The sequence below is a fragment of the Dialister histaminiformans genome (assembly GCF_900103425.1).
Lineage (GTDB): Bacteria > Bacillota > Negativicutes > Veillonellales > Dialisteraceae > Allisonella > Allisonella histaminiformans.
On the sequence record NZ_FMXA01000009.1, the window covers coordinates 1 to 44,267 of the forward strand.

The 44,267-nt window shown below is 46.7% G+C and carries 41 protein-coding genes and 2 tRNA genes; 7 read left to right on the top strand and 36 right to left on the bottom strand.

Features of this window, described 5'->3' with window-relative positions:
- From BLQ79_RS08360 to BLQ79_RS04180, 19 genes are all read right to left on the bottom strand, one after another.
- Positions 1 to 183: transposase-like zinc-binding domain-containing protein (locus BLQ79_RS08360; RefSeq protein ID WP_456151361.1), on the bottom strand; the 183-nt coding region annotated here is incomplete at its 3' end.
- A 302-nt stretch (positions 184 to 485) separates the two neighbouring features.
- Positions 486 to 562 (bottom strand) — tRNA-Arg (locus tag BLQ79_RS04095).
- 4 nt (positions 563 to 566) lie between these two features.
- Positions 567 to 642 (bottom strand) — tRNA-Pro (locus BLQ79_RS04100).
- 60 nt (positions 643 to 702) lie between these two features.
- The gene (locus BLQ79_RS04105; protein ID WP_091364150.1) at positions 703 to 1,140 is read right to left on the bottom strand and encodes a RuvC family protein; all 438 of its coding nucleotides are present in this window, start codon (positions 1,138 to 1,140) and stop codon (positions 703 to 705) included.
- A complete protein-coding gene (locus BLQ79_RS04110; protein ID WP_091364152.1) occupies positions 1,137 to 2,327 on the bottom strand; it encodes a DUF3084 domain-containing protein in 1,191 nt (396 codons plus the stop codon). The genes BLQ79_RS04105 and BLQ79_RS04110 overlap by 4 nt, the downstream gene beginning before the upstream one ends.
- A gap of 42 nt (positions 2,328 to 2,369) precedes the next feature.
- Entirely contained in the window at positions 2,370 to 3,455 is a 1,086-nt protein-coding gene (locus tag BLQ79_RS04115) for an LptF/LptG family permease (protein WP_091364154.1), read from the bottom strand.
- Positions 3,456 to 3,496: 41 nt separating this feature from the next.
- Entirely contained in the window at positions 3,497 to 4,219 is a 723-nt protein-coding gene (gene lptB / locus BLQ79_RS04120; RefSeq protein WP_091364156.1) for an LPS export ABC transporter ATP-binding protein, read from the bottom strand.
- Between the two features lie 40 nt (positions 4,220 to 4,259).
- On the bottom strand, positions 4,260 to 4,979 hold the full coding sequence (locus tag BLQ79_RS04125) for an LptA/OstA family protein (RefSeq protein ID WP_091364158.1): 720 nt from the start codon (positions 4,977 to 4,979) through the stop codon (positions 4,260 to 4,262).
- Positions 4,980 to 5,516 carry an LPS export ABC transporter periplasmic protein LptC gene (gene lptC, locus BLQ79_RS04130; RefSeq protein ID WP_091364160.1) on the bottom strand — a complete coding sequence of 179 codons (537 nt, stop codon included), beginning with the start codon at positions 5,514 to 5,516 and terminating at the stop codon, positions 4,980 to 4,982. It abuts the gene before it with no gap.
- Complete coding sequence (locus BLQ79_RS04135) at positions 5,509 to 6,528, bottom strand: lysophospholipid acyltransferase family protein (protein WP_091364162.1); 1,020 nt, start codon at positions 6,526 to 6,528, stop codon at positions 5,509 to 5,511. The genes lptC and BLQ79_RS04135 overlap by 8 nt, the downstream gene beginning before the upstream one ends.
- Before the next feature lie 58 nt (positions 6,529 to 6,586).
- Positions 6,587 to 7,102, bottom strand: a complete 516-nt coding sequence (locus tag BLQ79_RS04140; RefSeq protein WP_091364164.1) for a KdsC family phosphatase — start codon at positions 7,100 to 7,102, stop codon at positions 6,587 to 6,589.
- Positions 7,102 to 8,070 carry a KpsF/GutQ family sugar-phosphate isomerase gene (locus BLQ79_RS04145; RefSeq protein WP_091364166.1) on the bottom strand — a complete coding sequence of 323 codons (969 nt, stop codon included), beginning with the start codon at positions 8,068 to 8,070 and terminating at the stop codon, positions 7,102 to 7,104. Before BLQ79_RS04145 ends, BLQ79_RS04140 begins: the two co-directional genes overlap by 1 nt.
- A gap of 129 nt (positions 8,071 to 8,199) precedes the next feature.
- Positions 8,200 to 9,024 carry a 3-deoxy-8-phosphooctulonate synthase gene (kdsA, locus tag BLQ79_RS04150; protein WP_091364168.1) on the bottom strand — a complete coding sequence of 275 codons (825 nt, stop codon included), beginning with the start codon at positions 9,022 to 9,024 and terminating at the stop codon, positions 8,200 to 8,202.
- Complete coding sequence (kdsB, locus tag BLQ79_RS04155) at positions 9,021 to 9,755, bottom strand: 3-deoxy-manno-octulosonate cytidylyltransferase (RefSeq protein ID WP_091364286.1); 735 nt, start codon at positions 9,753 to 9,755, stop codon at positions 9,021 to 9,023. The genes kdsA and kdsB overlap by 4 nt, the downstream gene beginning before the upstream one ends.
- Positions 9,756 to 9,773: 18 nt before the next feature.
- Positions 9,774 to 10,874 carry a tetraacyldisaccharide 4'-kinase gene (gene lpxK, locus BLQ79_RS04160; protein ID WP_091364171.1) on the bottom strand — a complete coding sequence of 367 codons (1,101 nt, stop codon included), beginning with the start codon at positions 10,872 to 10,874 and terminating at the stop codon, positions 9,774 to 9,776.
- Positions 10,871 to 12,193: a 3-deoxy-D-manno-octulosonic acid transferase gene (locus BLQ79_RS04165; RefSeq protein WP_091364173.1), complete on the bottom strand. Its 1,323-nt coding sequence runs from the start codon at positions 12,191 to 12,193 to the stop codon at positions 10,871 to 10,873. The genes lpxK and BLQ79_RS04165 overlap by 4 nt, the downstream gene beginning before the upstream one ends.
- Positions 12,194 to 12,195: 2 nt before the next feature.
- Positions 12,196 to 13,956: an ABC transporter ATP-binding protein gene (locus BLQ79_RS04170; protein WP_091364175.1), complete on the bottom strand. Its 1,761-nt coding sequence runs from the start codon at positions 13,954 to 13,956 to the stop codon at positions 12,196 to 12,198.
- Complete coding sequence (gene lpxB / locus BLQ79_RS04175) at positions 13,953 to 15,092, bottom strand: lipid-A-disaccharide synthase (protein WP_091364177.1); 1,140 nt, start codon at positions 15,090 to 15,092, stop codon at positions 13,953 to 13,955. The genes BLQ79_RS04170 and lpxB overlap by 4 nt, the downstream gene beginning before the upstream one ends.
- 3 nt (positions 15,093 to 15,095) lie before the next feature.
- Entirely contained in the window at positions 15,096 to 15,908 is an 813-nt protein-coding gene (locus BLQ79_RS04180; protein ID WP_091364180.1) for an LpxI family protein, read from the bottom strand.
- 398 nt (positions 15,909 to 16,306) lie between these two features.
- Here BLQ79_RS04180 and sstT (BLQ79_RS04185) point away from each other — a divergent pair, with 398 nt between their 5' ends.
- Both sstT (BLQ79_RS04185) and sstT (BLQ79_RS04190) read left to right on the top strand, forming a co-directional pair.
- On the top strand, positions 16,307 to 17,557 hold the full coding sequence (gene sstT / locus BLQ79_RS04185; RefSeq protein ID WP_091364182.1) for a serine/threonine transporter SstT: 1,251 nt from the start codon (positions 16,307 to 16,309) through the stop codon (positions 17,555 to 17,557).
- Positions 17,558 to 17,830: 273 nt separating this feature from the next.
- The gene (gene sstT / locus BLQ79_RS04190) at positions 17,831 to 19,051 is read left to right on the top strand and encodes a serine/threonine transporter SstT (RefSeq protein ID WP_091364183.1); all 1,221 of its coding nucleotides are present in this window, start codon (positions 17,831 to 17,833) and stop codon (positions 19,049 to 19,051) included.
- A gap of 904 nt (positions 19,052 to 19,955) precedes the next feature.
- On the opposite strand, the gene sstT (BLQ79_RS04195) is transcribed toward sstT (BLQ79_RS04190), so the two are convergent.
- A complete protein-coding gene (sstT, locus tag BLQ79_RS04195) occupies positions 19,956 to 21,176 on the bottom strand; it encodes a serine/threonine transporter SstT (protein ID WP_091364184.1) in 1,221 nt (406 codons plus the stop codon).
- Between the two features lie 561 nt (positions 21,177 to 21,737).
- On the opposite strand from sstT (BLQ79_RS04195), the gene BLQ79_RS04200 reads away from it, so the two are divergent.
- Both BLQ79_RS04200 and BLQ79_RS04205 read left to right on the top strand, forming a co-directional pair.
- The gene (locus BLQ79_RS04200) at positions 21,738 to 22,280 is read left to right on the top strand and encodes a hypothetical protein (RefSeq protein WP_091364186.1); all 543 of its coding nucleotides are present in this window, start codon (positions 21,738 to 21,740) and stop codon (positions 22,278 to 22,280) included.
- A gap of 126 nt (positions 22,281 to 22,406) precedes the next feature.
- Positions 22,407 to 23,270, top strand: coding sequence for an alpha/beta hydrolase-fold protein (locus tag BLQ79_RS04205; RefSeq protein WP_159427839.1), 864 nt, complete (start codon positions 22,407 to 22,409; stop codon positions 23,268 to 23,270).
- A gap of 408 nt (positions 23,271 to 23,678) precedes the next feature.
- Here the strand turns inward: BLQ79_RS04205 and BLQ79_RS04210 are convergent, their stop codons facing one another.
- Genes BLQ79_RS04210 through BLQ79_RS04240 form a run of 7 tightly spaced genes read right to left on the bottom strand, consistent with a single transcriptional unit; the run spans position 23,679 to position 29,438 of the window.
- Positions 23,679 to 24,335 (bottom strand): recombination protein O N-terminal domain-containing protein, encoded by a 657-nt coding sequence (locus BLQ79_RS04210; RefSeq protein ID WP_091364190.1) that lies wholly within the window; start codon positions 24,333 to 24,335, stop codon positions 23,679 to 23,681.
- A complete protein-coding gene (locus BLQ79_RS04215; RefSeq protein WP_234944919.1) occupies positions 24,310 to 25,635 on the bottom strand; it encodes a hemolysin family protein in 1,326 nt (441 codons plus the stop codon). The genes BLQ79_RS04210 and BLQ79_RS04215 overlap by 26 nt, the downstream gene beginning before the upstream one ends.
- 59 nt (positions 25,636 to 25,694) lie before the next feature.
- Positions 25,695 to 26,603 carry a GTPase Era gene (gene era / locus BLQ79_RS04220; RefSeq protein WP_091364192.1) on the bottom strand — a complete coding sequence of 303 codons (909 nt, stop codon included), beginning with the start codon at positions 26,601 to 26,603 and terminating at the stop codon, positions 25,695 to 25,697.
- 14 nt (positions 26,604 to 26,617) lie between these two features.
- Positions 26,618 to 27,016 (bottom strand): cytidine deaminase, encoded by a 399-nt coding sequence (locus BLQ79_RS04225; protein WP_091364193.1) that lies wholly within the window; start codon positions 27,014 to 27,016, stop codon positions 26,618 to 26,620.
- On the bottom strand, positions 27,009 to 27,494 hold the full coding sequence (gene ybeY, locus BLQ79_RS04230; RefSeq protein ID WP_091364195.1) for an rRNA maturation RNase YbeY: 486 nt from the start codon (positions 27,492 to 27,494) through the stop codon (positions 27,009 to 27,011). Before ybeY ends, BLQ79_RS04225 begins: the two co-directional genes overlap by 8 nt.
- Positions 27,478 to 28,470 carry a PhoH family protein gene (locus BLQ79_RS04235; protein WP_407388515.1) on the bottom strand — a complete coding sequence of 331 codons (993 nt, stop codon included), beginning with the start codon at positions 28,468 to 28,470 and terminating at the stop codon, positions 27,478 to 27,480. The genes ybeY and BLQ79_RS04235 overlap by 17 nt, the downstream gene beginning before the upstream one ends.
- An 8-nt stretch (positions 28,471 to 28,478) precedes the next feature.
- Complete coding sequence (locus BLQ79_RS04240; protein WP_200779822.1) at positions 28,479 to 29,438, bottom strand: TIGR01212 family radical SAM protein; 960 nt, start codon at positions 29,436 to 29,438, stop codon at positions 28,479 to 28,481.
- A 151-nt stretch (positions 29,439 to 29,589) separates the two neighbouring features.
- Between BLQ79_RS04240 and nadE the strand changes: the two genes are divergently transcribed.
- Positions 29,590 to 31,476 carry an NAD(+) synthase gene (gene nadE, locus BLQ79_RS04245; protein WP_091364197.1) on the top strand — a complete coding sequence of 629 codons (1,887 nt, stop codon included), beginning with the start codon at positions 29,590 to 29,592 and terminating at the stop codon, positions 31,474 to 31,476.
- A gap of 99 nt (positions 31,477 to 31,575) precedes the next feature.
- On the opposite strand, the gene BLQ79_RS04250 is transcribed toward nadE, so the two are convergent.
- From BLQ79_RS04250 to BLQ79_RS04280, 7 genes are all read right to left on the bottom strand, one after another.
- On the bottom strand, positions 31,576 to 33,129 hold the full coding sequence (locus BLQ79_RS04250; RefSeq protein WP_091364199.1) for a DEAD/DEAH box helicase: 1,554 nt from the start codon (positions 33,127 to 33,129) through the stop codon (positions 31,576 to 31,578).
- Between the two features lie 345 nt (positions 33,130 to 33,474).
- Complete coding sequence (locus BLQ79_RS04255) at positions 33,475 to 34,842, bottom strand: sodium-dependent transporter (RefSeq protein WP_091364200.1); 1,368 nt, start codon at positions 34,840 to 34,842, stop codon at positions 33,475 to 33,477.
- 196 nt (positions 34,843 to 35,038) lie between these two features.
- A complete protein-coding gene (locus BLQ79_RS04260) occupies positions 35,039 to 36,406 on the bottom strand; it encodes a sodium-dependent transporter (RefSeq protein WP_091364207.1) in 1,368 nt (455 codons plus the stop codon).
- A gap of 180 nt (positions 36,407 to 36,586) precedes the next feature.
- On the bottom strand, positions 36,587 to 37,954 hold the full coding sequence (locus BLQ79_RS04265; RefSeq protein ID WP_091364209.1) for a sodium-dependent transporter: 1,368 nt from the start codon (positions 37,952 to 37,954) through the stop codon (positions 36,587 to 36,589).
- A 168-nt stretch (positions 37,955 to 38,122) separates the two neighbouring features.
- Positions 38,123 to 38,743 (bottom strand): Maf family protein, encoded by a 621-nt coding sequence (locus tag BLQ79_RS04270; RefSeq protein WP_091364211.1) that lies wholly within the window; start codon positions 38,741 to 38,743, stop codon positions 38,123 to 38,125.
- A gap of 40 nt (positions 38,744 to 38,783) precedes the next feature.
- Positions 38,784 to 39,953, bottom strand: coding sequence for an alanyl-tRNA editing protein (locus BLQ79_RS04275; RefSeq protein ID WP_200779823.1), 1,170 nt, complete (start codon positions 39,951 to 39,953; stop codon positions 38,784 to 38,786).
- 201 nt (positions 39,954 to 40,154) lie between these two features.
- Entirely contained in the window at positions 40,155 to 40,808 is a 654-nt protein-coding gene (locus BLQ79_RS04280; protein ID WP_091364213.1) for an HAD family hydrolase, read from the bottom strand.
- Between the two features lie 353 nt (positions 40,809 to 41,161).
- Between BLQ79_RS04280 and BLQ79_RS04285 the strand changes: the two genes are divergently transcribed.
- Positions 41,162 to 41,698 (top strand): zinc-ribbon domain-containing protein, encoded by a 537-nt coding sequence (locus tag BLQ79_RS04285; RefSeq protein WP_091364215.1) that lies wholly within the window; start codon positions 41,162 to 41,164, stop codon positions 41,696 to 41,698.
- A 139-nt stretch (positions 41,699 to 41,837) separates the two neighbouring features.
- On the opposite strand, the gene BLQ79_RS04290 is transcribed toward BLQ79_RS04285, so the two are convergent.
- Together BLQ79_RS04290 and BLQ79_RS04295 are read right to left on the bottom strand one after the other, a co-directional pair.
- Entirely contained in the window at positions 41,838 to 42,617 is a 780-nt protein-coding gene (locus BLQ79_RS04290; RefSeq protein ID WP_091364296.1) for a pseudouridine synthase, read from the bottom strand.
- A gap of 98 nt (positions 42,618 to 42,715) precedes the next feature.
- Positions 42,716 to 43,372, bottom strand: coding sequence for a Crp/Fnr family transcriptional regulator (locus BLQ79_RS04295; RefSeq protein WP_159427840.1), 657 nt, complete (start codon positions 43,370 to 43,372; stop codon positions 42,716 to 42,718).
- Positions 43,373 to 43,517: 145 nt separating this feature from the next.
- On the opposite strand from BLQ79_RS04295, the gene BLQ79_RS04300 reads away from it, so the two are divergent.
- On the top strand, positions 43,518 to 44,165 hold the full coding sequence (locus BLQ79_RS04300) for a cupin domain-containing protein (RefSeq protein WP_091364219.1): 648 nt from the start codon (positions 43,518 to 43,520) through the stop codon (positions 44,163 to 44,165).
- Positions 44,166 to 44,267: the final 102 nt, after the last annotated feature.

Here is a 44,267-nt window from a genome sequence, read left to right on the forward strand (position 1 = left end):
TTCCTTTTGCACATTTTTACCAAACAACCATTGTTGAAATAGTTCAAAATCCTTCAGGTTACTTCTATTCTTACAAGAAAAAACGGTCTGGCAGTTTTCACAATGCCAACGCTGACTTCCTGCCTTTGTCTTCCCATATTTATGACAGGGAAACCCACAATAGGGACATCTTATTTTTCTCATAAACTCCTCCTAAAACACATTTAAGTCCTGATAAAAAAATAAAAGCCTATTTCTCCAGTATTGGCAAGGGTTTTGAGACTTTTTACCAACACGTTTTGTCCACCCTTATAAATCTTTTCAAAAAAAAATAAATGCCAATGAAGCCCGATAAACACTGGCTCCATCGGCATTAAAACCAACACGAAATGTCCTATATCCCAAGTTTGCCGCATAAATTGCACAAACAGTTAAAAAGCAGCGTCGTTATCTGGCGCTGCCCATTAGTTGTAATAAAAAAACGTGCCTCAACGACACGTTTTCTCTGGTGTCCCAGGAGAGATTCGAACTCACGACCCACCGCTTAGAAGGCGGTTGCTCTATCCAACTGAGCTACTGAGACATAATGGTCGGGGCAGCCGGACTCGAACTGGCGACCCCCTGCTCCCAAAGCAGGTGCGCTACCAACTGCGCTATGCCCCGTGACACTTAAGTATTTTAGACCATAAACGTTAAAGTGTCAATAGTCTTTTATAAATCCAATTATCTGGTTTTCTTATGATTGATACTTTCAGCTTTAATACACCCCAGAAATATGCAGCCGATTATCCACGCCACATAGTCATCCACCGGTACGGGTATGGTGCGCATCCCTGCCGGAAGCAACCGGTTCCACCCATGCGGCCTGTTTTCCTTCCAATACAGCCGTTTTCCCATTTCTGTGGTGTATTTTTCATTTACAAGGGAAACCTTAAGTGATGAACCAGATTTCAGCAAAGCCTGTTCCACTCTCTGTTTCAGTTCCTGGTGATGTGTTCCATTCCCCATGACTACAGCTCTGGGATTATATACGGACATTATCCTGTCCACCACATCCTCCAGGGTATCTGTTGGGATAATCTTCTTTTTGAACAGAGTCCCATCTTCATTGACAAGAGCCGTTCCGGTCTTTTCTGAACCGGGATCTATCGCAAAAATCATTCTTCCACCTTTTCTACATGCACATCGATAACCAGTGGGCCTTCCGTATAAATATCCCTCTTAGCCACGGCTGTGAGTATGCAATTGCCACCATATTCATTGACCTGCCGGATGACATCGGTTAATTCCTGCGCATTAAGCTGTCCTATATTCCCTGTCAGCGGATCAAAAAGTACGCCTTTATCACGTGCCAGGCGGTTTACATCATGCAGGAACATGAGAATCCGGCCCTGATTATTAGCGCCTTTATCATAGGACGACAGGGGAGCAGAAAGGATTACCGCCCCACTGTTGAATATTTTCCTGTTATCGTAAATAGCGAAATCCACAACTACCGGTTCCCCTACCATGATATTTCCGGCAGATACGATACGGACCACTTTGTCCGATTTGGAATTTACCAGTTCTGAGGCCGCTTCCTCAAATGTGTTCTGGGATACCCGCATAACGGTTGCGTTCTTGTCCTTAACATTCATCCGCGTGCGGAGATCTGTATTCACATGATTAAGCAGTGCATCCAGCGCTGCGCTGGCCTGTGTTCTGGACAGACCGGCACCAATGATTCCGGTTCCAACGACCTGTCCTGTGCGGTATACCACGGTCCCTTCACGGATTGACGCGATATTATTCATCAGGCTGGCTCTTTCATGATCAAGCTTTTTAATGTTGCCATTCAGTTCATTACGTGTCTTTTCCAGCTTATCAATTTCAGCAGCAGAAGCGTTTACGTCAGTCTGTGCCTTGTCATAGGCCTTCTGAACAGAGGACAGTCTGTTTTCCATGGACGCGCGCTGGGATTCTACCTGATCCAGCTCTTTGGACATCCCGATAGCCCGCTCGTTCATCTTATTGTACTCATCCGTACGCCTTGCCAGGAGCATTTTCCCTTCATCCAGCTGTTTATTCTTGTCCGCGATTTCACGGTTCAGTTCATTCATTTCTCCTTTGAGCTTGTTAAGGCCAAACAATGCTACGCGTATATTTTCATTGACCACCGCCATAACTGCCACAGTAAAGAAGGAAATCAATGTCCCTGAAATAATAGTAACAATGATGGACGTATATTTAGGCCGGAGTCCAAACAGGGTGAGTCTCTTTTTCCCAACTTTGGAGCCAATCTTATCCCCCAGAAAGGCAATCAGACCACCCATTACCATCAGCACAAGAACAATAATAATACCCAGCATACAATGCCCCTTTTACAGATTATGAATAAAACCGTCTTACCCTTAACGGGAAGCGCGGCGAATTAACAGGACCCCCGTAATAAATGCAATAATATTTGGAATCCAGATGGAAAGCGCCGGTGGAATCACATGGCCTCTTCCCAGTGCTCCGGCAAAAGTCATCACTGCATAATACAGGAAGATAATAACTACGGATATACCAAACCCAACAGAAGAAGAAGATCTCTGCTTCTGCACTCCCAGTGGAGCCCCCACCAGGGCAAAAATAAAGCTGGCCAGCGGCAGAGAAAAGCGCCGGTTCATTTCCATGACCAGCCCGGTCGTATCCGCATGCGCTGATTCAAAGGCCTTAACCTGCTGAGCCAGTTCGCGGATTGTCATTTCTTCTTCTTTCTTCTGATCTTTCTGAATCTTATCCGGTGATTCAGCGTAATTAATCACCTGGTTGGAAAAATGCATCATACGATCGACACCTTCTGTCGTCAGATCGTAAATCACACCATCCTCCATTACCCAGTTTCCATTCTTCCATTCCGCCCGGGGCGCGTTTTCCATGCGCACCAGGTTTTCATCCTGGAATTCCTGAATCGTAATGTTGGAAAGTGTCTTTGCCTTTGGATCATATTTACGTGCGTACAGGAGATGAACAATCTTGCCATCCTGTACATCCCTGAGAACCACATGGTCGGTAACCCCTGGATTCATGTTTCTCTTTATTTCTACATTAAGGACCAGCTGGTATTCGTGGTTGGCCCATGGAACTACAAATTCATTAAATGCCACCGCGCCGATACTGATGATGAACGCGGTAATAAACACCGGCATAGCCAGTCTGGTAAAGCTCTGCCCTGCCGAACGCATAACTATCAGTTCGCTGGATCCGGACAATTTGGAGAAACACATGAGGGACCCTAATAACACGGCCATAGGAAATGTATACACAACAATACTGGGGAGTGCCAGTATGAAAATCTTGATAGCTGAAGTAACCGATGCTCCATATTTAGTTACATATTCGGCAATCTTCAGTAATGTATCAGATCCTACAAAAATAGCGGTAAATGCCGCTACGCCAAACAGAAAAGGTCCCATAAACTGCTTTAATATATATTTATCAAGTATGCGCATTGCCTGATCGGCCCTTCCTAAATCCTTCTCACTCTCACCGGCTATAAAGTAAAATTATCGCCCAGATAAAATTTCTTAGCTACCGGGTCCACGGCGACTTCGTCAGCCGTACCTTCCAGAAGTATCTTCCCTTCTGAGAGGATATATGCCCGGTCGACTATGTGAAGCGTTTCTCTTACGTTATGGTCAGTGATTAAAATGCCAATTCCACGGAGTTTCAGCTGGCTTACTACCGACTGTATGTCCTCAACTGCCAGCGGATCGACCCCGGCAAAAGGTTCATCCAGCAGGATAAAGGAGGGATCCATGGTGAGTGCCCGTGCGATTTCCACACGGCGGCGTTCCCCGCCGGATAAGGCACTGCCCTTGGTATTACGCACATGATTAATGTGAAATTCATTTAACAGTGACTGTGCCTTTTCTTTTCTCTGCTCCGGCGTCAAATCCTCACGCGTTTCCAGAAAAGCCATAAGATTATCCCATACGCTAAGATCTCTGAATATAGAGGCTTCCTGTGGAAGATAACCGATTCCAAACCGATGCCTCATATGAATCGGCATATCGGTAATTTCAGCTCCATCCACAGTAACCTGTCCTTCATCGGGTCGGATAATACCGACAATCATATAGAATGTCGTGGTCTTTCCGGCTCCGTTCGGTCCCAGGAGGCCGACTATTTTTCCCTGTTCCACGGTGACATTCACATGGTTCACGACGGTGCGTTCCCCATAAGTTTTCACCAGATCATGTGTTTCAATCTTCATACGTTGCTGCCTTTATATAATCCACTGCTACCCTTCCCTTTTATTTGCTTCCACTGGTATTAGTGATAGTCAGTGTACTGCGTCCATTGGTTTCCACCGTCTGATTGTCATCCCTGAGAATCAGTTCTGGTCCGGCAAAGGTATTTCCGTTCTGTTCCGCTCTGGCATGTCCCTTCAGGTACAATACCCCGTCATTCTTATTCGGTGTCCGGGTATAAACTGCCTGATCACCATAGGCGGTCAGCTTATGCACTTCACTGGTCATATGCACTCCGCCATCTCCAAGGATACGAATAGCTTTGAGATTGCCATAAATATGAGGAGCAGTCACTACGCCATCCTCAGTGGATACATAGCCGTTCCCCTGAATATTGCCATCCCCAGTGTCCGGATTATATGTGACATCGTCCCCCTTCAGGATACGCTTTTCCACCCGTTCATTAATAACCACATGGCCGACTGCATGAACGGTCTTATCCGAGTACAGGTCGACTTTGGACGCATCCATGGTCGTCTGTTCCTTCACATAGTGGACGCCGCCTTCCAGATAGGCACTGCGGTCTTCGAAGCGATATTCCCCGCTCTTGCCGGTGATAGTAGCCCCCTGGTTGGCGTGAATGACCACATTGCCTGAAGCGGAAACAACTTTGGTCTTTCCATTATATGTAATAACATCTGCCGTAATGTCATCAGCTGACGCCACTCCGGCACCAGCCAGTGCGAGGCAGATTCCTATAGCTGCTATAATGCCTTTTTTCATTTATTTCCCTTTCTCCTTTAAAGATGCATGTCCCTTTGCTGTAACCACCTGCAGGACTCTGTCCGCAGTAAATGTATCCGCTGTGAGTACTTTCCCATCTTTTACCAGAGTAAACTGCTTGTCTGTGGAAAGAATCTGCGTCTTGCCATCATACTTTAAATTATCTGCATCAAGAACAGCTCCATCTTTCGTGGTTCCATGTACAGTTCCGGTAAGAGTTACCGTCTTATCCTTTCTGTGAACTGTTCCGTTATCGGCCTTAATGGTCAGTTCTCCCTGATCATTCTTAAAATAACCTTCCACATTTTTCAGATGGGCTGTATCTTTATCTGCATCAATTTTAACATTAGCCGCTTTCAAATACCAGACAACCTGCCCTTTGGCTTCTTCCCTCATATCCATATTGCTGAAGGTAACTATGGCATCATCCGGTGCAGCACCTTTCTGTTCCGCTTCATCCCCCTGAAAGAGGAAATAAATTCCTGCCGCCATGGCAACAATTACCGCCAGAACAATATACGGGCGATATTTATTCATTTTCTGACTCCTTCTTAGCGCTGGCCAAATGTATTAATTCCTGTACTTTATCTTCCGGATAGGATAATCCGTCAAACACAGTCCTGATATCTTCAGGGCTCATTACAGCAAGCATCCTCACCTTTTCCGGCCCTGTCCAGAACAGATGCTGGAACCACAGCCAGTCCGCAGGATATTTCCGGATAACCTCTTCCATAATTGAGGCCATCTTCTGAGAATTAATCAGCAGATCCTTCTGCGCATTCCCCGTACGCTCATAGTGAAAGGGCTTTTCAAAGTGAATAACATGTCCCTTCCCCGATTCATTTCTTACGATAAACAGGGGCAGGATGGGGGCATCAAACCGGTCAGCAAAGACCGCCGGCCCCTGCGGGAAGGAAAAGAACCGGTTCATGAATTTTACAGGAACCCCTACTTTATTCCCATCTTTATCCGAGAGGAAGCCCAGAATATAATTCTTCTTCATAGCCCTGGCTGCCGCTATCATTTCGTAGCCGCCGGTACCGGTAAGGAAAATGTGCTGCCCTGCCATAGCCCGGTAATCGTTAATGATGGACATAAGCACATCATCTTTCTGCTTTTTGCCAATAGCTGATGTAGGGAATCCATGAAGCGCCATACCCGCGCCCAACCATTCCCAGTTCCCCATATGGGCCGTAAGACCTACAATCCCCTTACCTTCCGCATAGCACGCCTTCAGATATTCCGGATGGGACAGGCCTATATAGTCATCGATATGGTCTTTTTCCCTGACAAGCCGCGGCATGTACAGCATTTCCATGGCTGACATACCTATATGCTGGTATACCTTATGAAGCAGTTTTTCCGCCTCGGCCCTATCACAAGAAAGCCCGGTCTGAATCTGTTCCAGTCCACGCTTTTTCTGTTTGGAAATACGTTCCATAATGACCGGTCCGAGGAATTTCCCTATTTCAAGAATATGGTCATAAGACATGGAGCAAAGTGCATTGCTCAGGCCTTTTAACAGGTGATATTTCAGTGTATCTGACACAGCCTTTAGTTCCTCTCCAAAACAACATGTTCACATACATAATCACCCTTACCGGCAATCATGCGTGCAAATAAAAATCAAGTACTTCCTGCCAGCGTCCCTGCCCGCGGACAATAAATTCCATGAACTCCCGGGCAGCCCCTTCCCCACCGGCTCTTGAAGCCACAAAATCGGCTCCTTCTTTCACATCGCGACACGCGTTGGCCGGAGCGCCAAAATATCCGGTCTTCCCAATCAGCGGGAGATCATTGATATCATCTCCCATGTAAGCCGCTTCATCCAGGGAAAGATTGAATTTTTCGCAGACCGTATGCAGCGCATCCAGTTTTCTGCCACATTTCATAGCCAGGTAATCTATATGAAGCTCATCGGCCCGCGCCTGAACCATCGGCGATTCACGGCCGGTAATAAAAGCCACTTTATAGCCCAGCTTCCTTACCAGGTTGATTATCATACCATCCTGCGCATTAAATACCTTTAATGCTTCTCCCTGTGGTCCAAAATACAGGGCCCCTGTAGTCAGAGTCCCATCCACATCAAAGCAGAAACATTTTATCCGGCTGAGATCCTTCATTATACAACCCCCTGTTTCAACAGGTCGGTAATGTGAAGCATGCCAACCGCCCGGCCATCCTTAACCACCGGAAGTACGGTAATGGGATGCGGAGCATGTTTTTCCATAACGTGAAGCCCCTGCGCTGCCAGCTTATTCGGTTCAATGACCATCGGATGGGCGGTCATAACCTTTTCCACGGCGCAGTCAAGGAAAGAAGTTCCCTGTTCCAGGCCTCTGCGGACATCCCCATCGGTGAGAAGTCCTACCAGATTGCCTTCCTTATCGACCACATTGACCGCTCCCAGCCCTTTGTCTGTCATAATAAACAGGGCTTCTTTTACGGTGCTGTCCATTGGGACCACCGGATTATCGCTGCCTTTATGCATAACCATTTCTACCGTAAGCAGAAGTCGTTTCCCTAAGGAACCGCCAGGATGGAATATAGCGAAATTATCTGCCGTAAAGTTATGGCGCTCCATCAGGCACACAGCCAGGGCATCCCCCATGGCCAGTGCTGCTGTGGTAGAGCTGGTAGGTGCCAGTCCCAGGCTGTCCGCTTCCTTTTCTACGCCGCAGTCCAGTACCACATCTGCGTTTTCCGCCAGTGTGGAGGATGTCTTTCCCACCATGGCGATAAGATTTGCGCCTATACGGCGGATGGATGGAAGGATATTGATAACTTCCGCTGTTTCCCCGCTGTTAGAGTAAGCAATCACCACATCTTCCGATGTAACCATACCCAGATCCCCGTGAATTGCTTCGGCAGGATGCATAAAGAATGCAGGTGTTCCCGTGCTGGCCATAGTAGCCGCCACTTTTCTGGCAATATGCCCGGACTTGCCCATTCCGGTTAAAATAACCCTTCCTCTGGCTGATGCAATCATATTGACTGCCATTTCAAAACTATCATCCAGTTTTTTCTGCAGTCCAAGTACAGCGGCTGCCTCTTCTCTGAGAACTCTGGATGCTGTATCAATAACAGACATGATACCCCCTGATAAACAATGAATTACTGATTTCTGTTACGGCTGCAACAGAAAAACATAAATACACACAAATTCATACTTTTATTATAATACACGTACAGAAATTATGTGTGTCGCCGCGCCACGGTTTTACTTATTTCGGCCTTTGACTACATTATCAATGGCAATCAGGTCTTTCAGGAGATCTTCCAGAGAGGACAGATAGAGCATGTTTGTGGAATCCGAAAGTCCTTCCGGAGGATTATCATGAACTTCCATAAAGAATCCATCCACTCCGGCTGCCGCTGCCGCTCTGGCCAGATAAGGAATGAATTCCCTCTGTCCGCCGGTAGAGGTTCCCATACCCCCCGGGAGCTGTACACTATGGGTAGCATCAAAAATCACAGGATAGCCAAACTGTCTCATTATCGGGAAAGATCTCATATCCACTACCAGGTTATGATAGCCAAAGGATACACCGCGTTCGGTAAGGGACAGGTTAGGATTGCCGGCCGCTTCCATCTTCCCTAATACATTTTTCATGTCTTCCGGAGCCATAAACTGCCCCTTCTTCACATTGACCGCCTTGCCTGTCTTTGCCGCATTGTATACCAGGTCCGTCTGACGGCAGAGGAATGCCGGAATCTGAAGCCAGTCAAGTACTTTAGATGCCGGTTCCAGCTGGCTTACATCATGTACATCGGAAAGAACCGGTACCTGCAGTTCCTTCTTGATAGCGGCCAGGATTTCCAGGCCTTTTTCCAGACCAGGACCGCGGAATGATTTAATGGAAGAACGGTTAGCCTTATCATAAGAAGCTTTGAAAATATACTGCACGCCAAGTCGTTCACAGATTTTTTTGATTTCACGCCCGATCATCAGGGTACGTTCGTAGCTTTCAATTACACATGGTCCTGCAATCAGGAACAGACGGCTTCCGTCCAATGTCAGATTTCCTACCTGAATAGGTCTCATTTGTTTTCTCTCCTTTTAAAATAAGCCTCGGCCCTTGCCAGATCGGCTTCCGTATCAATACCGATATCTTCTGATTCTGTCTGAATCACTGCAATATGATATCCCATTTCCAGTGCCCTGAGCTGTTCCAGAGATTCTGTCTTTTCCAGCGGTGTCTGTTCCAGCTTCGCATACTGCAACAGGAAATCCCGTCGATAAGCATAAATCCCTACATGCTTCAGCGGCGGTACCGCAAAGGCATGACGCGGATAAGGTATGAGGGACCGGGAGAAGTACAGTGCTTCGTCTTTCTGGTTAAGGACAACCTTTACGGCTGTATTATCCTCATATTCTGATTCTTTTAACGGCGTAGCCACAGTGGCCATGGCACAGTCTTTCTTCTCTATAAGTACACTGGCCAGACGGTCGATGACATTCGGATCAATGAGAGGTTCATCCCCCTGTACATTGACAATAATATCGTAATCCGGATATTTTTCTGCCACTTCCGCCAGGCGGTCCGTTCCGGTCGGATGGTCAGGAGAAGTCATAACCACCCTGCCACCGAAGCGGAGAACTTCCGCCTCAATATCCTTATGGTCAGTGGCCACTATACAGATATCCGGCACTTTGGCCTGTATAGCCCGTTCATAGACTCTCTGAATCAGCGTTTTCCCGGCAATCAAGCGAAGCGGTTTCCCTGGAAGACGTGTGGACGCATATCTTGATGGAATAATACAAGCAATTTTCACCATATTCATTCTCCCTGATTACACTCCGAATACCCGGGAAATCAGCTCATTCATACACTGTTCCCCGTCTCCTGTAAATTTCATTTCTATCTTTAATGCATACAGAGGTATTTCAGAAGCTTCTTTTATTTTAACAATATCCTTCTCCGTAGTCAGCAGGATTTCCGCGCCGGTTTCCCTGGCTCTTCGTTCCGCCGACCGGATATCATCCACCGTATAGTGGTGATGATCCGGAAAATACATAGTCCCTGTCACAGTGATTCCCAGTTCTTCCGCAGTCCGGGTAAAGGAATCCGGATTCCCTATACCACACAGAAGGAATGCCTTTCTTCCGCGACCTTCTTCCGCTGATACTTCCTCTTTCCTCTTCCAGGCATGATATTCAATAATCCCTACGGGAGTATGATGAGATTCCACCACCGGGGCCTTCGGGTGGATTTCCCTGATTTTCCGGATAATTTCCTGTTTTTCCTTTTCTGTGACCTGATCACTCTTGGTAAGCACAAATACATCCGCCCGCTTCATACAGTCCAATGGTTCTCTGAGAAGTCCTCTTGGCAGCAGATGCCCGGCCCCAAAAGGATTTGTGCAGTCGATAAGCACTATGTCCAGGTCTCTGTTCAACCGCCAGTACTGAAATCCATCATCCAGAAGAAGAACATCTGCTCCCATGGCTATGGCTTTTTCAGCGGAGGCATTACGATCCTTTCCCACCAGAACAGGCACATGAGGCATTTTGACAGCCATCATATACGGTTCATCCCCTGCTTCTTCCGCAGGAAGCAGAACCTGGTTCCAGTCCGATACGATGCCGCCGTTTTTTTCCAGCTTTCCCCGATAACCCCGGGTCAGTACAGCCGGTCGGTGTCCAGACTGCTTCAGCATCCCTGTCAGACGGATGATACACGGGGTCTTCCCGGTTCCCCCTGCAGTCATATTGCCTACACTGATAACCGGAATAGAAACCGTTTCCGCTCCGGCCATTTCCTTCTGCCGCCGGGAAATCACACCACGTCTGTATAAAGTTTCCAGTGCTGACAGCATGCCCAGTATCAGCGTGCCGCCCACACCGGGATTTTTCTCTTTCTGCAGCCTGAGAATATAGGATTCTACGCTCATTTGTGTCCTTTCAGCTGAACATGATATTCAGCAAGCAGTTTTTCAAATGCCGCAATATTCCTTCCTGTCGCCCCCTGGTTTTCACGGACCACTTCCAGAGCTACCTGCCCCATCTTCTGCATCTTCTGCCTGTCGGCCAGAAGTGCCAGCAGTTCCTCTTCAAAGTCTTCCGGAGTATTGCACATAATGCAGACGCCTCGTTCAGAAAGCAGCTTGAATATTTCCTTAAAGTTAAACATAAACGGTCCTACCAGAACCGGTTTTCCATGGGCTGCCGGTTCCAGAATATTATGTCCGCCTACACGCACAAAACTGCCGCCTACAAATACTACATCCGCCAGGCTGTACAGCCGGCCCAGTTCCCCAATGGTATCAAGGATGACAATCTGATGAGCGGAGCCGTCATCGGATTCTGTTCCCATTTCCGAACGACGGATAACCGAATAGCCAAAATGATGAATCAGGAACTTGACAGAAGCGGCTCTGGTAATTTCACGGAGGGCAAGAAGCAGTTTAGCATCCGGATACTTTTTAAGCACCCGTTCAAAAGCATGCATAACGATTTCTTCTTCCCCGCTGTGCGTACTTCCTGCCACAATGATTGGGCCGGAACCGGTAAAACGAAATTCCTTTCTCAGCTGCTGTTTTTCCTTTTCCGATACTTCTGCATAGGTCTGATCATATTTGGTATTGCCTATAACGGAAACTCTTTCTGGCCGGGCCCCCATTTTAATGATGTATCCTGCGTCATGAGCTGACTGCATACAGAATTTCTGAATCTGATCCAGCATCTTTTCCGTTACCGGCTTAATCAGAGAATATCTCTTCATAGACCGATCGCTGATACGGCCATTCATCATCATGACCGGAATATGGCTCCGGCTGGCAATGCGGAGGAAGTTCGGCCAGAGTTCCGTTTCTATAAGGATGATGGCCTTAGGTTCCACAATACGGACAATACGGTTGGTAATCACCGGAAGGTCAAACGGGAAGAAAATATGTCCATCCGCCTCCGGGATAATCCGCCGCGCCATGCGATGCCCGGTAGCGGTAACCACGGAAACCACTACCATTTCTTCGGGATATCTTTTCTTAAGTTCCCTTACAATAGGGCTGGCAGCCACTACTTCCCCTACGGAAGCCGCATGAACCCAGATGGCATGATGATATGCTATTTTCTGCAGTGTCGGAGTCGGCATGACACCGGCACTCTGTTTAAGACGTTCATAAAAACCTTCTTCAAAAAGAAGACGGTAAATCAACAGCGGAATCTGCAGTATCCAGTAGGCTACAAGACAGATGTTATAAAACCAGTACATTCTTATTCCCCTTCCGGTTGTTTCGCTGACATTGTGTAAAGTTCATAATACAGTCCATGGAGCGCCATCAGTTCGTCATGTGTTCCCTGTTCTGAAATGCGCCCCTCGTTAAGAACAAGAATATGATCGGCATTCTTAATGGTAGACAGTCGATGGGCTATTACGAATGCAGTTCTTCCCACCATCAGTTTATCCAGTGCATCCTGTACTACCTTTTCGCTTTCTGTATCCAGCGCGGAAGTAGCTTCATCAAGCACAAGGATCTTAGGATTCTTCAGAATGGCACGGGCAATGGAAATACGCTGACGCTGTCCGCCGGAAAGGACAACCCCCCGGTCACCGGCCATGGTTTCCAGTCCCTGAGGAAGATTCTTAATGAAATCTTCCGCGTTGGCCGCCCGGATGGCTTCCCAGATTTCTTCTTCTGTAGCATCCAGACGTCCATACAGGATATTATTCCGGATAGTTGTGTTAAACAGCATAGTATCCTGCGGTACCATCCCGATAAAGTCACGAAGAGAGCTCAGGGTTACGTCCCGGATATCCACACCATCGATGCGTACGGCACCGCCGGTAACATCATAGAAACGGGGAAGGATATTGGCCACTGTGGTCTTCCCCGCGCCAGACGGTCCTACCAGGGCAATGGTTTCCCCTGGATTAGCCGTAAAGTTAAAATCGTTAAGTACAGGATGTCCCTTTACATAGTAAAAGGCTACATGGTCAAACTGTACTACCCCCTTGGTAATCTTCAGATCTGGCGCATTTGGCTTTTCCATAACTTCCGGCTTGGTATCCAGAATGGCAAATACACGGTCAGCAGCAGCCAGGGATTTCTGAATGTTACCTACTGCTTCCGCCACACGTTTTACCGGATTGGCCAGATTGATGGCATACATAAGGAAGGCAATCAGTTCCCCGCTGGTCATAATGCCATCAATGACGGATACCCCTCCGTACCAGATAATGGCTGTTACCGCGAAGGCAGAGAAAAATTCCACAAACGGAGTCATCTGGCTCTGCTGCCGGATGGTCCTTACCGTAGCCTTGAAATTGGATTCATTCACCTTATCAAACCGCTTGATTTCAAAATTCGTACGGTTAAAACTGCGGATAATCCGGACACCCTGAATAGTTTCCTGCAGCATGGCTGTTACATCAGCCAGCCGTTCCTGCACGGTACGCCCGCTGTTGTGCAGCTTTCTTCCAAAGAAACGAATCGTACCGGTAACCAGAGGAACAATAATCAGGCACAGTACAGTCAGTTTCCACTGAAGATAAATCATGGACACAAAGGAGCCGATAAATATGGAGCCTTCCTGTACAAGGGACACAAAATTATCTACGATGGCTGTCTGCAGAGCCGATATATCATTGGTAAGATTACTCATGATTTCACCGGTTCTTCTGCGGTCATAATATGACACTGACAGCTTCTGCAGATGTCTGTACAGAGTCCCTCGCAGGTCAGTAATAACCCGCTGCCCCATATACCCCATAAGATAACGATGTCCAAATGTGGTTATACCGCGAATCAGGAAAATAACGAGAATCGCCACAATGACCAGATACAGCATGTGCAGATTCTTGTCGGTGAGTACCTTATCCACCACATCTTTGATTACCCAGGGGAGGATAAGGTTGGAGCCTGCTACAAACAGCATGCAGACTACGGAAACAAGCAGTATTTTCCAGTAGGGCCACAAATAGCTCAGCAGCCGTTTATAGCTGCCCAGTTTATTCTTTTTCTTTTCTACGGTCATTCTTTTCCTATCCTCGCTGTGTTTAAAATTAATTCCCCGGTACGACGCACAGCACCGCTATCCCCCAGTTTACTACGTACTTCCTTCAGTTCCTGAATATTTTGCTGCCGCTTCGTTTCGTCAGTAATCCAGGCCCCCGCGATTTCCACAATATGCTCCGGTGTTACCGCATCCTGAAGAAGTTCCGGTGTCACTTCCCGATTAAGCAGCAGATTCGGCAGACCGGCATATTTTACATGCACCAGATGCTTTGCCAGGAACCAAGTGACCGGTGCCAGTTTATATACCAGTACGGTAGGAAGTTCCATCAGTGCTGTTTCCAGTGTGGCCGTCCCGGAAGAGGCTATACAGGCCGTACAGATGGACATGAGGTCATACTGATGCCCTTCCGTAATGGTGACTGAGATATCCCCTTCCTGCTCAATCAGACTGGTAAGCATCTCTTCAGGAATGGTCTCGGCCCGGGGCATAAAGAACTGACAGTCAGCCATTTTCATAAGCTGTTTCCCCGCCCTGAGCATTACCGGAAGGAGATCACGGACTTCGTTTTTACGGCTGCCCGGCATAAGCAGAATACGCTTTGCTTCCTTCCGTGCGCCAAAATGAGTCATAGCTTCCTGCTCTGTCATCACTGGATGCACGGTATCTACCAGCGGATGTCCTACAAAAGTAACGTTGGCTCCCGCCTTTCTGTACGCTTCGGCTTCAAAAGGGAAAATAGAAGCTACACAGTCCACATCTCTGACAATATTTCTGGCGCGTCCCTTGTTCCATGCCCATATGGTAGGAGCAATGTAGTAAACCACAGGTATACCCATCTGGCTTACCATATGCGCCAGTTTCATATTAAACCCCGGATAGTCCACACATACAAAAACATCCGGTTTCTCTTTTTCCACTACCCGGCGGATGTAATCGCGCAGCCGGAAAAAAAAGGGAATATGTTTAATGATTTCCACAACCCCGATAACTCCCAGGTTTTCAATATCATAAACAATCCTTACTCCGGCTCGTTTCATGGCCGGGCCCCCCATTCCCAGCATTTCGATATCCGGATGATTCTTTTTCAGCTCCGCGGCAACCGCTGCGGCATGCATATCTCCGGACGCTTCTCCGGCTGAAAACATTATTTTCATCATTTATTCCTGTTCTACGGCAAGGATGACGATTCCTTTTTTATCCGCTTCTTTCAATACTTTTTCTTTCTCCGCGAAAATCGTACGGTATGCCTCTATCGCCAGTACCCTGCATCCACTTTCTTCCATGGATTTCAATGTGGTCAGTCCGACGGCAGGCACATCAAAACGCGGGTCCTGATTCGGCTTGGCGGTCTTTACGACCACTGCGTCGCCCCGGGCCAGCTGTCCTCCTCGTTTAATGCAGGCATCCGTTCCTTCTATAGCTTCTACCGCCATAACGGCCTGGTTCTTGACCACTACGGTCTGCCCCAGATCCATTCCCCCAATCAGCTTGGCAGCCTTGAATCCAAAAGCCACATCCTTAAGCTGCTGTTCCGTCGGTTTCTTTCTGGTAAACACTCCCGGCCCCGGCATCATGGGTTTCAGATATTTGGTCTGATCCAGTACATGAAGTCCATCTTTAGCCAGTTCATCCACAATGGCCAGCATGATGGTATCATCTTTCCGGTTATGAAGTTCTTTCAGTACACGCAGCGCGCGCAGGTCCGGCAGATGCAGACCTTTGAAAAGCCATTCCTTGGTAACCTTACCCAGCATAGTTACTTCAGTAACATGCTCAGCTACCAGTGTTTTAATTATCTTATTTATTTTAGCTACATTAATATCGTAATAGATATCAGCCAGCTGTTTCAGTTCCGGACTTACACCTGGAATCAGGGCGATACAAACCACTTCATATCCCTGCATCTGTACCGCTTTTATGAATTCCACCGGTAAAGTACCGATACCTGCGAGTAATCCAACTCTTTTCATAAATTCCCCCTGAATTAAACAATCATCTTATTATTTTACCATAAGACACACCGTATTGGGGAATATACTCCACTGGCTGTTATGATTTCCCGTTACACCTTAAATTTTCTGCCCCCGTACCGGAAAAACATGCCCAGGTGCCCGCCTGTCTTATCACCAAGTGCAGGATTTTTCGGATAATTAGTTTTTTATTTACCTTATATATTTGGGGTAATTCCCCACTCATGTTTCATATATTACCTTTTTAGATAAGTATACTTGAAACAGAATAAGTTCATCTAACCTGTCATTTTTTATATAACTATTCATTTTAGTCATAATATGTTGCATTTTATGTTATCGAATAGTATACTATCACATGTAATGTATATACCATTTCTTTATTGGAGGGTTTAAAATTGTTTACTAAAATTAAAGAGATCTTGATGTCAGTTTCCCTCATCAAGCAAATCGCAGTCGGTCTTATTGTAGGTATTTGTATTGCCTGCTTTGCTCCGGGCTTGATTCCAGTTGCTTCTATTTTCGGTGATTTTTTTGTTAAAGCACTGAAAGGAGTGGCCCCTGTACTGGTATTCTTCCTGGTAATGAATGCTATGCTCCAGAAGAAGAATGACAGCAATGCTTCCATTAAGCCGGTTATCATGCTTTATTTCATCACCACATTCCTGGCAGCTCTGGTCGGGGTATTCTCTTCTTTCATGTTCCCTACCACACTGCAGCTGCAGACCGCTCAGACGCAGGTCGCTCCGCCAAGTGGTATTGCTGAAGTTATTCACACCCTGCTGATGAATATAGTAGACAATCCGGTAAATGCGCTGGTTAACGCCAACTATATCGGCATCCTCTCCTGGGCCATCATTATCGGTATCGCCCTCCAGAGTGTTGCCAGTGAAGCCACCAAGGATTGCCTTGATGATCTGGCACGCGGCATGACCAAGGTGGTTACCTGGGTTATTCATTTTGCTCCATTTGGTATTATGGGTCTTGTTGCTGAATCCATTGGTTCCAACGGGCTGTCCACCCTGCTTACTTACGTACACCTGCTGGCTGTCCTCATTGGCGGCTATGCCGTTGTAGCACTGGTTATCAATCCGCTGGTAGTTTACATCAACACACGTCAGAATCCATATCCGCTGATTTTCTCCTGTCTCCGTGAAAGTGCCGTATACGCATTCTTCACCAGAAGTTCCGCTGCCAATATTCCAGTCAACATGGCACTGTGCAAACGCCTGGGCCTCAACCCGGATATTTACTCCATTACCATTCCGCTGGGATGTACCATCAACATGTCCGGTGCCGCTATCACCATTTCTGTTATGGCACTGGCTGCCGCTCATACCCTGGGGATTGCCGTTGACCTTCCTACGGCTCTGCTTCTCTGCATCGTTTCCGCTATCGGTGCGGCAGGTACTTCCGGTGTAGCCGGTGGTTCCCTGCTTCTGATTCCGGTGGCCTGCGCATCCTTCGGTATCGGCAACGATATCTCCATGCAGGTAGTAGCCGTTGGTTTCATTATCTCCGTTCTCGAAGATTCCTGCGAAACCGCATTAAACAGCTCCAGTGACGTAGTATTCACCGCCACTGCAGAATATGCTCAGCGCCGTAAGAACGGTACCCTCCGTGCAGAAGACATGGTTCCGAAAAACTAATCAGTAAATCTCATCTTTCCTTAGAAATCCCAAAGTGGATGACAACAGCTATCCCTGTTGTCATCCACTTTTTTGTTTGCTCTTCCCCTCCATTTCTCTGTAAGATATTCCGAATCAGTTCAATCTTTTCTCATATATGACATATTGTCATTTGTTAAATGAATTATAATCATGTATTCTTTACATTGTCTTATTACATCACATTTCTTCAGGCAGATGCCTGTACATACCATTACATAAAGGCAAAACGTATTACCTGGTTAGGAGACATTAATGAATTCAATGATTATTTCTCTGATTAAGCGGATTCCTCTGATAGAGCAGATTGCAGCAGGGCTGGTCATAGGCATTATTACCGCTGTATTCTTCCCTTCGGCTGTACCGATATTCTCCATTTTCGGGGATGTCTTTGTTAAGGCACTGAAAGGGGTTGCTCCGGTCCTTGTATTTATTCTGGTTATGAATGCCATGCTTCAGCGTAAGAAGAATGGCAATACCGCCATGAAACCAATTATCCTTTTATATATTCTCAGCACATTTGCTTCCTCTTTGATTGGGGTAGGCATTTCTTTCCTCTTCCCGACCCGTCTGCTGCTCAAATCAGCGGGACAGGCCGCCGCAGCGCCCAGCGGTATATCGGAAGTATTATATAACCTGATTATGAACATTGTGGATAATCCGGTTCATGCTCTCGAAACAGCCAACTACATCAGCATTCTTGCCTGGTCCATAATCATAGGTATGGCACTGCACACCTGCGCTTCGGATACCACTAAAAAGGTATTTCAGGAACTGTCCGAGGGAATTACCCGTGTAGTTACCTGGGTCATCCATTTTGCTCCCCTGGGCATTATGGGACTGGTCACAGAATCCGTAGGAGCCAGCGGCCTGTCCGCATTACTCGGCTACGCCCGGCTACTGGTCATCCTGATTGCGTCCTACTCCATGGTGGCCCTTATCGTCAATCCCATTATCGTCTTCATTAAGATTCGCAGAAATCCTTATCCTCTCATATTTACCGCACTTCGTGAAAGCGGTCTGTACGCCTTCTTTACCCGAAGCTCTGCGGCCAATATTCCGGTCAATCTGGCACTTTGCAAGAAACTCGGCCTGAATCCAGATACCTACACCATCTCTATCCCGCTGGGTGCCACAGTTAATACAGCCGGAGCGGCTATCACGATTTCCGTGCTCTCTCTGGCTGCCGCATATACACTGGGCGTAGTTGTGGATTTCCCCACCGCGTTCCTGCTGTGTATCATTTCCACAATAGGTGCCTGCGGTGCATCCGGTGTAGCCGGAGGCTCTTTGCTTCTGATTCCAGTCGCCTGCGCATCCTTTGGTATCGGCAATGATATTTCCATGCAGGTCGTTGGGGTAGGTTTCATCATCTCCGTTCTGGAAGATGCCTGCGAAACAGCTCTTAACAGCTCCAGCGATGTAGTATTTACCGCCGCTGCTGAATGGGGCGCCAGAAGAAAGCATACAGCATAATCATAACAGGCCTGATATAACATACATAACAGAAAAGGCCAGGTAAGAACAACTCATGTTCCTGCCTGGCCTTTTCAGCTGCTCATTTCCTCCCTGCCGGCTTGTATATTCTCTTCTGCGCCTTACTTTTTCCGGTCACTTTCTCTGAAAGCACAGGAAAATTCCCTTTCCATGTTTCATGCGGCCTGTTTTTTTTATCACAATTCCCGCTGTTCTCTCTGTCCCGCCTGCGGACAATGAACCGTCTGCCTGTGTCCCTGCTTTTTACAGATATATTCCATCGCCTGATTTATGCTCCTTTCGTAAAAGGATTCATCCTGCTCATCCCGGACTGACCATCCCGCGATATAGTAGTTTTCCTGCCTGTCCCTTGTGTGATTAACAGATTTTCCTCTTCCGATAAGGTCATTTCCCCATAATTATCCTTATATCTCCCAGATTATCTCTCTCGCAAGATCAATATACGCCGCCGCGATACGTCCCCGCAGGGACCCCGATATGATTTTCCGAACCCCTGTTGTTCATCTTCACTCCAGTACAACCATAGAAAATCCGGGCCCCAGAATCTTCTGATTTTCCTGTTTCATCCATTCTTCCACTTATTCCATGCGATTCCAAATCCTTCTTATCCCCCGCTGTTTCTTTTCCCTGAACAAAATACCTTACCCTTCATTTACCTGTTATGCCATAAGCTTTCCGGTTGCCAGAAAGAAATAAATTCTCTATATCCGTGATAAGTCTTTATCTTTTCCTGTTTCCATGGCAGATAAAACAGCAAAAGAAAACTCCCCTTTTTCGCCATACCGACCAGGAGAAACCACATAAAAAACGGCCTCGCGGAAGTCATTATCTTTTGACCTCCGGAGACCGTCAGTAATCATATTCTGTTCAGCTGTCCGTTATTTCATGCGGCGTGCTTTCTGCGCTGTGCCAGTTCAGCTGTAGCGGTAAAGAGCACATCGCTGGAGCTGTTAAGAGCTGTTTCGCAGGCATCTTCCAGAACGGAGATGATGAAACCTACCCCAACAACCTGCATGGAGATATCATTACCGATACCAAAGGATGCGCAGGCTACCGGAATCAGAAGCAGGGATCCACCGGCAACACCGGATGCACCACAGGCACCTACTGTGGATACAATACACAGTAACAGGGCTGTTGGGAAATCAACTGCAATTCCCAATGTGTGAGCTGCCGCCAGGGCAAGAACGGAAATAGTAATGGATGCCCCAGACATATTAATGGTTGCCCCCAGCGGAATGGAAATAGTATAAGTATCCGGATTCAATCCCAGCTTCTTGCAAAGGGCCAGGTTTACCGGAATATTGGCTGCCGAACTTCTGGTAAAGAATGCATACAGGCCACTTTCACGAAGTGTAGTTAATACCAGAGGATATGGATTCTGATGTGTATTAAAGAATACAATCAGAGGATTCATCACCAGTGCAACCAGGAAGTACGAACCAATGAGTACAGCAAGAAGCTGTACATAGCCAAGCAGTGCAGACAGGCCGCTGGCTCCTACAGACTGAGCTACCAGCCCCATAATACCGAGTGGTGCGAAATGAATAACCCAGGTAACAACACGGGTAATTCCCTGTGATAAATCCTGGAAGAAAGCCTTAGTAGAATCACTTGCAGAAATATGAAGAGCAATACCGATAATCAGCGCCCAGGAAAGAATGCCGATGTAGTTGCCTGTTGCCAGCGCGTTAATCGGATTGTCTACCACGTTCATGATTACATTGTGAAGCACTTCCGCAATGCCGCTTGGCGCTTCAACCCCCTTTTCCGCCACCTGCAGCTGAAGTGTGGTCGGGAACAGGAAAGACATCCCTACCCCTACGAGAGAAGCACAGAATGTACCAATCACATAAAGAACAATAATCGGCTTCATCGAAGTGTCAGCGCCGCTCTTTCTCTGAATCATAGCATTCATAACCAGAATGAATACCAGAAGCGGTGCAACACCCTTCAGCGCCTTAACAAACAAATCTCCGAAAATTCCCAGGAATGGGACAGCGCCCGGAGCTAATACGGCCACGGCAATACCGATGACCAAACCTACCGCAATCTGCTCAATAAGAGGTATTCTCTTTAGCAGCGATTCAATTGCCTTAAACATAAAGATTTCTCCCTTCGAATAAACTAATCTGACAAAAGTGCTGTATGAGGAAAAACCTTTTGTCTTCCTGTTTGATATGGTTAGTATACATGATTATGCGTCATTTCACAAATGACATTTTGTCATCAATAATCATATGTTTTCCTTTAGTTTCATATAAACATAGTATTAATCAAATATGTTTATGGCTTTATCTGCTATTTATAATTAATAAGTACACACTATATAGTGGTCTTTTCGTATTAAAATATCAATCATAAAACAGGCATAGCTAGTAATGCAGACTCATTTAATGCCACCATGTTCCCCCATCTCATGTTATTTTTCTATAAGCAAGAGATAAGAGTAAAAAATTGTACATTGCCATATCATTTCTCTTCCCGTGGTGTTTAAATATTCAAAACCTCAACCCCTTCAACGGGTTGAGTTAACAGGAAAGGACTACTATATATGAAAACTTCCATAAAAACAGCATTATTTCTTTCATTGACCGTTCCATTATGGTTTGAATCGGGGCACCAAATAGCCTGTGCACAATCGATAGAAACTACTCCCGCTGCATTGATCAGCACAAAATCTGCTTCCACACTGCCAATAATAACGAAAGAGTCCGCCGATCAGGCTATTCAGGATATCCGGGCCATAGGCTTTGTTGACACGGATGGTTCTAAATTAAAAGCTATTGCTGTTCATTACAATACAGATCTCCAAGGCGCAGACATAGATGCATCTACTTATACTATCCATGATTACGGCATGACACTTTCAAAAAATGACCTTACCCAGGGCACCAATCCTGGCATTATCACAAAGGTATCCCTTAATGACAAGCCTGAAATTGCCTCCTGTTCCAAATCCCACGGTTCCTATGTAATTATTGAGACCAATACAGATTATCAGGGAAGCCGTTTCCCCCGCTCCTATGCGATTACTATGGCTGCTGATGTAAAACAGGAAAAACCGCTGTATCTGAAAGATAAAATCATTACTCCATCCATAAAGGGAGCCTCTAATTACACAGAGCAATCCTATGTCGGATATGATCCCAACACCGGAAAAAATCGTGCCCCTGAAACCTATGATTACGCTAACGCCGGTACATAGACCATTGCCGGACTTGAAGGCTATCAGTTACACACCATTGAAAACGGTACCGCCTTTCATGCCACCCATTGTTTTGACGAAGCCAATGGGAAATATTGGGATTTTAATCTACCGTATGCCATTTATGTGCCTAAAGACTATAATGCCCATAAGCGCTACGGACTCGTCCTGCACATTCATGATGCAGGTTCCATGAGTTCTGACCCCATGTTGACACTGACTGAATCACAGGCTGCTGCTAATTTTGCATCGGACCAATTCCAGAACGAAGCTAAAAAACGAGGACTGGATGGAGTTATTATTGTCTGCCCGGCTATCACCGAATTTTACGACATGGATAAGGATAATCCTCATTATTCGTTGCGCATGGCCAGAGATAACTGGACGCTTAGCTGTGCGGCCCCAGCCATCTGGGAACTTATGGATTATATAACAGCAAACTATTCTATTGACAGAAACCGCATTTACGGAAGTGGACAGTCTATGGGCGGCATGACTATTATGGCTATGGCTGCCCAGCGTGATAACTATTTTGCCGCCCTTCTCCCTATGAGCTGCAAATGGGGAAACAACTTCAATAAAGATTATCCTTTTGATGGTACGGTCTATTACAATGCCCCTGCCGACGGGAACATCATCTGGAAAACCGATAGTGATGGTCATCCGGCCAACTATAACAACTGGTTCTATATGATTTCAGACGATAATATTCTCTACCTTAATACCGCCAATGAAAATATTGAATATCGCCTGTTGTACAATGATCTGCAGGGAGTAACCATCCCCACTGCAGAACTGGTGCTGGATGAAAATACCACCCCTGAGAAGCGAAACAAAGTGATTTCCGAGCTCACCAGAATGCCAAATAAAACAGGAATTTATGAGGCAGTCCTCAGTGGCAATGTCAGCCATATGTCAGCCTGGTTCTATGGCCATGGTACACCAGCCTGCTATACCTGGCTGCTCTCACAGACAAGAAAACGGAAATAGCCCGTCCCAAACTGCCTCTTGATCGGCCATTCGTTTTAGCAGATGCACAGATTCACACGGAAGATCGCATTTTTTCGCAGGACCGTCAAAATCCAGAAAAAGTAAGTTATTATCCAACGGGAAAACACGGTGCAGGCACCGAAGGCTATAACTCTGGTTTAACGGCTCTGGGATCCGACGAAACACTGGCTCCCGGATGGAAGCCTCAGCCATAAGAAACCATCCCCGCCCCTCAGACTATAATCAAAGAGTAAGCTGCAATCGCAGAATAAATTTCGTATATTCACTGTCTGGTGGTTCCAACAAATTCCTGGAAAATCAGACAAACTAAAAATCCGCCAGAGACTCCATAGTATGTTTCTCTGGCGGATTTCTTTATATGACTTACCGCTTATTATCATCTGTAGCTCAAATCATGCCCGTAAAAGCCAGCTTGACCTTCATGTCTAAATCACAGTATTGCCGGATAAAACCATTGATATACTGCACCAGTCCTTTGTAAGCCCTGAGAGGAATCTGCTCCGGCGCATCCGTTCCCCAGGAATAAAGCACAAACTGTTGCAAAAGATGAGATGCCGCTGGTGAGAGATTAAGCTGTTTCTGTGGTTCTTCCGCACAAGGATTATATCCGGCACAAACCAGCAGCTGCACTGAGGCCATGCAGGCACAAATAGATTTGTTCCGCTTGCGCGCTGTGAGAGCCGCCCGCCCCAGTACTTTCCATGCCCGGACATCTCCCTCTGCCGGAGGAAACAGAGCTGCCGTAAGCTCACTGATAAAATACCAGTTAGACATATCCTCATATCCAAGAGACATCATGTCTAACAGAATATTGCCCTCATATTGCGTCATCATCAGAAAATCTGATGATTCACGCATAGTAAAAGTAATCAGTGCATAGGGAACGAGACATCCGGTTCCATATCGTTTCACTGAAGCAGGGGATACAAACAACCGGAGAGTTCCACTTTCCCGGGTAAACACCTGCAGAATCCTGCCACCGGTGCCTGCTTTTCTTACAGAAAGGACAATGCCTTCCTTATTCGTGATTCTCTGTCTCTGCATCTCCCGGCTTCACCTCTTTCTGTGGAGCAACCGGTTCTGCTTTCACCCGGCGGATGCGCAGTCCATCCATACGTATGACTGTGAATTTCCAGTTACTGAACTGAATGGAATCACCAATACGGGGCACATGTTCCAGTTTTGAAAAAATACGTCCACCAATAGTGCTGGCACTTCCGCCTTCTTCAAATGGAATCCCCAGACAATCTGAAATATCATCCAGTATGACCATACCGTCAAATTCATAGGTACCATTGTCATGCCTTACAATTTCCTTTGGTTTGGCTTCTAAATCTTCAGGTATTTCCCCTACCAGTTCTTCTACCAGATCTTCCAATGTTACCATACCCACCGTACCACCGTATTCATCCACCACAACCGCAATATAAATACGACGTGTACGCATAAGCTGTGTGAGGGATGAAGCTGACATAACCTCAGGGACCATAAGGATTTCATGAATTATCCCCTTTACGCTCTTTTCTCTATGAAGATAACTTTCCATAAAATCCTTTACATGAACAAAGCCCAGTATATCATCCTTGTCTTCCCGGCAAACCGGATACCGGGTATGTGGCGACTTAGATATCTTTTTTCTGAGACTCTCCATATCATCTTCTACATAAAGAACCGCCATCTGACTTCTTGGAATCATGACATCTTTTACCAGCAATCCGAAGAAGTCAAAACTGTTTTTGAGCAGCATGTTTTCTGATGCATTCAATCGTCCGCCGCGATGGCTTTCCTCTACAATACATCGAATCTCATCTTCAGAATAGATGAAATTTACCTTATTATAGAAGTTCCTGTTCCTCTTTTTGAAGACACTTCTTACCAGGAAAATTCCCGGAGTAACCAATGGTCGGAACAGGGACAGGAGCAGCCGGATAAACCAGGTATGAGCTGCCAGGACCTCCAGCGGCCTGTCCAATGCCTCAGCCTCCGCATATTCCAGTACCGCTATCCAGTATACCAGTGCCATGATTACATAAAACAGGATACAGACAGCACACAGGATTCCTGTCCGTGTGTTCACCAGCAGCCCGGACAACAGACTCTCCCCGGCAGCACCGACTTCCCAGGTCAGGCAGGCAAATACAAAGGCTGCGACCACAGCCCCTAACTCAGTAACTGCCAGAACCATGTAGGAATGATGATAAAACCCCTCTACCTTTGCAATCAGTTTCTTATCCTGTTCCTCATTATCTTCAATATATTTGCGTCTCATTCTGGCAAACGATACGTTGGCCCTTGTACTGAGAATTCCCAGCCAGGCAGTTATCAGCATACCTGCCAGATACAATCCTATTAACTCCGCAGGAGTATTAATAAGCCCTCACCTCTTTATCTGCAGGAACCTCATTATTTGTGTTCCTTATAGCCAAGTTCCCGAAGGATATAGTCCTTGTTTTTCCAGTCACGACTGACTTTAACCCATAAATCCAGGAAAACAGGGGCTCCAATAAGTCGCTGTATTTCTTCTCTGGCTTCCTTCCCTGCCTCTTTCAGTACGGATCCATTCTTTCCGATAACAATCCGTTTCTGAGATTCCCGCTCTACATAGATTGTGCAGCGAATATACACTTTTCCATTTTCCCGTTCAGAAAATTCTTCTGTAAATACGCCGATGGCATGAGGAATTTCATCCCTGGTACGGGTAATCAGCTTTTCCCGGACAATTTCCTGTACAATATTTCTTTCCGGCTGATCAGTCACCATATCATCAGGGAAGTATTTTGGCCCTTCCGGCAGATATTTCTGTACCACCGAGAGGAATGTATCCAGATTTTCCGCCTGCTGGGCAGAAACCGGTACAATATCCGAAAAGTCATACATCTTGCTGTACTGTACCACTTTCTTCATCAGTTCTTCTCTGGTGATTAAGTCAATCTTGTTAAGGACAAGGATAACCGGTACTTTTTTGTCTTTCAGCAGGGAAAGTATATATCGGTCTCCCGCCCCCATCGGATCCACACAGGAACAGATGAATACGATGATATCCACTTCCGACAGGGCATCCATGGTTGCCTGCCGGATAGCTTCTCCCAGCTTGCTTCTGGGCTTATGCATCCCCGGTGTGTCCAGGAATACAGCCTGGCAATTTTCTCCATTCCATACCCCGGTAATCTTGTTTCGTGTAGTCTGTGCGTGCCGCGATACAATAGATATCTTTTCTCCGAGCACTGCATTCATCAATGTTGATTTTCCTACATTCGGGCGCCCTACCAGCGCAATAAATCCGGAATGAAACGCTTCCGCTTTTTCTGCCATATCTGTCTCCTGTCTCATAATAAACTTTTTTCAAAAAAGGCACAGGGAAGAAGTTCTTCCCCGGTCCTGACCAGATAATCATCCTCTGTCCTGACACAGAAGACTTCCTGTATGTTAAATTCAGTCATCACCTGCCGGCATATTCCGCATGGTGTCGTATATGTGTCACTGCTTCCGGCCACAGCCAGTGCATATATTTTCTTTTCTCCAGCGGCAATCGCTGTCCCTATGGCATTTCTTTCTGCGCAGAGGGACGCGCCATAGGAATTATTTTCCACATTACATCCACCATAGATTGTACCACTTCCGGTAAGGACAGCCGCCCCTACCTTAAAATGTGAATACGGTGCGTAGGCCATGTCTCTGGCCTGCAGAGCCTTCTGAATCAGACTGTTCCGTTCAGTATCAGTCATTTTCCACACGGTTTTCTGTAATGACTCTCTGCAGTCCGCAGGCTCCCAGAATCTCCTCTTCCGCCTTACGCATGGCTTTCTTTTCTTCCGGGTCATAGTGGTCATATCCCAGAATGTGAAGGAATCCATGTACGGCCAGATAAGCCATTTCACGTTCCGTGCTGTGTCCATATTCCTTCGCCTGTTCTACCGCGCGGTCCACATTAATAACAATGTCTCCCAGCGCCTTTTCCTCTTCCGGAAGTTCTTCCTCTTCCCCTTCATTTAACGCAAAGGAAAGTACATCTGTGGGCGCGTCAATATGCCGGTACTGGCGGTTTAATTCATGAATAAGCTTAGCGTCACAGATGAGTACGCTGATTTCTGCGTCTGCCGGTACATGCTGCAGCTCAGCCCCTTTGGTCAGCACAGTATGAATCAGTTTTTCCAACTCTTCATTATAAAAAGATTCATTGTCATAATTAATGGTGATTTCCATGGTGTTCTCCTTTGCTTTTTGCTTTTAATTCAGCTCTCTTTTCATATGCTTTGATAATGGCTGCTACCAGATCATGGCGCACTACGTCATGTTCAGAAAATTGTATGAAGGAAATATCCGGAATATTCTTCAGCACAATCCTTGCATCTGGCAGTCCGCTCCTGGTATGAGGTGGCAGATCAATCTGCGTGATATCTCCATTTATTACCATTTTCGAACGGAACCCCAGACGGGTCAGAAACATCTTCATCTGCTCCACAGTAGTATTCTGCGCCTCATCCAGAATGACAAACGACTTTTCAAGGGTTCTTCCGCGCATATAAGCCAGCGGTGCCACTTCGATGACCCCCTTCTGCTGCAGTTTTTCAAATTCCTCTACGCCAAACATGTCCAGCAAGCCGTCAAACAGCGGACGGAGATAGGGGTTTACCTTTTCCTGCATATCTCCCGGAAGGAATCCCAGCTTTTCGCCAGCCTCCACCGCCGGACGTACCAGAATAATCCGCTGTACATCCCGGTTTCGAAGATAATAGGCCGCCAATGCTACCGCCAGATACGTTTTACCGGTTCCGGCGGGTCCAATCCCAAAAGTAATGGAATTATGACGAATAGCATCTACATACTCTTTCTGCCCAAGCGTTCTCGGATGAATAACCGTTCCGTTGCGTGTTACGTTGACCACGTCATCTTCCATTTCATGGAGTTCTGCCAAGCGGCCAGTGCGAAGTGCTTCCACCACCTGATATACCTGCCGATCTGACAGACGGATATTCTTGTGAAGCATCTGCCTCATTTCATCAACCACGGTCATGAACGCTTCTATTCCCTGCTCGTCCCCGGTTACACGGACCAGATTTCCCCGGCCGCTTACTGTACATCCAAAAGCTTCCCCAGCCAGAGTCAGAAAATGGCTATCCCGCTCCATGAGCTCCTGGGCTTCCCTGTAATCTTCAATAATAAATTCCTTATGCATCAGTTCTGTCATTATTTTTCCTCCGCCGGAGCAAATTGTCTGACTGCAGGACCATTAATATACCGGCACATGGTCCCCTGATATATATTCTTCTGTTCCATCTCTGCGTCAATCATATCCCGCACTACCCACCAGGGTTCGCCACCGTTGACCTTAAGTATGTTCTCTCCCGCGGCACGGCCTACAATACGCTGCATCACTATATCCGGACGGACATAGGCCAGAAACAGAACCACCCGGTGAATATATTCATCCAGAGGAAGAAGTCTCACCCGGCCTGCTTCAAATTCTTCTGCCAGACGGGTCCCTTTTACAACAAACAGAGAATGGAGCTTCACTTCGGTAACCGGAAGGACCGACACCAGCTTGGCCGCTTCCACCACATCCAGGCGGTCATCCCATGGCAGGTCCGCGATAATGTGTGTACACAGGCCAAATCCATACCGGCCGATATGAAGCGCCGCATCTATAAATTCCGCCACGGTGTGGCAGCGGTTCAGAATTGCCAGCGTATGGGCGTTGGCGGACTGCAGCCCCAGTTCTACCGTAATATCCACATGATATGTCTGCCGTATCCGGTCAAGAACCTCCAGATACGCATCATTAATGCAGTCCGGACGGGTGGAAATATCCAGAGCTACAATCCCCTCCACCTGACATGCTTCCTCCATGCTTTTTTCAAAAACATCCAAGGGCATATAGGTGTTGGTAAAGTTCAGAAAATAGGCTATGAATTTCTTTGCCTTGTATTTAGGCCCAATATGCGAAATACCTTCCAGCAGCTGCTCTTTCACCGGAACATCTGCCTTTTTTTCATAGCCGGCCCCTATACTGCCGCAAAAAATACATCCTTCGTCCGATATAAGGCCATCCCTGTTAGGACAGGTTCTGGCCAGAGCTATCGGCACCTTATAAACTTTTTCTCCATATTTTTCCTTTAGCGCGTCGGAAAATGTACGAAATCTGCTCATCAAATCTCCTTTTGCATACTTTATTTTATTATATAATACAGCGAACTTCATGTACACAATCAGCCGGATTCCCTTGCCGGTATCCTGATTTTCTGCGGTATAATAAGATTAAGATATCATACATTCACTCTTACTTTTTTATGGAGGACCTATGATTAAGATTGTAACCGCTCAACTGGATATAATTCCCGGAAATATAAGAAAAAACTGGGAAAACATAGAAAAAGAAATTACCTTTGCCAGAGAACAGAAAGCACAGATTCTAGTCTTCCCAGAGATGTGTCTTTCCGGATATCTCATCGGGGATATGTGGGATCAGCCTGCATTTCTCAGGGAATGCGAAGCCTACAACCAACGCATTATCGATGCCTCATCAAATCTTACCATCATCTGGGGAAATGTAGCTATAGACTGGGAAAAGACTGGCAATGATGGCCGTGTACGCAAATATAATGCCGCCTTTGCTGCCTTTAACAAAAAACTCATCCCTCCGGTAAACAGCAACTGGCCTTATACGGTGAAGACACTGCTCCCCAATTACCGCCAGTTTGATGACCCCCGCTATTTTACCAGCATGGCTGAGCTGGCCGCGGAAAATCATGCTTCCATTGAAAGTACCCTGCAACCATTTGAACTGCCGCTGCCGTACACCAGGGAAACCCTCACCTGCGGTATTCTCCTGTGCGAAGACAGCTGGGATGAAAATTATCCGATTCACCCAATGGAAATCCTCAAAGACAAGGAGGCCCGTCTCTTCATTAATCTGTCGGCTTCCCCATTCACTCTGAGAAAAAATGAAAAGCGTCACCGTATGTTATCCGCCTCTGTACAGAAACTGCATGTCCCTATGCTGTATGTCAATCAGCGGGGAATGCAGAATAACGGAAAGGACTGCTACATCTTTGATGGGCAAAGTGCTGCCTATACAATTTCAGGGGAACTGAGCGGAGAAACCGCTCCCTTTACAGAAGCTCATTCACTTTTCCTCTTCCATCCGGAAACAGGCCATTTATCTATATCCAATCAGACTTCTCTCCCTGCGGCACCTACACTGTGCAGTGCCATGCAGTACGGGGTGGCCTCCTTCCTCCGTTCCATCCATATGGATAAAGTAGTTATCGGTGTTTCCGGAGGTATTGACTCGGCGGTAAATGCAGCACTCTATCGTTCGGTACTCCCGAAGGATAACCTGCTGCTGGTCAACACACCAACCCGTTTCAACTCAGAAACCACAAAAGGCCTTGCCCGCCAGCTGGCAGAAAATCTGGAATGCCCCTATGTGTCCATTCCGATTGGAAACTTTGTTCAGGACACCTGTTCTGCACTGAATAATCTTCCCATTGCCTCTTCTCATGGCGAGACTGCGTTGCAGCTGACCCCATTCATGATGGAAAATATACAGGCCAGAGACCGGTCTTCCCGTATTCTGGCTGCTTTGTCTGCACAGTTCCATGGCATTTTTACCTGCAATGCCAATAAGACAGAGCTTTCCATCGGGTACGGCACACTCTATGGCGATCTGGCCGGTGCCTTTGCCGCGACTGCCGACCTGTGGAAATACCAGATTTACCAGCTTGGCCATGAACTTAATGACTGGTTTGGCCGGGAAGTGATTCCTGAAGCCATATTTACCATCAAACCCAGTGCTGAACTGTCTGACAATCAGGCGGTAGATAAAGGACTCGGCGATCCGCTCATATACGAATATCATGATTACCTGTTAAAGAGCTTTATTGAACCATGGAACCGCGCCTGCCCGGAAGACCTGCTCCGCTGGTATAAGGAAGGCACGCTGAATGAGCATATCGGTACATCGGTAGATGCCTATTCTCTGTTCCCGACTCCATCGGCATTCATTGCCGATCTAGAACGCTGGTGGAACCTTTTTTCCGGATTTGCAGTAGCTAAACGCATCCAGGCCCCTCCTCTTCTGGCCATAAGCCGTCGGTCCTATGGATATGATCTGCGAGAAGCTCAGATGTCTCCATATTATACCGATGCATACCTGAAACTGAAACAGGAAATCCTTGGAAAATAATAAAAGCGCACAAAAATACCAGTAGTACAAAACCTATACTACTGGTATTTTATATTGCATTATGCCTTTCCATCAGAATGGCATGATACATGCATAGCCTCAGTCTTTAAAATACGGTTTGAAAGAAGATTCCTTTGGACGATTGCTTTCCTTATTTTCATGCTTGTCCCGATTATTGTCATAACGTTTTCTGAATCCCCGTCTTTCCCCATTACGTCCAGTCCTGCTCCCATCTCTTCTATGATGGAAGTTGCTTCGATTGCCTCTAAAACCACCGCGGCGTCTCTGCGGCGCATCGGCTGTAATGCGTACCGGAGTAACATCCGGCTGCTTGGTCAGCAGCTTAATCGCAGCGGCCACCAGAGAGGTGGAATCAATATCATTAAGCAGTTCTTCTGCATTTTCCTTGAATTCTTCCAGCCCGGTTCCCTGTGCAGTTTCCGCCAGGCTCGCAATAGCCACCCGCTGATTTTCCTGAATGACTTCAGATAGAGTCGGCATAGCCCTTCTTGGAATTCTTCTGCGGATAGCCCGTTCAATGGCTCTGAACTGGCCCATTTCCCTGGATACGACAAAGGTAATGGCCTTACCTGTATTGCCTGCACGGCCTGTACGACCTACACGGTGTACATAAGTTTCCGGATCCTGCGGCAGGTCAAAGTTATATACATGGGTAACGCCGCTGATATCCAGCCCCCTAGCTGCCACATCAGTAGCTACCAGAATATCGATAGTATTTTCCTTAAACTGACGGATAACACTGTCTCTCTTTGCCTGAGACAGATCCCCGTGAATGCCTTCTGCGGAATACCCGCGCTTCTTCAGCGCTTCGGTCACTTCATCGGCACGTCTCTTGGTTCTGACAAATACAATAGCCAGTTCCGGAGACTGCATATCCAGCAATCTGCACAGCGCATCAAACTTCTGCCTGTCCGGAATTTCCAGATACTGCTGTTCTACCAGATCAATAGTAACGGTAGTCGCTTTAATCTTAATTAATTCCGGATTCTTAAGAAATGAATTAACCAGTTCACGGATTGCCGATGGCATAGTGGCAGAAAACAGCATGGTCTGACGTTCTTCCGGAATAGCCGCCAGAATAGTGCGAATGTCATCGATGAACCCCATATCCACCATTTCATCCGCTTCATCCAGTACCAGAATCTGTACATGGGACAAATCAATGGTGCCTCTCTGCATATGGTCCATCAGACGTCCAGGAGTAGCCACAATGACATTCGGCTTCTTATACAGAGCTCTGAACTGTCTGTTGATATCCTGTCCCCCGTAAATCGGCAGGGCATGAATCGGCAGATACTGCGCCAGATGGTTGATTTCCTCTGCTGACTGAATAGCCAGTTCTCTGGTTGGCGAAAGCACAATGGCCTGCGGTCCCGGTTTGGTTATATCAATATTTTCGAGAATCGGAATCCCAAAGGCAGCGGTCTTGCCGGTACCTGTCTGTGCCTGTCCGATAATATCACGGTGCTGCAGTGTTACAGGAATAGACATTTTCTGAATAGGCGTCGGTTCTTCAAATCCCATATCACTGACTGCTCTGATGATTTCTTCACGGATACCCAAATCAGCAAATGTCACTGTCTTCTGTTCGGTTTCCTGCACAGCTGTTTCATTAACGTTCTTTTCTTCCATAATTGCTCCTTACCGATAATCCCCGATCGGTGGTATACTCCCCGGGTTACACTTACACCAATCATATACTGCCTGTAAAAGCAGGATATGATTCATTATTCAAAGCCATACGCCCAGATTACCCGTTCTTGCTGTCTGTAAATCATTCCATCGCTTCACATCATCCATTTGCGCATGCCAGCTCTGATTCATTTTAAAACACTTAACTTCTCAATTTTATCATAAATTGAAGAATATTGATAATAAATAATAAATAAAAAAACTCTGGATTTCACAATACAGTTCCTGTCAGGGTTTCCTGCAGAAAACCTATCATAAAACCACAGAGCCTTTTTCAATAATCAGTTATTTAAAGAACATACCATAATAGCCACTGAAGAAAATATAAAGGATAATAAATGGCAGACCATATGTCATATATGCCTTTGACCATCCAGGGAATGTCATTCCTGAACCGGTGTTAACTTCCTTATAGAAATTATCCCATCCCCATCCCAGTTTTGTAGTACAGAATGTAAGATATACCAGACTCCCCAGGGGAAGAACATTATCACTGATAATAAAATCTTCCAAATCCAGAATTCCGGAATTGCCTCCCAATGGATGAATCCAGCTCCATACGTTAAATCCAAGGACGCAGGGAAGCGACAGCAGGATGATGGTCGGAATCAGAATGGCGATAACCTTCCCACGTCTTGCCCCGAACAATTCACTGAAACAGGTGGTCAGATTTTCAAAAATAGCGATTACTGTGGAGAACGATGCGAAAATCATGAAAATAAAGAACAGCGCTCCCCAGAACTGACCCAGCGGCATATGGGCAAACACGTTGGGCAGTGAAATGAACAGCAGATTCGGTCCGCTTCCCGGATCCACGCCATAGCTGAAGCAGGCCGGGAATATAATCAGACCAGACATAAAGGCCACGAAGGTATCCAGAGCTATGATCCAGAGTGCTTCTCCCAGCAGACTCTTCTGCTTTCCTATGTAACTGCCAAAGACAGCAAGTGACCCCTGTCCAATGGATAGCGTGAAGAATGCCTGCCCCATAGCGGCAAAAATCGCTTCCGAAACACCATGAGCCTTAAACCGATTCCAGTCAGGCAGCAGATAATATTCCAGACCTTTAGAGGCATTGGGCAGCAACAGAGAGTTTACCGCCAGGACAACCATAAGGATGATCAGCAGAACCATCATTACCTTGGTGATGCGTTCTACCCCTTTCTGTATCCCCATAAGGCATACACAGAAGCAAGCAACCACCGTAAACACCATACATCCGATCATTGTCCCCGGATCGGCCAGGAGTGTGGTAAATACATCCCCTATGGAAGAGGCATTTAACCCATTAAATGTCCCCTTGATCATCTGCAGGAAATAGTACACCATCCATCCGGAAATAGTGGTGTAGAACATCATAAGCAGTGTATTTCCCGCAATGGCTACATACTTATATACATGCCACTTCGTACCCTTTGGTTCCAGTACATCGAAAGAACCGGCTACACTCATACGGCTCCCACGTCCTACCGCGAATTCGCAGAGGACGATAGGCAGTCCCAGAATGATAAGGAACAACAGATAAAATAAAACAAACGTAGCGCCCCCATATTTACCTGTTATATACGGAAAACGCCAGACATTTCCCAGTCCTATGGCACATCCGGCAGATACCAGGATGAACCCCAGACGAGAAGAAAAACCATGCTGCATACTAACCCTCCTATGCTACTTTTTCCTACTGTTAGATGCTTCCAGCCATATGAAATTGTACTGTATGGCAGTACAGGCCAGGTGCCCATCTGCCGTACAACTGAAAATCATCTGGGTAAAGTATAACATATTCAATCGGTGCATTCCATTTTATGCAAATCCGGCATGAATCCCTCCCGGATTTTCCAATCGGTTATCAGCCCGCCAGCATACCATAATAACCCGCAGCAAAAATATAGAGAATCAGCAGAGGCAGCCAGTATGTCATATATTTCTTCACCCATGCTGGAAACCGGATACCTGCCCCGGTATTGACTTCCTGGTAGAAATTATCCCATCCCCATCCGGAAATTCTTGTACAGAAAGCGACATAGATGATAGACCCAGCCGGAAGCAGATTGGAACTTACCAGAAAGTCCTCCAGATCCAGTATTCCTGTACCAGGTCCCAGAGGATGAATACCACTCAGCACATTAAAACTGAGAACACAGGGCATGGACAGCAGAATCATCAGCGGCGCAAGCCAGCGTATAGCCTTTTTCCGTTCCACATTAAGCAGTTCGCAGAAACAGCTGGTAATATTCTCAAACACAGCGATTACACTGGAAAATGCGGCAAAAATCATGAACAGAAAGAACAGTGTACCCCATATCTGCCCCGATGGCATATGAATAAATACATTCGGCAGAGAAAGGAAAAGAAGATTCGGTCCGCTGCCCGGATCAATGCCATAGCTAAAGCAGGCCGGGAAAATGATACATCCTGACATAAGGGCCACAAAAGTATCCAGCAGGATAATCCAGAGAGACTCCCCGAGAAGGCTCTTTTCCTTGCCTATATAGCTTCCGAAAATAGCCAGGGACCCTATCCCCAGAGATAAGGTAAAAAACGCCTGTCCCATAGCCGCAAAAATAACTTCCTGCGGACCATATGCGATAAAACGCTGCCAGTCCGGTTTAAGATAATAGGTCATCCCTTCCCCGGCCCCAGGCAGGGACAGGGAATTAACCACCAGGGCCAGCATGAGCGCCAGCAGGCAAATCATCATCGTCTTGCTGATTCGTTCCACCCCTTTCTGGACCCCCATATAGCACACGCCGAAGCAGGAGACTACTACAAAAATCATATATCCTGCCATAGTCAGCGGGCTCGCCAGAAGCTGGTTGAACACGTCATTCACGCCCTGCACCGAAAGGCCATTAAATGTACCTGACGCCATGTGAAGAAAATAGTAAGCCAGCCATCCGGAAATGGTGGTATAAAACATCATCAGCAGCATATTTCCTGCAATGGCCCCATACTTATAGAGATGCCACCGGGTTCCTTTCGGTTCCAGCACATCAAAAGAAGAGGCAATGCTCTTTCGGCTCCCACGTCCTACCGCCAGCTCACAGAGCATAATCGGCAGTCCCAGTATGGCCAGGAAAAGCAGATAAAAAAGAACAAACATCGCCCCGCCATACCGACCGGTAATATACGGAAATCTCCATACATTACCAAGACCTATGGCACAGCCTGCTGAAACAAGAATAAACCCAAGACGGGATGAAAACTGACTCTGCATCCTATTTATTATCCCCCATATACTGTCCGCCCATGAGAAGGCATCTATGTTAACCTCAATGATTTCTCCAGTATAACACAGTGTGCCGTCGGGACAAACCCGCATTAAAAACCAGCCTCTCTCCTTTTCCGCATAATAAAAGACCGTGAGCTTACACGCCCACGGTCTTTTCCCTGCCCTTTATTTGAAGAACATTCCGTAATATCCAGTAGCAAAAATATACAGAACAATCAGTGGAAGAAGCCATGTCATATAGAAACGGATCCACTTAGGGAACAGTATCCCTTTCCCTGTATTGGCTTCTGTGATGAAATTATTCCATCCCCATCCATAACGGCTGGTGCAGAATACCAGATATACCAGGCTGCCTAAGGGAAGAAGATTGTTGCTTACAAAGAAATCTTCCAGATCCAGAATCATCGATTCTCCTCCCAGAGGATGGATTCCGCTCCAGATATTGAAGCCAAATACGCAGGGCAGAGACAAAATGATGACTATTGGAATGAGCCAGCGGATAACCTTCTTACGATCCGCGCCCAAAAGTTCGCTGAAGCAGGTAGTCAGATTTTCAAATACCGCAATAACGGTAGAGAAAGAAGCAAATACCATAAAGATGAAGAACAGGGCGCCCCAGATCCGGCCGCCTGGCATATGGTTAAATACATTGGGCAGCGATACGAACAGCAGATTCGGACCGCTTCCCGGATCGACACCATAACTGAAGCATGCAGGGAAAATAATCAGCCCGGACATGAGGGCTACAAAGGTGTCCAGGATGATAACCCAGATAGCTTCCCCGGTAAGTCTCTTTTCCTTGCCTATGTAGCTTCCGAAAATAGCCAGCGCGCCTATCCCCAGTGACAGAGTAAAGAATGCCTGTCCCATAGCCGCGAAGATAACTTCCTGCGGGCCATTGGCAATAAAATGCTGCCAGTTGGGAAGCAGATAATAAGCCAGTCCCTTTTCTGCTCCAGGAAGAAGGACAGAATTAACTGCCAGTACAACCAGAAGCACCAGCAGGCAGATCATCATCACCTTGGTGATTCGTTCTACCCCTTTCTGGAATCCCAGATAGCAGATACCAAAGCAGATGACTACGACGGCCATCATATATAACGCCATCGTCAGCGGGTCAGAAAGAAGAGCCCCAAATACATTGCCCACGCCTTCCGCATTAAGGCCATCAAAGCCTCCGGCAATCATCTTGTATACATAGTAAAGCATCCAGCCGGAAATTGTCGTATAGAACATCATAAGCAGCATATTGCCTGCAATGGCCCCATACTTATACCAGTGCCACTTGGTTCCTTTTGGCTCCAGAGCATCGAAGGAACCGGCCACACTCATATGGCTCCCTCGGCCCACCGCGAATTCACATACCATAATCGGCAGCCCCAGAATCGCTAAGAACACCAGGTAAAATAACACAAACATGGCTCCGCCGTATTTTCCTGTAATGTACGGAAATCTCCATACATTGCCAAGCCCTATGGCACAGCCTGCAGAGACAAGTATAAAGCCTAATCGTGATGAAAACTGACCCCGCATATATAATCCTCCCATCCTTCCATTCTGACAAAATCAATACAAATAATTCAATGTAAATTGTGTACAGTATAGCATAAACCGTATAGCAAGTCATCCAGAAATCGTGTAAAAAGCCCAAACCGAAATCTCCTGTAGTTTTCTGATTGGATGCTATAATATGCTTCTTCCCTACACATCTTTCTGAAGCACCTTCATCATCTCATATACAGTAACCAGAGGAAGTCCCACCACATTATCATATGAACCGGTAATGGATTCAACGAGAAGCGTTCCCTTTCCCTGAATTCCATAGCTCCCCGCCTTATCCATCGGTTCCCCTGTGGCAATATATTTTCCGATTTCATCATCTGAAAGTTTCCTGAACGTTACGCTGGTAGTTACCACCTGAAGCAGTTTCCTGCACCCCTTGAGGAGTGCCACCCCTGTCTTTACCTGATGCGTTTTCCCAGAAAGAAAATGAAGCATCTTCCAGGCTGCTTCCTCATCTTCCGGTTTCCCCAGAATTTTTCCATCCAGTGTAACCACGGTATCCGCTCCCAGGACCGGAATGCCGTTTCCAGTCTGTTTCAGCACATCCTCAGCCTTTCCCAGTGCATTTACTGCACAAACCAGATCCGCGCCGGAAAAAGGATTCAGCAGGAAAATCGAATCCCTTTTTCTTCTTTCCCCGGCCTCTGCCGCATCCGACACTTCCTGAAAATGGCTCTTCTTAATCTCCGCGGTCCAGCCAATCTGGTGAATCAGTTCTCTGCGCCTGGGTGACGCAGATGCCAGTATAATCGCTGTCATAAGTATTCCTTTCTGATCCGGTACATATTTCCAATATCCATCAGGCTTTCACTGCCCGCCGGAAAGCCTGTTCCACCGCTTCCGCCTCTGCCTGAAAACTCCCCTGTACCATTTCCGGTCTTCCGCCACCGCGGCCATGCAGTTCTTCATTCAGAAGCTTTCCCACATCCCGCATATTAAGGTCCGCACTTCCCATCACATAATTAACGCTTTCCTTATCCTTTGGCGAAATAATCATCGCGGTTTTCACTTTTCCTTTGGAAATCAGATAGTCACAGAATTTACGGATTTCCACCATGCTCATCCCCGGCTCATTGAAAAATATCACCGGTTCTCCCACAGGAATTGATGTGGCCCGCATGGCATAGTATCGTTCATTCATAGCCTGCATGCGGAATTTCATCGCGTTCATCTCATCCAGCACCCGCTGAAGGGCTTCTCCGGTTTCATAAGGCTTTGCGGAAAGTCTGCAGGAAAATTCTGTATTTAGAAGATGTTTCCTGTCATAGTCCTTCATCGCCCGTCCCCCAAACAGCATTTCCATGCGCACACCATCCTTGTGTCGGGAAACAGAAAGTATTTTCATCAGTCCAATTTCCCCGGTATGCGCCACATGGGTTCCACAGCAGGCACATAAATCGGCTCCCGGATATTCTACCAGACGCACTTTGCCCTTCAGCTCAATCTTGCTGCGATAATCCATGGCCTTTAATTCCTCTTCCGATGGATACAGCTCCCGGCTCTCCGCATCGGTCCAGATATAGGCATTCACTTTATCTTCCAGCTCCATAGCCTCTTCCCAGGTTATCGGACCATTAAAATCCACAGTGACCACTTCATCGTTCATATGAAATCCCACATTATCATAGCCAAACTGAGCATGAACCAACCCTGACAGAATATGTTCACCCGAATGCTGCTGCATATGATCAAAACGACGTTCCCAGTCCAATACTCCGTGAACAGTCATTCCCGGTTCCAGAGGAGCATCAGTAATGTGCAGAATCTCTCCATTCCGTCTCTTTACATCCAGGACATTGACCTGCCCCAAGGTGCCCCGGTCAGCCGGCTGTCCACCGCCTTCCGGATAAAAAGCGGTATCGGAAAGGACGACTTCGTACCCCTTTTTCCCTTTCTGACAACTTATGACCTCCGCGTCAAACTCCCGGGCATATTCATCTCTGTAAAACAATTCATTCATTTCTTCCATAGGATTAGACCTCCGGCATGTATTTTTATATGTATCATGTTACCATATGCTGCCGCCGGTTATCGACTGTAAAACCTAGCAGGCAGTTTTTCCCTACCAAGGTCAGGAAGCATATCTATATAAAAAGAAACCTTCAAAGGAAAAATCCGCAGTACTCATTTTCCCTGCAGATTCCGTCAGAAGGTTTCCTTTCACTGCCCATTATTTACCTGTTCTGGTTTCCTGAATCAGTTCTTCCGGCGAAGATACTATATGAGACGCGCCAGCCTGTACCAGACATTGTCTGCTCCGGTATCCCCAATCCACCGCAACAGGCCTTACTCCGGCCCGGATGGCCGTTAGCACATCTACATCCGAATCTCCTGAATAGATAACTTCCTCTCTTCTCAATCCCAGTTCTTCCACTATACAGCGCAGTCTGGTCGGATCCGGCTTTCTTGGAAAATCATCCCTCGCCCCGGCTTCCACGGAAAAGATTCCCGGGAAAAACCGTTCACACAGAGAAATCACCGCTTCTTCCGCCTTGTTAGACAATACCCCAAGTACATACCCCTGTTCCTTCAGCTGATGCAGCATGTCCACAATTCCCGGGTAGGGATGTGTCTCATTGTCAGCATGCTGTACATAGTGATCATAAAATACACGGCAGGCCTTTTCGTATACATCTTCCGGTGCTCCATCCGGAAGGGCATCCCGGATCAGCCGGGGAATACCATAACCTACAAAACCCCTTACTTCCTCCATAGTGTGCACAGGATATCCTGTCGCTTCCATAGCCGCATTCACCGAGTTCTTTAAATCCGGCAATGAATTCAGAAGTGTCCCATCCATATCAAAAATCACAGCTTTAATCATAGATTATCCTTTCCGCTGCCGGCCCTCCCGCAGCCTCGTCCCTGTCAGCCGGCTTCTGCTAATTAGTCATAATTTCTTCTTGCATCTCATTATATATGCTTCCTGCTATTTTTCAAAATGTATATAAATATGCATTTTAATCTATATGTAATAAATTTTTATAACCTTTTGTTTGTTTTTATTTATTTTTGTGATATAATTCTTTGTGGGAAGAGTTTTCCATTTTCAGATATCTCCCATGAAAAAACCATCCTAAATGGAGATAGGATGGTTTTTTTATTTTGTTTTTCCTGTTTTTCCAAAGACATATTATAATAAGAGGAAAGCCAAGTGACATAAGGGAGGGCATATTCATGATTTGTAAACATTGTGGAGCTGAAATTCCGGAAGGAAGCCGTTTTTGTATTTACTGTGGAAAAAAGCTGGAAGATTCACTGTTCGTCGCCGATGATCAGACCCAGATCCGCCAGCCGGTCCCCACTCCATCTTCCCATTGGGCAGATGAATCACCGGAAGCGCAGGAAGCACCATACACGGAAATCACAGACGCTGACGATGAACTTATTACACTGCGGAAACATATGAAAATCGGCGCCATACTGATGGGAATCTATGTGTTCCTCACCGCCGGGTTCATCGTTTATCAGATGATGTGCAATAAATCTCTTGCATCAGAAGTAACCCTTCTCCGTCAGCAGAATATACAGCAGGCTGCTGATATTGCCACATTGAAAGAAGATATCAAAAACCTGAAGGATGATTTATCCGATGCACAGACACAGGCTCAGAATGCGCAGGACGAAGCAGCTGAAGCCCGCCAGAACCTTAAAAAGGCACAGCAGGCCGCCCAGAATGCCAATGATGTACTTGACTATATCCTGAGCTGGTAACAGGCACAGACTTTTCCACCGCATTTCATTACTCTGCCTGACAGGCTGGGTCGGGCAATCTCCCGGTAACCGGCCATACCAGAAGAAGCGGCAGTGAACTGAGAATATACTTCCCGTTCACTGCCGCTTCTTTTAGTCTTTATTCCCTGCTCTGTTTCAATAAACGGATTTCCTCATCCGTCAGTTTCCTGTACTGTCCCTCCTGCAGGTTCGGATCCAGTTCCAGAGAACCCATCCGGATACGCTGCAAATAGATGACTTCCTTGCCGATGGCATGAAACATCTTCTTAATCTGATGATATTTTCCTTCCTGAATCACCACAGTAATTTCAGTGACCCCATCGGGCAAATCCTGTCCCGGTGCGTTACTCATCGCCAGATCCCGGAAGTCTGCTTCCGCCGGTATCTCCCGGTATGCCTTAATTTTCAGTTGGGCCGGAAGTGCCCGGAACCCCTCTTCTATAAACAATCCTCTGGCAAAGGCCTTCACATCATTTTCAGTTACTTTGCCGCTGACCCTGGCCAAGTATTCCTTATCCACATGATGTTTCGGTGACAGCAGCTGATGGTTCAGCTGCCCATCGTTGGTTATGAGCAGCAAACCCACCGTATCCTTATCCAGACGGCCCACCGGAGAAATATCCTTTCGATGTTCCCCTGCCATTAAATCCAGCACGGTTTCCTGCCGCGCATCTTCCGTCGCCGTGATAACTCCCCGCGGCTTGTTCATCATGTAATATTCATATTCATTGTATACAACGGGAATTCCGGCCAGGACAATATCTGATGTCTTTGTCACAGCGGTTCCCGGATCCTTCACCGTAACGCCGTCCACCGTAACCAGACCTTTACGTATCAGCTGCTTCAGCTCTTTACGGGTTCCCTGATTCATATCCGCTAAAAATTTATCCAGTCTCATGTATTTCTCCTTAATATAGTACCCTGTACGTTCCCACCGGGTTTCCGGTTCCTTTCCCGGAGCGGCAGAACCTGTACATGCCGCCGATAAAACCGTCACTATCTGATAATAAAAATATTTCCATCAAAATCAATGATTTGTTCTTCCTTCATCCGAGTAAGTTCCCTTGTCATAGCGCTGCGGTTAGCCCCTATAAACTCCGCCATTTCTGTACGGGATAACGGCAAATGAATATACCTTGATTTCTGATGCTGCGCAATCATGGAAATATATGACATAATCTTTTCCCGAAGTGTGGGTCTGGACATGATTTCTATCTTTTCCATAAGCTGAAAGTTTTTCTTTCCCATACACTCAAACAGATTGCTCAGCAGCCGGTGATGTTCCTCATCGCCGCAGCAGTCATGTACAATCTGCTCAAAACGGATAAAGACAACCTCTGTATCTGCGGCTGCCTCAAAAAAAGTATATGAGCTCTTCTCCTGCCGGACCGCAAAAGATTCTCCAAACAGTTCCCCGCGGGACATATAGGCAATCAACGTCTTACGCCCCCATACATCATATTTCAGCATATGCACACTGCCCGACAGGATAACACCTATAGCTCCCGCGGTCTCACCGGCGGAAATAAGGGTTTCTCCCTTCTTATATTCTCTGCCATGCGCCCCTACCGCCTGGAGAAGAGGACAAATCCGATGCTCCGGTATTCCCCGGAAAAGTGGAATCCCCCGGTATTTATCCATATCCATCAGCATATATATCACCATCCAATGCTCAATTCAACTGGCTTATGTTCTTATACCATACCTGATTTTTGTTGCCCATGCAACAGTAAATAACCCCCTGTCTCCATATAATGAAAATACAAATCAAACCTGCAGATTGAGGAGGTAAAATAATATGACAACAATATACGGAAAGGTGTTTTCCCTGGTGGAGGAAAATCCCCCGATTTCAGGATGCACCACTTCAGAAACACTTATGAACGGATCCGATTTTTCCGTAGTTTCCCTGGCCTTGGGTGAAGGGACTGGAATCAGCGATACCATTTATGACATTCCCCGTCTCTGGATTTCCTTCCATGGCTCGCTGGAAGTCAATGGAAAATCATTGCCTGCGGGAAGCCTGTATGCAGTACCGCTGAGTACACCAGTCAGCATCCAGGCAGGAGAAGACAGCGTGTATGAAGAAATTATCCTTCCTCAGGGAACTTTCATGAAAAATGTTATCCAGGATGGGGAAATAAAGTCCCTGAAAGACCTGATTCCTTCCGGAAAAGGTAAGATCATAAATCGTGACCTTGTCGACAGCGACACCATCATGATGGCCGCCCTGTCCATGGACGCCGGCTGTGCGCTTCCTGCCCACGCGGCGCCGGGAGAAGCGCTGATTACCGTGCTGGACGGAGAAGGTGTCATGATGTACGAAGGAACCGACCATCCAATCCACGCCGGAGAATCCTTCCGCATGGCCAAAGGCGGCCGCCATGCCGTTAAGGCGGTAACCCCATTCAAGATGCTGCTGATTCTGGAAAAAGAAAAGAGATAAACAATAAAGAGGCCATGTATATCATGACCTCTTTATTGTTTATCCCTCTGAATAACACATCGGAATTTTCAATTCGTGAATCACATCACTCTCAAACTGTCT

Bases quoted from the DNA above. Each gene is read 5' to 3' on its own strand.
- BLQ79_RS04180 (WP_091364180.1), bottom strand. From the start codon at position 15,908: ATGAAAAGAGTTGGATTACTCGCAGGTATCGGTACTTTACCGGTGGAA.
- BLQ79_RS04145 (WP_091364166.1), bottom strand. From the start codon at position 8,070: ATGTCTGTTATTGATACAGCATCCAGAGTTCTCAGAGAAGAGGCAGCC.
- sstT (WP_091364183.1), top strand. From the start codon at position 17,831: ATGAATTCAATGATTATTTCTCTGATTAAGCGGATTCCTCTGATAGAG.
- BLQ79_RS04225 (WP_091364193.1), bottom strand. From the start codon at position 27,016: ATGACTGATACTGAACGGAACAGTCTGATTCAGAAGGCTCTGCAGGCC.
- era (WP_091364192.1), bottom strand. From the start codon at position 26,603: ATGGCAGAAAAAGCGGAAGCGTTTCATTCCGGATTTATTGCGCTGGTA.
- BLQ79_RS04280 (WP_091364213.1), bottom strand. From the start codon at position 40,808: ATGATTAAAGCTGTGATTTTTGATATGGATGGGACACTTCTGAATTCA.
- BLQ79_RS04105 (WP_091364150.1), bottom strand. From the start codon at position 1,140: ATGATTTTTGCGATAGATCCCGGTTCAGAAAAGACCGGAACGGCTCTT.
- BLQ79_RS04275 (WP_200779823.1), bottom strand. From the start codon at position 39,953: ATGGAAGAAATGAATGAATTGTTTTACAGAGATGAATATGCCCGGGAG.
- lpxB (WP_091364177.1), bottom strand. From the start codon at position 15,092: ATGAAAATAATGTTTTCAGCCGGAGAAGCGTCCGGAGATATGCATGCC.
- BLQ79_RS04285 (WP_091364215.1), top strand. From the start codon at position 41,162: ATGATTTGTAAACATTGTGGAGCTGAAATTCCGGAAGGAAGCCGTTTT.
- BLQ79_RS04165 (WP_091364173.1), bottom strand. From the start codon at position 12,193: ATGTACTGGTTTTATAACATCTGTCTTGTAGCCTACTGGATACTGCAG.
- BLQ79_RS04270 (WP_091364211.1), bottom strand. From the start codon at position 38,743: ATGACAGCGATTATACTGGCATCTGCGTCACCCAGGCGCAGAGAACTG.
- BLQ79_RS04265 (WP_091364209.1), bottom strand. From the start codon at position 37,954: ATGCGGGGTCAGTTTTCATCACGATTAGGCTTTATACTTGTCTCTGCA.
- BLQ79_RS04125 (WP_091364158.1), bottom strand. From the start codon at position 4,979: ATGAAAAAAGGCATTATAGCAGCTATAGGAATCTGCCTCGCACTGGCT.
- BLQ79_RS04300 (WP_091364219.1), top strand. From the start codon at position 43,518: ATGACAACAATATACGGAAAGGTGTTTTCCCTGGTGGAGGAAAATCCC.
- BLQ79_RS04140 (WP_091364164.1), bottom strand. From the start codon at position 7,102: ATGAAGGATCTCAGCCGGATAAAATGTTTCTGCTTTGATGTGGATGGG.
- BLQ79_RS04250 (WP_091364199.1), bottom strand. From the start codon at position 33,129: ATGGAAGAAAAGAACGTTAATGAAACAGCTGTGCAGGAAACCGAACAG.
- BLQ79_RS04240 (WP_200779822.1), bottom strand. From the start codon at position 29,438: ATGAGCAGATTTCGTACATTTTCCGACGCGCTAAAGGAAAAATATGGA.
- lptC (WP_091364160.1), bottom strand. From the start codon at position 5,516: ATGAATAAATATCGCCCGTATATTGTTCTGGCGGTAATTGTTGCCATG.
- sstT (WP_091364184.1), bottom strand. From the start codon at position 21,176: ATGTTTAAGGCAATTGAATCGCTGCTAAAGAGAATACCTCTTATTGAG.
- BLQ79_RS04210 (WP_091364190.1), bottom strand. From the start codon at position 24,335: ATGCAGAGACAGAGAATCACGAATAAGGAAGGCATTGTCCTTTCTGTA.
- BLQ79_RS04170 (WP_091364175.1), bottom strand. From the start codon at position 13,956: ATGACCGTAGAAAAGAAAAAGAATAAACTGGGCAGCTATAAACGGCTG.
- lpxK (WP_091364171.1), bottom strand. From the start codon at position 10,874: ATGAGCGTAGAATCCTATATTCTCAGGCTGCAGAAAGAGAAAAATCCC.
- BLQ79_RS04255 (WP_091364200.1), bottom strand. From the start codon at position 34,842: ATGCAGCATGGTTTTTCTTCTCGTCTGGGGTTCATCCTGGTATCTGCC.
- BLQ79_RS04295 (WP_159427840.1), bottom strand. From the start codon at position 43,372: ATGCTGATGGATATGGATAAATACCGGGGGATTCCACTTTTCCGGGGA.
- ybeY (WP_091364195.1), bottom strand. From the start codon at position 27,494: ATGGAAATCACCATTAATTATGACAATGAATCTTTTTATAATGAAGAG.
- lptB (WP_091364156.1), bottom strand. From the start codon at position 4,219: ATGAAGATTGAAACACATGATCTGGTGAAAACTTATGGGGAACGCACC.
- nadE (WP_091364197.1), top strand. From the start codon at position 29,590: ATGATTAAGATTGTAACCGCTCAACTGGATATAATTCCCGGAAATATA.
- BLQ79_RS04110 (WP_091364152.1), bottom strand. From the start codon at position 2,327: ATGCTGGGTATTATTATTGTTCTTGTGCTGATGGTAATGGGTGGTCTG.
- BLQ79_RS04290 (WP_091364296.1), bottom strand. From the start codon at position 42,617: ATGAGACTGGATAAATTTTTAGCGGATATGAATCAGGGAACCCGTAAA.
- BLQ79_RS04115 (WP_091364154.1), bottom strand. From the start codon at position 3,455: ATGCGCATACTTGATAAATATATATTAAAGCAGTTTATGGGACCTTTT.
- BLQ79_RS04260 (WP_091364207.1), bottom strand. From the start codon at position 36,406: ATGCAGAGTCAGTTTTCATCCCGTCTTGGGTTTATTCTTGTTTCAGCA.
- kdsA (WP_091364168.1), bottom strand. From the start codon at position 9,024: ATGAGACCTATTCAGGTAGGAAATCTGACATTGGACGGAAGCCGTCTG.